This is a genomic window from Sporosarcina sp. P2 (genome assembly GCF_002743255.1).
Lineage (GTDB): Bacteria > Bacillota > Bacilli > Bacillales_A > Planococcaceae > Sporosarcina.
The window spans coordinates 1-57,671 of the sequence record NZ_PDYY01000013.1; the positions used below are offsets into that span (position 1 = coordinate 1).

Here is a 57,671-nt window from a genome sequence, read left to right on the forward strand (position 1 = left end):
TTCACTTTAGAATTCATGTGAGTCCTCCTTGGTTATTATTAGGGGTCAAGTAGTCGATGCCTTGACACCCCCGAATCATACCAAGGGGACTTTTCTATTTCAATAGGGCTCCACTAACCAAACAGGAATGCTCCTGGAGGATCAGCGTGAGTCCGAGACCCTGGACTGAACGAAGTGAGGGAAGCGGCTCGGGCCACGCCCTCAGGAAAGCGTCCCCAACTGGAGCTTCCATCCCCTCGTGCTCACTAATTCACTCTCTACGAATGTAATGTTCCGGACCTTGAATTTAATCTCCTCTTACTCCATAAAAAAAGCCCACAGCAAGTGTGAGCTTAGGCCATAACATACTCTTCAGCTGCCTCGTCTTGTACGAGCAACTCTTTCAGGTACTTCTTCGCGCGGAACAAGCGGGACTTCACAGTGCCGATCGACACACTCATCAACCCTGCGATCTCTACTAACGAATATTGATTCACATAGAAATACTCAATCGTTTTTCGGTAAATACCGTCCAACTCGCTGATTTTCTGTTGCACAAGCTCGGAAATATCATTCTGCTCCATCAATTCAGCAGGAGTTTTCGCATTACTAGGAACCAAATCTAAGATCGGAACGTCTAATGTATCAGGTTGATTCATCACGTATTGACTCTGACGTACATTTTTTCTGTAACGGTCGCGAAATGTGTTCATACAAATCGTCGTCAACCAAGCCTTCATACGGTTGACTTCACTCATTTCACCGCTGTAGCGCACTACTTTTACCCATACGTCTTGCATGAGATCTTCTGCTTCTTCTTTATTGCGAGTCAGTTTAAGACATAAATGATATATATAGCGTCCATATTCTTCGTATAATGCGTTTAAGTCGTTTTTCATAATAAGTAGCCTCCGTTTTATAACTGGTACCCTTATTATCATAGACACACACATTACGAGCTATCGCTTTCTCTTTCAGTAACCTTACAATTGTGTAAGGTTACTTGACAAACTCTACGCTTCAACGACCTCTTCTTTTGGTTCCTGCTTGGTAATCTTTAGGCGCAAAATTCGCGTTCTGTCCATTTCTTCAATTTCAAACAACAACGAATTATAACTAAACTTCTCGCCTTCTTCAGGGATATGACCCACTTCCTGAAAAACAAATCCACCGATCGTATCGTGATCGGTAGGTAACTCTATATCGAGTAGTTCAATCACGTCTTCAATCTCTAAACGTCCTTGACAGACTAGAAGATTCTCTTCTTTTTCGAAGACCATCGACTCTTCCTCCACGTCCGTTTCATCCTCTATATCCTGTCCAATCATTTCTTCAATAATATCTTCCTGTGTGACGATCCCAAGTGTCCCACCATATTCATCTAGCACAATCGCCATATGTTTCTTTTGCGTTAACATACGCTTAAACACAAGCTCAACACTTGCGGTCTGCACGACGAACAAAGGCTGGCGATCAATTACCTCCGCAAACGTTCGCTCGGGAAACATTGACCACTCAATCAACATTTTGGAATAAAAAATACCGACCACTTTGTCGATACTCTCTTCATATACTGGATAGCGGGTATAGAAATACTGCAATACGACGTCACGTACTTCTTCATACGTAGAATCCATCGACAATGAAATAATATCCGTACGGTGTGTTTCCATTACGTCGCTAACATCTTTATCCCGAAAATCTAGCATACCCTTTAGACGGATTGATTCATCCTGACCGAATGTACCTTCAGTAGATGCAATGTCCACCATGGAACGCACATCTTCCTTCGTCAAAGTGGCTTCCGTCACCGTTCCTTTTGAAATTAAGCGAACGAAGAAATTGGTAAACAATGATAGGAATAACGTCAATGGAATCATTAACTTCACGAGCACCGAAATGGGTGGTGCTACAAAATACGCGATACGATCCGCAAATGTTGCAGCAATCGTTTTCGGCAATACCTCTCCGAATATAATCAAAATAACCGTTAAGATCCCTGTCAGTAACCCAATACTCAATCCTTTATCGATTGCAATCATCGTCACAATCGTCGGCATCAAAATATTCGCAACATTATTCCCAATTAATATGGCCGTAATCATACGGTCCGGCTTGGAAATCAATTTTCGTAATTTTATCGATTTAATGTCTCCTTGATCCGCACGCAATTGAACTTTCATTCGATTGATAGCGGTCAACGCCGTTTCACTTCCCGATAAAAAGAAGGACAAAAATAAACATAGTCCCAGTGCAATAAACAATTGCGTCTCCTCCAACGTTTCTCCATTTATTTGTCATCATTCATCATATGTTATTGCCATGAATCCAACATTTCTTATTTCATAAGTATATCACATATATAAACTGAATCGTTAATGCAACATACAGGTAGAACGTATACTTTTATCATTCAGTTCCCTTACCCGTAAGTGCCTAAACCTTAATACCTCACGAATTTCTGCTATACTGTGATATAGAAAATATCCAAAGAAAAGAGGGTTTACCATGACTTCATCACAAGCATTGGATCACTATTTCACAACCAACCGTGACCGCCACTTGGAAGAGTTAACGAGCTTCTTGGCAATTCCAAGCATCAGTGCACTTTCCGAACATCAATCAGATATGCAAAAAGCAGCAGAATGGCTGTCGAATGAATTCGAAACAATCGGTTTGGATAACGTGTCAATTGAAAAAACAGCTGGACAACCCGTTGTCTATGCGGACTGGTTACATGCTGAAGGTCAGCCAACCATCCTGATCTACGGCCACTACGATGTGCAACCTGTTGATCCGCTTCACTTATGGGAAACACCTCCATTTGAAGCAACAATCCGTGATAATAAATTATATGCACGCGGAGCAAGCGATGATAAAGGGCAAGTGTTTATGCACAGTAAAGCAATCGAGGCGCTGATGAATGTTGAAGGAAAACTTCCTGTTAACGTCAAGCTAATTATTGAAGGAGAAGAAGAAATCGGTAGCCCGAGCCTCGAGGAATATATCCAAAATAATCAAGACAAGCTAGCGGCAGACTTCATCGTCATTTCAGATACAGGCATGTACGGCCCTGGGCAGCCCGCCATTTGCTACGGACTGCGTGGATTAGCCGGCGTACAAATCGATGTGAAAGGTCCTAAAGGCGACTTGCACTCCGGACTCTATGGTGGCGGTGTTCAAAATCCAATCCACGCACTTGTCGAAATCTTGGCTTCATTCCGTGATGCCGAAGGAACTATCGCAATCGACGGATTCTATGATCAAGTTCGCGATCTAACAGAAGAGGAGCGCGCGGGTTGGGCTGCTCTCGACTTCGATAAAGAAGCAGTGAAAAAAGAAGTCGGTGTCAAAGAACTCACTGGCGAGCCAGGCTACACATACACAGAACGTACATGGGCCCGCCCTACACTCGAAATTAACGGTGTATTCGGCGGATTTTCAGGAGAAGGTATCAAAACCGTCCTTCCTTCCGAAGCCGGAGCGAAAATCACATGCCGTCTAGTTCCCGATCAAGAGCCGGATGAAATCATAGAAAAACTACGCGCGCACATCGCGAAACACGAACCAGTCGGATGTGAAGTGACGGTTACTGAATTTGATAAAGGTAAACCTTATTTAACTCCATACGATCACGAAGTCATCCAAGCGGCTGGCAGAGCGTACGAGCAAGTATACGGCGTACCTACCGTCTACACACGCGGTGGCGGCTCCATACCCATCGTCGCTGCATTCGATGAAATTCTAAATTTACCCGTCGTCTTGATGGGCTTCGGACTGGATACAGAAAACTTCCACGCACCGAATGAACACTTCCATTTGGAGAATTTCGATAAAGGACTGCGTGTTATCAGTAATTATTATGGAGAGATCGAAAAACTAGGGCTATGATTTGTGATTTGTGAGCGGATAGATGGGTTGCTTGCGTGCATTGAGCGCTCGTGGCGTTGCATAGAGCGGACGCGTGAGTCCATTGAGCGCTTCTCCCTTCTCACATACAAGAAACAGGCTACTCCACAAATGGGGTAGCCTGTTTTGTATTTCATTCGTATATTTACATGAAAAATGGCACTTTACCACTCTCAAGATTCCTCTTCTTCGTCCTCACTACTTCCAAAGTACGTAATGATTTCTTCTACCGGCTTACGTGGTGAGGCTTTCGGTGACGTATCGAAATAGCCGAACTGCAACATGCTGATGATGCGTTCGCCCGTCTCTACGCCTAAACGCTCGCGGAATTTCGGGTGATCGATGAACGGTGGCGTCTTCCAACAAGTACCAATTCCTTTATCCCAAGCAAGCAATTGAATATTTTGAATTAGCGTGCTAGCTGCTGCGTAATCCTCCAGCCGTTCTTTTTGGCGTACATCTTCAGGTACGATGACGAATACAGCTGCACTGGCAGTCGAGAACTTCTTCATTTGTTTTTCAAGATCCTCAGCAGAAAGCTGCTTCCAATTTGCTACACCGAACTCCTTCAAGACGTCCAAAAGCTGTTCATACTGTTCACCTGTCGCTACGATCAATCGCCAAGGATTCCGGTTTCCGTGGTTTGGAGCCCAAACGGCATCTTCTATAATTTCTGGAATGATCTCTGGTTCGATCGGTTGTCCGTTAAAATTCTTAATAGAGCGCCGTGTAACAATGGCCTCTCTTACCGATAATGCTTGTTCATTCACACTCAACCTTCTCCTTTGCAATAAGTATCTATTTTTCATTATACCCTAACTTGGTAGTCTGTTGCTAGAGGCTATGAGAAACACTTTGATGCAGAACTGGATAATTATGAGAAATGATCATTAATTTTAAAAAAGATATACTTCGCATTTGGCGAGTAAGCATAGGAGTCCTTATAATCCCATGTGCGATGATATGCGTTATACGTATGGGCATTGACGAGCGGTGTATCTCCGTCCTTGGCAGTTACAATCGTCGTATGGTCGAAACGCCCGTCTCCATGGAAGTCATACGAAATGATATCGCCTAGCTGTAATTCTTGGGGAGTTTTTACTTGAGTTGCAGTCAGTCCTTTTGTAGAAGTCGCTAAGTACCATCGCATTGAGTGAGCGACGGTATAACTGAAGCTCCATGTGCCTTTACGCATCCACCAACCCTTTTCGCGGTTTGGTTGTCCATGCATCGGTGCTCCACCCGCCAACAGACATTGTGAAATAAAATTCGTACAGTCATCTTCAAAACTGGGGAAGGCAGGGTTTCTGCTATTCCACCAAGTGTCTGCATAGTCTACTGCCGCTTGTCGATTGTACAAAAAAATCCCTCCTTGCCATATCATATGACAACGAGGGACGTTCAATTAGTGATGTAATACTTTTGATAAAAAATTCTGGGCGCGTTCGGAATCGGGATTCGTGAAGAACTTGGCAGGTGATGCCTGTTCCACGACTTTGCCATCTGCCATGAAGATGATCTCGTCACAAATTTCTTTGGCGAAGCCCATTTCATGTGTCACGACGACCATCGTCATACCACTTTCAGCCAGTTTACGGATGGCATCGAGAACTTCGGTGACCATCTCGGGATCGAGTGCGGAAGTCGGCTCATCGAATAGCATCACTTGCGGATCCATTGCGAGCGCACGCGCTATCGCGACACGTTGTTGCTGACCGCCAGATAACCGGTTCGGATACGCATCAAATTTATCTCCAAGACCGAGTGAAGTCAGCAACTCCTTCCCTCGCGTTTCCGCAGCGCTTTTGCTTAGCCCTTTTACATTGATAGGCGCGAGCGTGACATTTTGCAATGCCGTGAGAAATGGATAAAGATTAAAGCTTTGGAACACGAATCCGATTTCAGAACGCGCTTTGTTAATATTCACTTTTCTATCGTGTATGGAAACGCCGTCTACTACAATTTCTCCGTCATCGATAGGTTCGAGCGCATTGATCGTACGAATTAATGTAGACTTCCCTGCTCCACTTGGGCCTATGATGGCCACAACGTGTGATTTAGGTACTTCAAGCGAGACATCTGTCAACACTTGGTTCATACCGAATGTTTTATTTACGTGTTTAATAGAAATCATATCTGGCACTCCTTCACGTCAAGCTTTATGAATTTTCTCTCGCTAATAACTTTTGTTCGATCGCACGAATGATCATGGATAACGTGAACGTCATGGCAAAGTAAACGAAACCGATGAATGTCCATACTTCTATGGAACGCATACTAGTGGCCACGAGATTCTTCGCGTTCAACGTCAATTCCGTCGCACCGATGACCGAGATCAAAGAGGAGTCTTTAATTAGCATGATGAATTGTGAAGCAAGTGGCGGTAGAACTCTTCGGAATGCTTGTGGCAAAACGATCAAACGCATCGCCTGCCAGTAGGTCATACCTGACGAACGAGCTGCCTCCATCTGACCTCTTGGCACACCTTGTATTCCTGAACGAACAATTTCTGCAATGAATGCTGCGGTAAAAACAGCCAACCCAATAATTGATGCCCAATAAGAACCGAGCTTTAAAAATTGACCGAGTACAAAGAAAATCCAAATCAATAGTACAAGCAACGGCACGCCGCGCATGACTTCTACATAGGCTGAGGAAAGAATACGGATGAATCTATTGCGGGAAATCCTACCCATTCCGATAATAATCCCCATCGGAATAGCCAGCAATAATGCGATCGCTGAAATTTCAAGAGTTTTCAGCGCCCCTTCAATAAAGATATCCATATTTTGCGATATTACACTGAAGTCATATTCATAGCCGCCCATATTATTCTCCCGAAACCTTATCTAGCCAGTCGCTTTCTTCAAACCAACGACTTCTTGATGCTAGTTCTTCCGGGCTGTCCACATAGCTGTGCAAGAATGAATTCAACCATTGAATCGTTTCAAAATCATTTTTCTTTACTGCAATTCCGAGATTCTCAGCAGACATCAAACCTTCTACTTGATGAACTTCTCCTTCATGTTCCAAACGCCAAACAGCAATGGCAGGTTCATCATACACAACGGCATCAGCCTGTCCTGAACCCATTGTCGTAGCTGCTAACGGGAAATCCTCGAAGTCTACTACTTCCGCATTTTTGAACTGAGACTTCGCAAGCAATGCGCCCGTAGTCCCGATACCTACCGCAATTTTATTCCCCTTGACGTCAAGCTCTTCCCATGATTTGATCCCTTTATTCGCAGCTGGCACCATGATCGCCTGACCTGTTTTATAGTAAGGATTGGACATGCTAATGGATAATGCACGATCCCCACGAATCGTCATACCTGCGATGACCATATCTACTTCACCTATTTGCAAAGCCGGTCCTAAGCCATCAAATACGAATTGTTTAAACTCTACTTCCGTATTTAACGCTTCACCCACTGCGTTTGCTAGATCGATATCATACCCGACATAACCGCCTTCAATGCTTTTCATTTCAAAAGGGAAATAACCTGGTGCAATTCCAACCACCAATTTTTTGTTGTCTTTAATATTCTTCAACGTGGACTTCTCTGTTGAGCCTGCCCCTCCATCGTTACTGCTACATCCCGCAACGACCAATAATAGGATTAGCAATAATGCTGTAAACATCTTCTTCATACATTTCCCCTTCTCTCTCTTTGCTAGTATAAATATTCTAAATTAATACAATTATAAGATACGGCCTACCAACTGTCTACAAGTATATGTATACGTTTGCTTGTATACTCCATATATTGGACAAGATCTTATAACGATTACTTTCTATAGTATTCAATATACATTACAATGAATAATTATACAATAGTAAATAGTTTCATTACGCATGGCGAAGGAGAAGATAGGTTTACTAGTACTGTCTCGATAAAAAAAACGACAGTCCGTTAGAGATTTCTCTAATGAACTGCCTTCTTTATTTTAATGGAGCATAGGGGGCTCGAACCCCTGACCTTTGCACTGCCAGCGCAACGCTCTCCCAGCTGAGCTAATGCCCCTTATATCTGATACAATATAGAGTATATCAATTGTTCGTTTAAAAGACAATAGGCAAGAAAGGTGGTTAATGGTATGCAGCATGAAGAAAGAGAGTTATCTGAAATTGTTTCTCTGTGTGACTCCAAGGGGCTTCTGAATCCTGAATCAATAGGATACGCACGCAGCCCTTTAGTGAGGAGCAATTTAAGAGGACAGTTCATGAAGAAGAAGCGCTGGAACAATTGGTGCATCTATGGGGAGGATATTTTATTAACCGCCTCGATCGTACACCTGGATCATAAAGTGACTTGTCTAATTTACATACTCAACTATGAAACACAGCGATTCTACGAGAAACATGTAACCCTTCCTTTTGGAAGACGTATTAAAATGCCTGAAGAGGCACTCGATAGTATCAAGTTCGCGCATGACGATATGACGGTTCAATTCGTACATATGCAAGGTGAAACGCATTTGTCCATTGTCATTCCTGATTTTGACAATGAAGTGTTGCATGCAGATTTACATATTATTCATCCCGAGAAAGATGAATCATTAAATGTAGTCATTCCGAAAAGTCGAGACTCATTCCATTTCACTTCCAAACATTCGATTATGCCGACCGGCGGATATGTACGTTTTGGTGATCGACGCTTTGATTTCAATCCCTATTACAGTTTTGCCATTTGCGATTATGGGCGCGGCGTATGGAATGCCAGAACGAATTGGGACTGGGCGATGGCTTCCCAGCGGACAAGCGGCAAACGGATCGGCTTAAATTTCGGCGGTAGTTGGACGGATGGTACGGGGTTGACGGAAAATGCCGTCTTCGTAGAAGGTACGATGCATAAATTTCATGAAGATGTAGTATTCGAAAGTGATAAAGAAGACCCGAAAAGCGCATGGAAAATTCACACAAAGTTTTCGAATGATATCCAGTTGACGTTTAAACCATTTTTCCAATGCCCAACGCTTGATGATTATATTGTACGGAAGATGTCGATTAATCAATATGTCGGCTATTATCATGGAAAGGTTCGATTACCAAGCGGACAAGTTTTACCGATCCGACAAATGCTCGGTTCAATTATGGAGCGAAAGTATCATTAATTGGGCATCTTCCCATTCTCCTGTCGACAAATAGAACATTTTTTTGTTTAAGGTAGTCGTTTTAAGGTGATAATACAAATAGTATACACTTTAGAAAGGGTGGCGCTTATGTCGTTCATGCGAATGTTATCTATTGCAGGAGTTTCATCTATTCTACTTCTCGGAGGTTGCGCGTCAAAAGACGAGGCACCAAACAATGACGATGCAGTCAGCATTGAAGACGAGAGTAACGGCAGTACCATTAACACGGGTGACGGTTATGGTTTCACGGATTTCGATTTAACGATCAAGAAAGACAATAAGAAAATCGAGACGGATTATGAAGATGTAAAACCTGACGATGCAGAGTACGTCAACGAGTTCCAGGACGTGAATCTGGAAGGCAATGAGGCCATTGACGATATGCATAAAATGTTTATGGAAATTTTGATTGATAGCGGGACTACTAAAGAAGAAGCAATCGATCGCATTTTACAGTGGTATGGACTCGATACGTATGATGAGTTCAAATTGGATGTACAGTTTGCAGATGATAAGACCCTTCATATTGATGAGAAGAAGTAATAACGCGGAACAGGCTAATTATCCGATTATGTCATCCATTCTGTTCACCGGTGCAAAATGAAGCACGTAAAAGGCCGCTAATTCGTTTATGAATTAGCGGCCTTTTACATGCTTTTTTATTACTGCTTTAACGTAAATAATAAGCAAATTATACAAACTCCATTACTAATTGACAGTTGTGGTTGGAACGCGTTCATTTAAAAACAATTTATTACCTCTTTACACTATCTAACAAGATAAATCCAAATACCACACCAGCTACTATTTGAATTGTTGAATTTCCGGAATAAATTATTTCCGGTACAAATGGAAGAATACTCTCCCCCGCTGGTGTAAATAGTAGTACACACATAGATAATACACCAAGGGATGGCAATCCAACCCCCATGAATTTAGCCCAATCAAAGGTCCATTGTCTATTCTCTTTAATCTCAATTATAAGTTTTGGCAACCTGAGCAGTATTCCAATACCAACAGGAAATATTGATGAAAACAAAATAAATGATAGTACTTCAAAGTTTTTCATATATTCTTGTTTCAACAGGAACTGATATTTTGCACCTGAATAAATAATAATCCCTATAACCATTGTCCATCCGAAGTAATAAAAAAACCTTCTCATAAGAATGCCCCCTTTTACCAAAACCACTCTTCTTCTATTTAACTCATTTCTTGAACAATCACCGTTCTACTATTTATACGTCCATAACGTGTGAAAGAGTTCATCTTTTCGAAGACCTTTAATTCAAGTAACTCTGTATAGACCTTCACATTCCATTCTCTCATTTACTCTACTACAGCTATACATAAAATCCCAAAGTTATTCTTATTACGTTTATATATAAAAAAGCACCGCTACATGCGATGCTCGTTTATGTTGTAATTATTCAATTTCATAGACAAACACGTAAGTACGTTTTGTCATCCACTCTCCACCATTAGAAAAAGACACTAGTTGATCGGGAATGGAGTCCGGTGATCAACAGCCCTTCACTTACCCATCATGATTCAACATTCCATGAAACACGCCTTTACGTTCCAGCAGTTCTTCGTGACTGCCCGATTCGAGTAGCTCGCCGTCCGCCAGTACGAATATTTTGTCTGCTTGCTTGATCGTGTTCAGACGATGCGCGATGACGAAGCTTGTTCGACCTTCCATAAGACGTTCCAACGCATCCTGTATTGCGAGCTCTGTCACTGTATCAATGCTGCTAGTCGCTTCGTCAAGCAATAGCAGGGTCGGATCGGCTACTAGCGCACGGGCGATGGATAGCAGTTGTTTTTGTCCTTGTGAAATCTCTTCTCCGCCTGCCGTCAGCACCGTATCATAGCCCATCGATAACTTGTTGATGAAGCTATGGGCGTTGGCTTTTTTAGCGGCTTCTTCGACTTCCCCGTCCGTTGCGTCAAGTCGTCCGTAGCGAATGTTTTCGCGCACGGTCGCTTCGAACAGGAATGGATCTTGCAAAACGAAAGCCATTTGGCTGCGCACAGTTTGACGCGGTAGTTCGTCAATCGGGATGCCATCGAGCAAAATTTGCCCGCTGTCTACTTCGTAAAAACGTGACAGCAATTGCATGATCGTCGTCTTCCCTGCTCCTGTTGCTCCAACGAAGGCCACTGTTTCGCCTGATTGAACATGGAAACTAAGGTTCTTGATAATTGCTTCTTCTTCATAACCAAATGTTACATTGCGAAACTCGATATCGCCATGTAATGTTTCGATCTGCTTCGTTGCTTCGTCTTTTTCAACAGGTTCGTCCATAATGGCAAACACTCGCTCTGCACCCGCGATGGCGGAGAGTACAGTGTTAAATTGATTAGCCAAGTCATTTAGAGGACGCGTAAATTGCCGTGCGTACTCACTGAAGATGACAATGGTTCCAACCGTTACGCCACCATACCCTGTCACCGCCAGCAGTCCGCCTACCCCTGCAACAATCGCAAACGACAGATTATTCAGCGTGTTCATCACTTTTGGAATGAAACCTGAATACGTCTGCGCCCAGAAACCTGTTGTACGTAGACGTTCGCTTTTTTGTGCGAACTCTCCCATGACATTCTGTTCTTGCGAGAATGCTTTGACGACTCGTTGACCTGAAATCGTTTCTTCAATCATGCCGTTTAATTCACCGATTGCACGTTGTTGTTCTTTAAATAAAATACCCGTACGCCGAGTGATCCAGCGCATTGCAATGAACATTAAAGGAACGATGATCATCGTCAGCAACGTCAATAACGGACTGAGATACAGCATGATGGATACCGTACCAATAAGTGTCAGCACGCTTGAAAACACTTGGATCAATGAGGAATTCAATGTTTGGCTGACATTCTCGATATCATTCGTCACGCGGCTCATTAATTCGCCGTGCTGGCGTTTATCGAAGAAACGGATGGGCAGCTTCTGTAGATGGCCGAATAATTGCGTGCGCAGACGATAGACTGTCTGTTGCGCGATTCCGACCATCCAGTAGTTTTGGAAATACGTAGACAATGAGAAGCCGGCATACACGAGCAGTAAAAAACCAATCTGCATACTGAGCCCATCCACTTTTTTCGGAATGATGAAGTGGTCAATAATGTTTCCGATCATTAAGGGACCGATTAGCGCTAGGGCTGAACTGATTAAAACAAGTGTCAACACGGTGATCAGTAAACCCCGTTGCCGATCAACTAAACGCCAAATACGTGCGAGCACGGACTTCCAGTTACCCGCTTTCCGAACTTTTTTTCGTTGTACTTTTGATAAATCTACTTTCTGGATAATAGGTTCATAGCCAAATGGTTTTCGCATCATGCCACTCCCCCACTCTGTTGCGATTCCGCAATTTCTCGATAGAAGCTAGACGATTGAAGTAGCTCTTCATGCGTACCATAGCCTACGATCTTGCCTTCTGATAATAATAAAATTGCATCGGCAATTTTAGCAGTTTGAATTTTTTGCGTGACAATCAGCATCGTCATATCTTCTTCCCGCAATTCGTCCCATAATGACGACTCCGTTTTAACGTCGAGCGCACTGGTGCTATCATCCAAAATCAGTAAGGATGGTTTACGAATCAATGCGCGCGCAATCGACAAGCGCTGTTTCTGACCACCAGATAAATTCACACCGCGCTGCCCGACACGTGTTTCATAGCCATCTTTAAAATCTATGACAGACGAATGAATTTGTGCTTTTTTAGCGGCCTCTTCGATTTCGTCGGCAGTGGCATTCGGTTTACCCCATGACAGATTATCAACGATCGAACCTGTGAAGAGCATCGATTGTTGCGGCACATAACCGATTAAATTCCGTAACGTATCGAGTGGCCAGTCTGCGATGTTTTTTCCATCTATCCACACCGTACCTTTCGTCGCTGTGAACATACGCGGGAGTAGTTGCATCATCGTGGATTTACCGGAACCAGTCGCGCCCATGACGACGAGTTTCTCACCCGCAGCAACTTCAAACGATACATCTTTGAGTACGTCTTCAGTCGTTCCTGGATAACGGAAAGAAACGTGTTCAAAACGAACAGAAACTGCTCCTTGGTGGCGATTGTCAGCTATCTCTAGCTTTTCGACATCAGCATCCGCAACTAGCAGTTCTTCCATTCGATCGGAAGACGCTTTTGCGCGAGAGAAGATGACAATTAAAAAAGAAAACATCGAGAAGGCACTTGTCATGCGCATCGTGTAATTGACGATCGCCACGATATCCCCGACAGGCATATCTGAATTGCGGACTTCATCTGCACCGAACCAAAGTACCGCCATGAAGCTGACGTTCATTATAAACAATAACACTGGCAGTATTAATTCCATTAAGCGCATCGCATGTACACTATCTTTTTTTAGTGCACTTGCCGCTTTGGAAAAACGGTCCGTTTCAAAAACACCTCGTAAATAGGCTTTAATGAGACGAACCGCTTGCAAGTTTTCTTGTACGAGATGATTGACACCGTCTAAACGGCGCTGGACTAATCCAAATAAACGGACTCCTTTGCGCGCCATGACAACGAGAAATACCGCTAGGAACGGTGCACCAATCAGTAGAAACACCGCTAGGAACGGACTGACGACGAATGCCATGATTAGACTACCGATCACCATCAATGGCGCACGTGCCATAATTCGTAGTCCCATGAAAAGGGCGTTTTGGACGAGTGTCACGTCACTTGTCAAACGTGTAATGAGACTCGACGTCGGAAAGCATAAAAATGCTGCAAGTGAAAACGTTTGGACACGCTGAAATAATGCTTGCCTAAGATCATAGCCAAAACTTTGTGCAGCATGTGCAGCGAAATAGGAATTGACGACGCCCGAAAAGAACGCCACGAAGGCAAGTCCCATCATGACACTCCCCCAGATCAAAACCGTGTTCAAATCCTCTTTCATAATTCCTTCATCTATAATTCTACCGATCAGCAATGGCTGGATTAATTCGACTGATAGTTCAAGTAACATGAGTAAAATGGCGATGAACATTGGCCATTTATAAGGTAGTGCATAGCGGAAAACCGTTTTCATCTGATTCACCCTTTACGTGCCGTCATTGCCTTCATTATGTCATATAGGAATATGGCGTGTACAGGCAAAAAGCTATACTTCGCTATGATCGTACTCTTGAATGGACTCTGGGAACGGAGCGTTTTTCTCCTTGCGATTCCCCCCGATCGATAACCAGATAACTCCCGCAAGCATGATGGCCGCACCACTTAGTTGCCAGACCCCCATCGTCTGACCGAGCCAAAACACAGAGATCATCATCGCGGTAAGCGGTTCAAAACTGGAAAGGACGCTCGTTTCAACGGGTGAAATATACGTCATGCTTTGCAAAAACATGATGAATGCCAGTGTTCCCATTATGATGACAAGTAACAACATGCCCATTGACGGACCGTCGAACAAAATACCAAGGTTCATGAAGAACATCGGCAAGTTAAGGATGAATAAAGTAATGCCGCCAATGAACATTCCCCAGCCGACAACAAGTAACACACCCCACTCCGCCATAAGAACTGCGGGATATAATGTGTAAAAAGTAAAGGCAAATCCCACAATTACTCCCCACACAATCGCGGTCTTATCTAATGAAATACTTGAGAATGAACCATTGGTCAAAAGCAAGAACAAGCCGAATAACGCCACGACCATACCGACTACTTGACTACCTGGTGGAAAGGACTTCTGTAGGATGGATAGTAGAATGATAATATAGACCGGCGCAACGAACTGGAATAATGTCGCAACTACCGCGTCACTATATGCAATGGTTTGGACGAATCCGAACTGGACCCCAAGCATTCCGATAATGCCAAACATCCCCATTTTGCGCAACCACAACTTCTGTCTCATAGGACGACCAACTTGTATGCCTTTTGCCTTTAATAATGCTAGTACTACAGCACCTGCAATGGTCAAACGTAGGATTAACATCATAGAAACCGACATCTCACTATAGTCCAAAATCCACTCCATCATAGGTCCAGTAGCGCCCCATAACATGGAACCTACAATGATCATCACAATTCCTTTTAATCGCAACATGGTCCATCACCCCTTTCTAAATTGTTGTTTTTTACTTATATAGTATAAAATTCACATGTCAGATGTAGACAACACTGAAACTTCATTTATAATAGTCATATAGTAGAAGTGGAAAGGAGTACCCCTATGCATGCAATTCCGTTACCAGAGATTAGCGAACACCAAGAATTGGTCGATAGTCTAAATAAATACCAATTAGTGACACATACTGATGGCGAAGGTCTAATCACCTATGCCAATCAAAATTACCTAACGGTTAGTGGTTGGACCCCGAAACGCATCTTAGGTAAATCGTTTTGGCAAATGTTTTCGGATCAACCCCACAGTCAGGAAATAGCGAACTCCATTTGGGATTGTTTGCTGTCCGGGAAAACATGGGCGGGTAAAATAGAAAAAATGACCCGCATAGGTGAACCGTTCTTTGTGAATACACTTGCCGTACCTACCCTATCCAACACCGGAGAACTACAGTCTGCGTTCTTTTTAGAACTTGATATTACGGAAGACGTTCGCTTGCAGGAACGCTTAGGAGAAATTGCATTCATTGATGTAGAAACCGGACTGATGAGTCGTCACAAGCTAGAACAAGTAGTGAATGAATCTATCGCAAAAGCCATGCATTTTTCATTTGTTTATTTGACGATCGATCATTACTACACTATGAAAGAGCTGCAATCTCAAGAATCTGAGACGCAGCTGATTCAAGAATTCACCAACCGATTAAAGCGCTACTTCCAGGATAGCCCTATCGCGCGTATCGATACGAATAGCTTCGTCGTGTTGACAGCTTTCGGTGATTGGTATATTCAAGGTTTCTATGAATTCTTAAAACAACAGCCGATCTACCTCAGCCACAATGCGCAAACACTTTCGATTAGTGGCGGGATTGTACGTTTCCCTGAGGATCAACAAACATACACACAACTATACAAAGTCGCGATGACTGCGGCAGCCGATGTCGTTAGTCAAGGTGGCGGACGGATTGCTTCATTATCTGCTCAGTCTCATAAAATTCTAAACCGCCGTTTGGAAATTGACCGCAAGATGCTGACGGCACTGGATCGCAATTCATTGCATGTAGCCTATCTGCCGCAATTTGATGTGGCGAGCGAGAAAATAACTTGCTACGAAGCGCTCGTTCGTTGGGAAGATGAAGATCTGGGTGTCATCAGTCCTGACGAATTGATTCCTATTGCAGAAGAAAACGGTTTGATTGAAGAAATCGGTGCATACGTCGCAGAAGAAGCAATGACGTTCGTAACGAAATGGCATCGGGCAGGTAATGATATGAGGATTTCCATCAACTCTTCCATTCGTGAATCTTTGAACCCACAATGGAAAGACCGATTGATCTCCATCTTAAATGAAACAGGTTGCCCAGCAAATAAGGTTCATCTCGAGTTCACGGAAAAATTCGCGCTCAAAGCGGAGGAAGAACAATCCGTACTGACGCAAATGTCCGAACTGCAAAACCTTGGTTTGCAGTTCACTCTCGATGATTTCGGTTCCGGATATGCATCGTTGCGATACTTGCAACATTTGCCAATCACCAGCGTCAAAATTGACCGCGTCTTTACCGAAACATTGTTGAGCAATCCGAAGACACAGAAATTGATCGAAGGATTGATCCAACTTTCAAAAAAACTAAACTTGTATACAATCGCAGAAGGCGTCAGCAATGAACAGCAATTTGAGTTGCTGAAAGAAATGGGTATTGATGCAATGCAAGGTCATTTCATCGGAATGCCGACGCCCGCTGAGCAAATCGAAATCAAATAAATTATCGCAATCAAATTAGATGGAGCTCCTTTCATAAAGAAAGGGCTCCATTTTTTCTATCTCATTCAGTTGTGGTACGTCTCAGTGCGTTTGATTACAGCTTACTGTACGGGAGTTGAAAAGACAACCTTTTTTGATTGGATGGTGGGGGTGTATGGCTGGATTGCGCGGGCGTGATTGAGCGATAGGCTGGGCTGATTGAGCGGGATTCGAACGTGATAGAGCGCTCGGACAGGTTCGTTGAGCGAAATTCGAACGCGATAGAGCGCTTGAATGGGTTGATTGAGCGGATCTCGAACGTGATAGAGCACTTGAACGGGTTCATTGAGCGGAACTTGAAAACATAAAGCGCCCACGTAGTTGTAGTGGGCGCTCAAGCCTTATTTTCCTATCGATTCTAGAGGTTGCACACTATTCGTTGTATGGCCAGCTCTTTCCAACGTATCCAGAGGGGCGAAGTGGTCTAATGTGTAGCTATTTACTTCATTTACGGACATCGTGTAGAGGGCATTGTCGCTATACAACAGCCGTTGAATTTCTTTTTCCCAGTCCATGTATTCATGCGTCATGTGTTTGGTCAAATCGGCTGTTTGGACGATGCCGCGTTCCGCTGTGATTTCGTAAATCATTGCGCCAGAGCTTTGAAGATCTAGGATATTTTCACGCTTGGATTGCTCATACACTGAAATTGGAAAGCCGAATAAGTGGCGTGTTGGATGGATGAACAAGGCGTGATGATCATGCTGGACAGAGGAATAGGTGCCTTGCCCGCCAATCACTTCAGAAGCGGTTTCTTTTGGATTGGCAAAATCGGTTACGTCGAACACTGAAATTTTCATGCCGCCTGTTTGAATAATAGGTGCGCCGCCTTGCGGATTTTTCTTTGCAATTGTTTCATAACCGAAGCCGATCAAATGGCCTTCGTCAAGCGGATGCAAGTAGTTGCTAAAGCCAGGAATCTTCAGCTCGCCAAGCACTTTCGGGTTATTCGGGTCCGCAACGTCCATGACGAATAGCGGGTCCGTTTCGCGGAACGTTACCATATACGCTTTGTCTCCGAGGAATCGTGCAGAATAAATTCGTTCATTGACCGCCAGATTCTCGACTGAACCGACTTGTTTCATATTTTCATCGAGAATGAATAAATGGTTCTTCGCTTTATTACGTTCATCCCAAAGATTCCCTTCTGTTGTGACCGTACGGAAGTAGCCATTGTGCTCATCCATTGAAAACTGATTTAAAATCGTTCCTTTCAGTTGGGCAGTTTGTAAGAAATGCACTTGTGTTTTGTCCAGACTGAATTTGAATACTTCGCTAGTACTTTGCTGATTGTTTTGGTAGTTTGTGGACGTCAGATACAGATGATTTGGAGACATATAGAGCTGTTCACCACTGCCCAGATAAGCTTTCTTATTCACTCCTCCCTCTTCTCCCGACTCGATATCGAGTGTCGTAATGACCGAGTAGGAAGGTTCCATGGCGCCTGGCAAAATCGAGATTTTATCGAGTGCTAGCGGCTGTACCTTTTGAGCCGCTGCGGAATCATAAACTTTTGGTATTAGCTGATCTTCTACAGAGATCTGATGATCATACCAAAGGAATGGCTGATTATTCGTGATCATGTAAACGAATTGGCCGATTTTACGTGTTCCGATGACGTATCCTTCTGCACCCGTTTCACGAATAAGTTTCGGATTCGTACGGTCTGTGACGTCATACACACGAATGACGGACATTTGTTGTGTCGGCATCATGCGGTCTCCCGTCCTATTCGAATCCATATTGGTTGTCGGCGCGTCTAGATTTCGGCCACCAATTAATACGACTTTATCTTGATCTATATACAGTTGGTTTGCATAAAACTCATCCGAAAAGGCTACCTTGCTGGCACGGACCATCTCGTTTGAATTACGGACATCTGTGATCATAAGCCCTTCGCCATTTAGGACATCATAGAGGAAATCACCATCCGTTTTGACAGTATCTGCTTCATCTACTCCCGCTACTTGCTGATTGGTCTGTGAATGATCAGCGACGCCACTAGTAGAAGCTTTATCTTCCGAAGAAGACTCTTCCATGATTTCACTGCGTCCCTGAGGTTCCACCCGTTCAAAAAAGTTCTCTATTTCCTTAATGGAAGTGACGGGCTGTACGGATTCGAGAACGGTGAATGAAAGAACTTGTTCTTCAGCACGTTTCCATATTCCAAAACTTTTAGATGGGATATGCAATGTATAGTCCCCTGGCTGTAGCCCACCTACTTGCAATGACGTGTTTTTATTTCCGTACGAAAGCTTGGCAGGTGTTTTCTTATTACCTTTCTTAATATGGAACTTCGAAGCATCCAAGTTTTCCCTAACCGGATTCGTAAAGTAGACATTCAGCGACTGACCCGCGAGTACGGACTTCGTGGATGTGATACCAACTTTCGGCCAGAACAAGAAACTGATCAGTACAACGATTCCGATCGTTCCAGCTACACCCAATACAATGAGCCATCTCCCTGTATTCATCGTTTTCATCTCCTCTTGTTTAGTATGTATAAGAGTAGACTGCAAACTCTTGGTTTCGTTACATCCTATTAAAAAAAGCTAAAAACGCTCTTTTTATAGAGTGATTTTAGCTTGGTCACAGCTTTTTCCATTTTCCATCGCCTTCTACGTTACTGATCGATTGTCCCATATGAAATAGATTTTCAAGCTTCAGTTCGTCCAAATATCCCTTGAGTTCAAGCATGATATGATCGGTATCGATCTTCTCCTTGTTGAAGAGACTGATATCAACCGGTAGCGGTACTTTCATTTTTTGCCCCGGTTCGATTTTCAATCCAAGATCAGTCGAGTACTTGAAGGGGTTCTCTGTCCAACCTTTCTCCAGTTTCACCTCGAAGCTGAAGGTTAATGTCGGCTGGTGAATGACCCTATTGGTGTCATTATTTATCTCAATTAGGTATTCAATTTTTCCATCTTCCAACGCTTTTTCTTGTAACACTTTAAGCTGTACATTTTCTAGATCTTCGTAAAGACCTACAGCTGGCACAACCTTTTCAGTTTCAGTGTTCGACTTTTGTAATAACGGTAGCACGAGTAGCAGAAACATCACGGTGGCTGTTGCGACAACACCCCAGATCACCAGGCTTTGCTTTTTTCTACGGGGTTGAATCCCGATTTCCTTCTTGCGGCCCTGGTCTTTTTCTTGTTCGTCCATCGTATCCCTCCTCTCTACATTTCATTTCTATGGATAGTGTACAGTAATAGTCTAATGTATGCAGTAGGCATCTATTATCGAATTAAATTCGACCCATTTCTTTCATAAAAAAAAGAAGAGCAGAAATTCTCTCTTCCTCGTTGTTATTTACACACTCACAATCGATAATTCTTTAAGCTGTTCAATCGCTTGTTCAATCAATTCCACTTTTTGCACGAGTGCAAGGCGGACGTACCCTTTCCCTGCGGTGCCGAAGATGCTGCCAGGTACCATGACGACACCCGCTTGTTTGATCACTTCGAAGACGAATTCTATGTCGTCTAGGTCGTACGGATATTTTGCCCAAACGAACATACCACCTTCAGATGGCGTCGTTTCCCAGCCCAGTGATGCAAGTCCGTCCATTAACGCGTGATGGCGTTTAGAGAACTCTGCGCGTAGGCGATCCGTGATCTCTTCACCATTATCAAGCGCCACAATAGCGGCTTCTTGGATCGGTCCGAATGTTCCATAGTCGAGATTGGATTTTAGTTCGCGGAGCACTTTGATCATTTCTGCATTCCCAACGAAGTAAGCGATCCGCGCACCTGCCAAGCTAAAGCTTTTCGACAGCGAATTGATTTCCATACCAACTTCCATTGCGCCCGGTGTCGTGAGGAAACTTGCCGGACGGTCGCCTGAGAAATAGTATTCCGAGTAGGCTGCGTCATGTAGTACGATAATGTCGTATTTCTTCGCAAACGCTACGACTTCTTTGAAGAAGGCTTCATTCGGCATTGCGGGTACTGGGTTTCCTGGCAAGTTCAGGATAAGTAGTTTCGTTTTTTTCAAAACATCTTCCGGGACTTCGTTTAGATTAGGCAAGAAGTCGTTCTCCGCAAGCAATGGCATGTAATAAGGCACAGCGCCTGCTAGTTTAATTCCCGCGTCATAGGCGACGTAGGCAGGATTCGTTGTCAGAACGTAATCTCCTTCGTCACAGAACGCAAAAGGTAAATGAACGAGGCCTTCCTGCGAACCCATCGTTTGCAAGATTTCTGTCTGGGGATCGATGATGACACCTGTCCGCCGCTTGTAGTAATCCGCGACGGCTTCATGGAATCGTTTCGTCCCTCCGAGTGTGTAACCGTAAGAAGATGCTAATGCACTTTGCTCAGACAACGCTTGGCGTACACGCTCGTCAGGCGGAAGATCCGGGCTGCCGAGGCTTAAATCGACGACTTGGGCACCTGTTGCTTTTTTTAACTCAGCAGCTGCTTTTAAGTCACCAAAGATCGCTGGTGAGAAGATGGACATTTTTTTGGAAGGTTGAAAGTTCATGAAGACACGCTCCTTAGCTGTTATATAGTACGTAATGACTTCATTATAACACGCGAAAAGGCCACTTGGATTAATTTTCTATCGAACATCTGGATGTTTGTTCTCCGGCAATCAGGGAATACTTTTCATAACTACATGCTGAGGAGGATGTCACATGAGTCAAGATTCATACGAAAAAATCGACGAGAATATTACGGGACAGACACAATCTACACAGCCCGGTGTCGAGGCAGAGATGCATCCCGCCCCAATTTATGATGATCCAACGTTTAAGGGTGCAGATAAACTTAAAGGCAAAACCGCACTGATCACAGGCGGCGATAGCGGAATTGGTCGTGCCGTTGCGGTTGCCTATGCGAAAGAAGGAGCGAACGTGGCCATCGCCTATTTGGCTGATCAGGAAGATGAAGATGCGGATAAAACGATCGAATTAATCGAGAAATATGGTGGCAAAGCGAAGAAATATCAAACGGATATTAGTAGCGACAAAAACTGTAAACAGCTAATTGGACAAGTTATTAAAGATTTTGGTGAGATAAATATACTAGTCAACAATGCCGGAAAACAATTTCCTCAACAGTCCATCGAAGACATTACCGAAGAGCAGTTGAAGGAAACGTTCGAAACGAACTTTTTTGGCTTGTTCTTTATGTCAAAGGCAGCCATAACACATATGAAAAAAGGCGACTGCATAATCAACACTTCTTCGATTACAGCCTATAACGGATCGCCTGGATTGCTTGATTACTCCGCGACAAAAGGAGCCATCACAAGCTTTACACGATCATTAGCCTTAAATGTATCGGATAAAGGGATTCGTGTAAATGCAGTAGCACCAGGACCGATCTGGACGCCATTGATCCCTGCTACATTCGACGCGAAAACTGTGGCTGAACATGGAGCCGATACACCGATGAAGCGCCGCGGACAGCCAGCTGAGAACGCACCCGCTTATGTTTTCTTAGCTTCTAAAGACTCGAGTTATATGACAGGACAGACGATACACGTGGATGGAGGGGACTTTGTCGGTTCTTAACTTGGAATAAATGGCGGTTGAAATGTAACCGCGCTATGGCCTTACAACTAGAAATTCCACGCAAAAAAACGATGCGGTAAGCCACACTAATTGGCTTACCGCATCGCTGTTATTCTTCAAACGGCCACTTAGGCAACATGCGATTCAACTTCTTATCGCTACGCTCTCCAAGCACATACTCCGCCTGCATGATCGTATGGATTTCTCGCGTGCCTTCATAAATGACGGGCGCTTTCGAGTTGCGTAAATACCGCGCAACCGGATACTCATCCGAATAGCCGTACGCTCCATGGATCTGCACTGCGTCATCTGCCGCTTGGTTGGCAAAATCACAAGCTTGCCACTTCGCGAGTGATGTTTCACGCGTGTTTCGAACGCCGCTATTTTTCAATTCACCCGCACGATAAACGAGAAGACGGCTCATCTGATAACCTGCTTCCATCTTTGCAAGCATTTGCTGAACTAGTTGGTGTTCACCTATTTTCTTACCGAACGTTTCACGCGTTGTGGCGTACTCTACGCTTGATTCAAGACAGGCATACAATAAGCCTACTGCGCCTGCTGCCACCGTGAAACGTCCATTATCTAGCGCCGCCATCGCAATTTTAAAACCTTCGCCTTCTTCGCCCAGTAGATTCGCAGCGGGTACGCGAACGTCTTCAAAAAATAGCTCACCCGTGTTACCTGCCCGAATACCGTACTTCCCTTTAATTGCCTTCGATGAAAATCCAGGCATTGTACGCTCTACAATGAATGCGCTGATGCCGTGGTGTTTCTTCGATTTATCCGTGTAGGCGAAAACGAGAAAATTGTCTGCCGCATCACAAAGTGAAATCCAAGTTTTCTGACCGTTCAATACATAGTCATTTCCGTCACGAACCGCTGTTGTTTGAATGGCAGAAACATCCGAGCCAGCGCCAGGTTCCGTCAATCCGAACGCACCGATTTTCTCACCTTTGGCTTGTGGCACCAAGTACCGTTGTTTCTGGTCATTCGTTCCCCACTGCATCAGTGTCATGCAATTTAAACCGATGTGTACGGAAACTGCAGTGCGAAATGCCGTGTCTCCACGTTCGAGTTCCTCGCATAGAATCGCTAAAGCATTATAATCCATACCGCTGCCACCGTATTTTTCCGGTACACAAACTCCCATGAATCCTAGATCCGCGAGCCGTTTCCAAATTCCCCCGTCAAAATTTCCTTGGGCATCCCATTTCGCAATATGCGGCATGATTTCGGCATCTACAAACTGTCTGGCTGTCTGTCGCAACATGTTCTGTTCATCTGTAAATGTAAAGTCCATCTTCGTGTCCTCCTTTACAATGAAACTAGGCTTTTTCGATACGTGCGTTCACCGCAATCTGCCCGACTGGTATACGGTATACGCGGTTATACAACTGTCGATAAAACTTCCTAAACTGACGTTCATTCAACGCGGGCAGTTGCGAAGTCGTCATCAGTAATAACGGGTGCTTAAAATTCGTCAGCTTCAACGTTTTATCAAGTGTCAGTCCATTCCGTTCGTAAAATGCAATACGTCGTGTTCGGATTGATAATTCTTCTTCGTTTTTGGAAAAGTCCGGGTCTTCCACTTCGAGTAGTATTCCCGATGGCGATAACGCATCCAGACGGCGAAGTAGCACGCTGCCTAATCCATACGAACGGAATTCCGGCGCTATTGCCAAATAGAGTACGTGAATACCTCCATATTTCGGGATTTCTTGATAGATAGCATAGCCGTAAACATTGATACCGTCCGTCAAGTAGACTGCACGCAAGATGTTTTTCTTGAGTGCTTTGCGCATAATCGGAAACGGAATATGGTCGAGAAATCCGAAGTCTACTGACATGAATTTGAATAACCTATTTACTGTCCGTCGATTGGTTGCGAGATGCTGTAATCCCATCTGTGATGAATTCAAAGTTTGTTGTTGCATTCCACTTCACTCCTTAGAAATACGAGGAGATGGTCTATTGAGATCTAAATCCACGCTTTCCTACCAGTATATACTGTATCAGGCCTGTTGTACGTCAATAACAACTCCGCGCTTCTTCATTTCTTCGATATACAATTCACCAGGCACGATCTTTTCCGGTGGGTACGCGCCTCTTTTCGTAATGATGCCATTGCCAATCATTTGCGCTACAACTGAAATGGTGTTGGCCGTCGCAAGTGCCATAGCCGTTTCGTTGGTGTTCTGATCTTTTTCGGTAATCATATTACACAAAATCGTATGCGGCTGTCCGTCTTTCGTACCGCTCACTATAACGCGAAGCAAGACGGCATCCGATTTATCCCCTAGGCGTAGTTGCGGCGTCAAATGAGCGAGCATAACGTCGCGTACACGTAACGGTCTACCGTCTACTCGAATCATGGATTCCCTAGACAGTAAACCGAGATCCACTAACACTTGAACTTTTTCAGCATGACCCGGATAACGGATCGTCTTGTATTCTAGCGTCTCGACAGCAGGGAATGACTCAAGCAGCGTCGACGTACCGCCTGATGTATGGAAGGCTTCCATTTCGCCGTAGCCATCAAATTCCAATGTTTCAATTTCCGATAATGAAGGCAATTCCTTCACTTCGCCTTTTCGCCTAACGCGTGATGTATCGGTGTAATGATCGAATAATCCTTCCAATGAAAAGACGACATGATAATTCAGTGGTGGCTCAGGCTTGACCGGAACTCCACCTACGTAAAGTTTGATCGACTGGGTTTCGTCTAGCAACGATGCGCCGTAACCAGCCAGAATATTAATCATGCCCGGTGCCACCCCCAGGTCCGGAATCAGCGTTACGCCTTTTGCGATAGCTTGTTCATTCAGCGCGAGCACTTTTTCCGTCGCGCCACCGATATGTCCGCCTAGATCCACAACGTGTACGCCCCGTTCTACTGCACAGCGAGCGACGGCTTCATTGAATGTATAAAACAATGCGTTGACGACAATATCACCCAATCCAATGACGTCGCTAAGTTGCTCTTCATTCGTAGCATCGAGCAATAAAATATCGAGTTTTTCATTCATTAGTTCTTCGGCAAAATCTTCTGCTTGCCGAATCGCACGGTCCGCGAGATACACTCTCTTCACTTCGTCCTGCTTCACTAAATCACGAACGACTTCTTTTCCCATTAAGCCTGCACCTAATACCACTACTTTCATCTGCTCATCCCTTCTTCCCGTAAGTTCATTCCGTATCGATTTGCGCGCGCTGCAACTTGCCGCTGTAATCGATGTAAATGCTCTTCCATTCCGTAAAGACATCCAGTGCGGCAACACCGGAGTCACGATGGCCGTTCCCTGTCCCTTTCGTTCCACCAAACGGCAAATGAATTTCCGCCCCTGTTGTGCCTGCGTTGATATAGACGATACCTGTATCTAGGTCGCGTTGTGCGCGGAATACTTTATTGACGTCTTGCGAGAAAATCGAACTGGACAAGCCATATGCGACGCTGTTATTCACTTCAATCGCTTCTTCAAGACTGCTGACCGTAATCAATGAAACGACTGGGCCGAAAATTTCTTCTTGCGCGAGACGGCTATCCCATGCGACATCCGCAAACAATGTCGGCTCAACATAATGTCCATTTGCGAATTTGCCTTCATTCAGCACATTTCCACCCGCCACCAGGTTTGCGCCTTCACTTTTGCCGATCTCGATATAGCCTTGGATTTTCTCCAGTGCCTTTTCATTGATCACAGGGCCGACTTTCACCGATTCATCCAGACCGTCACCCATCGTTAGTTCTTTCATGCTCTCGATCAGACGTTTCTGCAACTCTTCTTTCACATCTTGATGAACGATGACTCGGCTACAAGCTGTACAGCGCTGTCCTGCCGTTCCAAATGCGCTCCACAAAATACCTTCTACCGCTAGTTCAATATCTGCATCTTCTAGCACGATGACCGCATTTTTGCCGCCCATTTCTAAAGATACTTTCTTCAAATGACGACCACCTAATTCCGCAACATGGCGCCCTGTTTCCGTCGAGCCGGTAAATGAAATAACACGTACATCGGGATGTTCAATCAGCGCAGTACCAACATCTGCACCCGAACCGAAGACGATATTCGCCACACCATGCGGCAAGCCGGCTTGTTCAAAAATCCATGCCATTTCATACGCCATCAACGGTGTTTCTGTTGCCGGTTTCCAAATAAATGTATTGCCCGCCACAATTGCCGGAAACGACTTCCACGTAGCAATGGCAATCGGGAAATTCCACGGTGTGATTAGACCGACAACGCCAATCGGCGCTCGAACACTCATCGCAAACTTATCCTGCAACTCAGACGGAACCGTTTCACCGAACAACCGCCGACCTTCTCCAGCCATGTAGAACGCCATGTCGATTCCCTCTTGCACTTCACCGCGTGCCTCTTCTATGACTTTTCCCATTTCCTTCGTCAATACTTGCGCTAGATGTTCCTTTTTGTCTTTCATAATACGGCCAATTTCATAGAGATAATCTGCACGTTTCGGTGCCGGCACCAAAGCCCATTTCTTCTGCGCCATTTTCGCCGCGGCAACCGCTTGCCGAACCTCTTCATCCGTTGACAAAGGTACTTGCGCCAGTTCTTCCCCGTTCGCTGGATTGAGTACGGCAGTATAACTAGCGGCTTCCTCTTGCCACATGCCATCAATGTAGTTAGTTAGCTTCATTAAAATTACCCCTTTCTGCTCCATATAGTTTTCGTTCGTCGCCTCTATTAGAATTGTTCGACAATATATCATCCTATTCCTTTAAAGCTTGACATATTCCGAATAAATTAACTTGATAGGCAGGCATTGATAACAGGCATAGAGCGCTTACCTTATGTAATAGAGCGGTTAAATGGATTGATAGAGCACACTAGGAGGTTTATAGAGCGCGTATAAAGATGTATGAGCAGATGCCATGGATATATGAGCGCTTAAGATGAAAGTATGAGCGGGAAGCTCGTAGCACGGATCTACAGCCCCCTCCCCAACACTATGGACAGCCTCATTACGCAAAAAAACCGCCACAGCAAGTCGGAAATTCCAACTTGCCATGACGGCTTGCATTTATTACAACAAATAATAGATATAGTGTGCTTCCTCATGACTACCTGGTGTAAGCGCAACGCTTTTCGGATAATGCATCTTTTCCACAGCCATCTCCATTAACTTGCTAACATGCGGATTCAACTGTTCCGCCTTAGCAAACAACTCCAATGCACGCTCCGAAGACTTACCCTGCGCGCGTTCCATCTCTACCAACCAAGATAAATACCAATACGCAGCGTCTTCTTTAGAAACATCCACACATGCTTCTAACACCTGTGTTGCTTGATCTATTTCTCCTGAATGAATCAATGAAGAAATCGCCAAGTACCTTGCACTTTGATGGTCAAAGAGGTCGAGCGACAGTAGACGCAAGAAGATCTCGCTCGCTTCAACAAAACGATCTTGCTCATAGAGCCACACACCGTACTGCATCAAGCTACGCAAATACGGACGATTCGGTGCGAACTTCCACACATCTTCCGCGCGGCTGTCAAACTGCTTTTCACCAGAGAATATCGCCTGTTTAAAGAACTTCTCCTGCTCGTCCTTCGAATCTGTCAACTCCGTCTGAAGTAACAATGCATCGACATTCGTCGGATCAGCGCCATATGCACCTACTGCGAAGTCGTGTCGCTGTTCGATCGTTTCAGCATTGTACGCCATATAACACAGCATCTGTGCTTCTTGTTGTTGATTTTCCGGCTCGAATGGTTGCTGAATCGCTTCTTGAATATACGCTTGCGCTTCTTCAAACGAATCAAAGTTATGCTTTTGCGTCAACATATGCACTTGCCAGTTCATTTGCTCAGACGGTAGTGGATGGGTACCGATATGATACGCGGAATCCTGCTTCCCTTCCGCCATCATCTTTTCAAGTTCCTCAATCTTCTCTAGCAGAATATCCGTATGCTTTCGGAATGAAGAGACGGAAACCCCAAACAGTTTACCCACTTCCGCTTGCGTGTACGTATTCGGCATCATATTCGTATCGACTGCCAATTGGAACGCTGCCGCAGCGAGTACTTCGGGCTTGCGGAACTTCGGATCTTGATCGGTAAAGTAGTATGCCATCAAGGACAATAACATTTCATACGCACCCGGATAAAGCTCTTCCTTTTCGAGTTGAGCATCCAATATTTCTACTACTTGACGTTGCAGCGGTGTAAAGTTCTGCTCGACTACATCAGATAACGTCTGAACGTCCAGTTTACAAACCACTTCGTAAATGTCGACGAGATGCTTCTTGAAAAAATCGAAGCTGTTTTTCTCTTCGCTCGTTTCCGCTAGTTTCTGCACACGCGTCAATAGTTCATCACTCATATGACCATTCACTGCAATAGCAGAAATCGGCATGACCCAGCGCTCTTCATTGCGCATCTCTTCCAGGACGATAGCGATGACAGCGCGAACATCTTCAGGCTCACCTGCTTCTCTTGCCAATAAATACTCGCCTTCTCCTAGAATTTCTTTCATATGATAGACATCTTTATCAGCCTTCATCACTTCTGCGAATGTAATGAAAGCATTCTGCCAACTTCTCAAAATAGCACGTACTGCCCTATTTTGCGTGCGGTTGAGCGCTTTCACAAGGTGGCGTCTCCATAGATCTTTACGAACGATGAAGAAATAGTAATCGCTGACATTCGTCACGAGTTCCTCTTCTTCCATCCACTCACCAAGGCGTCCAGCCCAATCTTTCAATAACCCTTCTAATGATTGAATCTCAGCAGGAGACAAGGATGTTTCATAATAACTGTTTAATACTTTCCTTAATTCTTCTTGGACCGTATTTGTGCCCGGCATCTCTGTTTTGCCGCAGCAGTTCTCTACGATATCCCCACTTCCGCATGGGCATTTTTCTTTATTCCCTATCACATCGAACACAACCTTTTCTTTTTACTATACCATACTAAAAAGAAGCTCCGCATGCATAGCAGCATACGAAACTCCTTGTTTTAGTTTTCAGATTGTTCTTTCACTTCACCACTAGTAGGCGAAGTCGGTGGTATGACCCGTTTTATGAATAACGATAAGATCAATGCGATGAGTGTAATCACGGTCGAGATGAAGAACGCGTGATTGACGCCGTCGAGCATCGCCATCCGTCCAATCTCTTCTTTCATAGCGGAGACATCGACTCCAGATGCGATCAAATCTTGCACTTGGGTAGCTGCAGACACATCCAATCGCTTGGTCATGAGCGTCAATAACAAGGCCGAACCAATCGCGCCAGACACTTGCTGCAATGTGTTATTCATTGCCGTACCATGCGGATTCGAGATCATCGGCAACGAGTTCATTCCATTTGTCATAACCGGCATCATGACCATCGATAACCCGAACATCCGAAGCGTATAGACACCCATCAAATAATAATAACCTGTATCCATATGCAATTGGCTCAATAAATACGTTGTGAATACCGAAATACTAAGTCCCGTGTAAACGAGGACACGCGGACCGTATTTATCGAATAAACGACCTGTGATGGGCGACATGATTCCCATTAATACTGCACCGGGTAACATCAGCAGTCCGGCATCTAGCGGTGAAATTCCGCGCACGTTTTGTACATACAACGGTGTCAAAATCATTCCGGAAAACATCGCCACAGACAACACCATCGATACGACAGATGAGAGGGCAAACATCGAGTGCTTGTAAATACGAAAATCGAGCATGGGCTCAGTCATGCGTAATTGTTTTAGGATGAATAGTACGAGCGATACCGTACCAAGCGCGATCGTGCCATAGACGATCGGAGAACTCCACCCCAGTTCACCTGCAGAACTGAAACCATACAGCAAACCACCAAAGCCGATAGTCGATAATACTAATGAAGAGAAATTGATGCGTACATCACGATTCGGTGTAATATTTTTGAGTTTGAAAATTGCGAGAGCTAGTGTGAGCAATGAAATCGGTAGCACAAGCTCAAACAGTGTCCGCCACGAATAATGCTCGACTATCCAACCAGACAATGTCGGCCCAATTGCCGGTGCCGTGAACATCACAAGACCGAACATCCCCAATGCCGCTCCCCGTTTTTCAATTGGGAAAGCCGTCAACATTACATTCATCAATAACGGCATCATCAGTGCGGAACCGGATGCTTGGATCATACGTGCAACCACTAGTAAAGAGAATGTCGGTGCGATGATGGCGATCAACGTCCCTAACGAGAAAAGCACCATCGCGGTAATGAAGATTCTTCTATTTGTAAATTTCTGAATGAAAAACGCACTGGCAGGAATCATAATCCCGTTGACGAGCATATAACCTGTCGTCAGCCACTGAACGGCCGAAGGGGAAATTGAAAACTCTTTCATAATGACCGGCAATGCGATATTCAGTAACGTATTGTTCAAAATCGCAACGAACGCACCTATGAATAATATCGCAATGATGCCATAGGGCGGTTTCTCCTGCATTTTTTTAATTTCTGTTGATTCTACCATTTTACCCTCCTATAATATGTGGAAAATATGTCAGAAGTATATTTTATACCGGCAGTACATTTATTACAACTGAAAGATTTCAAAAACCTTAAAAGCTTGATGTAATAATGTTTTAGGAATAGTATAGATAGTATACACAGAGTATAAAAATTCAAATGCACAGGTGATTATCTATGAATGACCGCAAAAAGCACGTATTGCTTATCGCAAAACAACTATTCATCGACAAAGGCTTTCATGCAACATCCATCCAAGACATTTTGGATGCAGCACAAATTTCAAAGGGAACGTTTTATAATTACTTCCCTTCTAAAAATGAATGTCTAATGGCGATATTGCAAGACGCTTATTGTATAAGTTACTTACGGAGAAATGAGCTGGCGATCGGCAAAGACCTTGCAGATCCTGGTCTGCTCGCTGCACAAATTGAAATTCGTTTGACGATGAATCGACAACAAAACTTGCTACCGTTGTTTGAAACTATCGTTCATTCACCTGACGATGAGCTGCGTCAATTTGTGAAGCAGATGCATTTTCGGGAACTCGCATGGCTTGCGAAACGACTGGTCAACGTCTACGGTGAGGAAGTAAAACCATACTCCTATGATTGCGCATCGTTACTCTTTGGTTTCATCCAACATGCGCTTAATATCTGGAAAAGTTCAACTACCGAGCCAATCGATACGATGAAACTAGTGGATTTTGTTATGCAACGAATGGAAGTGATCGTACCCGATATCGTAAAACGAGACGCTCATTTCCTATCACAGAGCTTGCTGGAAGATATGTTAACGGCCGAAGAGATGTATCCGATGACATGCGAAGTGTTGATTGAGCATTTGCAAAAATTCGTTGGCAACTTACCAAAGGACGGAAGTCAAAGGACGTTATATAGCCAGTTTTTACTAGATGAGCTGTCCGCTGAACAACCGAGGATCTACTTACTGGAATCCGTTGTGCGCTCGTTCCGTCAAGCGTTCGAAGGTTCGGAACTACAACTACAAGCAATCGAATTATCCGCAGCGATTTGGGGGTTCATCAACCAATCTCAATGAAAAAAGAGACTAGCCAAGTCAGCGAGTATGACTTGGCTAGTCTCTTTTTATTTATTGTTGAGTATTAATATGAGTAATTTGGGGGAGTAAAATGTGTTAGGTTGGCAGTCGTTTGGCTACGCCTGCCGCTGCAGTCACCTTCTTTAGGAAGTGGAGACGAATTATTACACGTCACTATAGATAGTAGAATAAACTAGTTGATCTGCGTTCCAGGCGGCGACTCCAGCGGGAACAGCGCGAGCTGAAAGCCCCGCAGGGAGCGAAGCGGACGAGGAGATTGAAGCCGTGCCCGCGGAACGCGTCCGCCTGGAACGCAGATCAACGTCGCCCCCACGTCACCAATGTCTCGCCTGAGTCAACCACGAACTTGATGATTCGGTTCTTCCCCTTGTGCAAATGCAAGTAACGCTTCTACGTTCAACTTCATCATCGCCTTGCGCGTCTTCACCGTCGCGCTACCAATATGCGGAAGCACCGTCACATTCGGCAACGTCAGCAACGGATGGTCTAGCGGAACGGGCTCCGTCTCGAACACGTCTAGCCCTGCTGAATGAATCTTCTTCGTACGTAGCGCATCAAACAGCGCGTCTTCATCCACAATACCCCCACGCGCAACATTGATCAGAATGCCTGTCTCTTTCATCTCGGACAACTGCTTCTCCCCGATCATACCTTTCGTTTCCTCACTATACGGCACTAAAATCAACACGTAATCGGACGACGCTAGTAATTCGGAAAGCTCGGCATAACGACAGCCATACATATCTTCCATTTCTGACTTGCGGTTACGGTTGTGATACAGCACGTCCATATCGAACCCTTTCGCACGTCTCAACACCGCTTCACCAATTCGGCCCATGCCGATGATACCAAGCGTAGCCCCGTACACATCAGTTCCAGTGAAACCAAGGGGCTCCCAAGACGTCCAGCGCCCTTCGCGCAACGCGTTCTCTGCGCCGATCAAATCACGGCCCGTAGCCATCAATAAAGCGAACGCCAAGTCTGCTGTTGTTTCTGTTAGCACATCCGGTGTATTCGTTACAATAATATTCCGTGCTGCCGCCGCTTTGACATCGATGTGATTATAGCCCACTGCCATATTGACGATTAATTGTAATGAAGGGGCTGCGTTAAGCACTTCTTCGTCGATCTGATCGGAGATGACAGTCCATAGTGCATTCGCGTCAGCTACTTCTCTTAACAATACGTCACGAGGAACGGCTTCACTCGTCGACTCCCACATGCGTACTTCATAGTGTTCGCGTACTGGGGCAATCAGTTCTTCTGGCATCTCTCGACAAATATATACTGTTGGTTTCATGGACAACACTCCTTTAGCCACCGATATAGTTCATATTGATTTTCTTCCGGTTCTTTATCGTCTGCTCCGTCCGTTCATCGGAATAGCGGTCTTTTCTGCCTCTCCACACGGTAGCAATCGCTTCATATAGTTCTACATCAGTTTGATCCGAACGAATTAATTTTCGTAGGTCAAAGCCTTCTGATGCGAAAAGACACGTATATAATTTCCCTTCAGACGATAGACGAGAGCGCGTACACGTTGAACAAAATGACTCCGAAACGGATGTGATGAAGCCGACTTGTGCATCCGTTCCTATATAGCGATAACGTTTTGCTACTTCACCGTAATAGTCTTCTTCCGCAGGCTCCATGTCGAACTCAGCAGCTAGCATGTCGTAGATCTCTTTTTTTGTTACGACTTTTTCGAAGCTCCAGCCATTGTCATTGCCGACATCCATGAACTCGATATAGCGCAATGTGATGCCACGTTCTTTGAAATACGTAGCCATCGGGAGGATTTCGCTCTCATTGACTCCTTTTTGTACGACCATATTCACTTTGATGGTGAAACCGATGTCTTGTGCTTTTTGGATATTTTCGAGAACGAGTTCAGGTGAAATGCCACGGCCGTTGATCTGTCCGAATAGTTCTGGATCCAGTGCATCTAAACTGATGTTCAGACGGCGCAATCCAGCGTCGTACAGAGGTTGTGCGTATTGACCGAGCAACACTGCATTGGTTGTCAGTCCGATGTCTTCGATCCCTTCGATGTCGTGAAGCTTCTGTATCAACTCGGGTAAATTCCGGCGCATCAGCGGTTCACCGCCCGTCAAGCGTAGCTTCTTCACACCTAACTGAGCAAAAATCCGTGCCAAGCGCTCCAATTCTTCAAACGACAGCAATTCATTTTTAGCTAGAAATAAAAAGTCATCACCAAAAACTTCTTTCGGCATGCAATATGTACAGCGGAAATTGCAGCGATCCGTAACGGAAATTCGCAAATCCCGAATCGGACGACCGAGTTGATCTACAATGGCATTCATCTTCTTCATCCCCTTCCCAGTTCACATGGCGTGTTGACATTTTTAAAAGAAATTTCGGGTGTATCGGTTAATAAATCGCCTTCAATCCACCGACCTTCATGTTGTGCTTGCACATGCATCACGCGACGATTGCCATCGCGTAACGCTTGTTTTATTGTCGGTTTGACGTTAGCACTCCAGACCGAAACGAGTGGGTGTCGCTTGCCTTCTACCGTTACAGACGAAATATCTCCATGATGCAACGCTAGCAATCTTTTCATGATCCCCGCTTCCATAAACGGCATATCACACGGCAACACGACATAGCGGTCAGCTTGCACTAATTCCATAGCGGATAAAATCCCGGCAAGAGGACCCATTCCAGAAACTGCCTCCAGGTCCGTCGTCACATGCACGCAATCCGGAAACTGTTCCCTATATTCTGGACGCGCCACGACAACGATCTCCTCGCAAATCGGTCGCAATGCCTCTAACGAATAATGATAGAACGAGTGACCTTTATGCAGTGCAAACGCTTTTGGCGAGCCAAAACGCCGCGATTGTCCGCCCGCTAGCAACACACCGACTGTCTTCATCCGCCACTCACTGGTGGAATAAACGCGCAGACATCTCCCGCCTGAATGACATCATCCTTTAAGGCATACTCTTCATTCACCGCCACATGGATAGTCTCTTTACCGAAACCTGGATATGTCTCTTCTGCCCAGTTCAGCAATTCTTCGACCGTCATAGGCGCGCGATCCAAAGACTCTTCACCTTTACCCGTCAACTCGCGTAGTCTTGCAAAGTAATGAACTGTAATCATCATGATTCGCTCCCTTTCTCTGGATATTTCTTCTGTGCACCGATCCATTCTTCGCCGTCTTCCCAGATTTCCTTCTTCCAAATCGGTACGACTTCTTTAATGCGCTCAATTGCATATTCATTCGCCTCATATGCTGCTTTTCTATGAGGAGACGATACCGCTATGACTACGGCAATGTCTGATATTTTCAACTCGCCAATCCGATGCGCCATAGCGACTTGAACTCCAGGCCACTTTGCTTCCATCTCCGCACCGATTTCAGCGAGCTTTTTTTCCGCCATCGGTACATAGGCGTCATACGCAAGATACAATGTGCGAACACCATGCGTCCATTCGCGTACATGTCCCGTGAATACCGTCACCGCACCCGCAGCTGGATGCAAAACAAGATCGCTGTATTTCTGCACATCAATCGGCTGATCTATAATTTCATATCGTTTCATTGTCCCGCCTCCACCCATTCTTTCAACCAATCGTCGAGTCGTGTAATGTCTTCAAAAAGTTCGGCTGTTTTCACCGTTCGAATGATTCCAGACAACGACTCCAGCTCTTCCCGTTCTTCTTCGTTTCGGATGAGCACCACTTTCTTACCGGCTTCTTTTTTATAGCCTTCTATTAATAAAACGTCTGGTTCACTTAACGCTGCCAATGTCTTTAGCTGTACAAATGAATATTCTTTATTTTGTATCAATTGTATCATATCCCCCCCGGCGACAAGGGTTGAGACTGCTCCAAACTCTAAGAATTGCACCGTATCCGTATATGCTGGCGGCAGTTCAGGCGCTCCCCCATGCCCATGATGTTTGAGCACCGCGACTTCGTAACCAAAATGCTTCAGCACGGTAATCCAGTGCGAAACAAGCGTCGTTTTTCCACTGTTCTTGAAGCCCACGACGTGTAGCGTCTTCATAGTTCCCAATGCTCCACACCTTGTTCCGTTCCTAACAATAATGCGTCCACTACCATGCCTTTTTCATAGCCGCGAGTTCCGCTCGGCAAGACGATGATGCAGTTACCCCGTGCAATAGAAGACACTGCACTGGATTTATTGAAACCTGCAGGCGTCGCTATGATTCCTTCGTTTGTCATCGACCAGCTGGCGCGAACGAAACGTGTGAACGGATTCGCTTTCTTGAAATCATCACCAAGAACCGCTTGAATACGCGGCATATAAGGTGCTGTGCAACCCATCATCGAGTAAATGGCAGGCCGCGCGAACAATTCAAATCCTGTGAAGCAAGCAGACGGATTACCCGATAGACCGAATAATAATTTATCTCCTAACACCGCTACTGTCGTCACACTGCCAGGACGCATCGCCACTTTATTGAACAATACTTCCGCACCCAGACGCTCATAGATCATAGGTAAATAATCGTAATCTCCGACCGACACACCGCCCGTCGTAATAAGCAAGTCTGTTTCCTGAAGTGCTTTCTCCACGATTTCGGTACATGCATCCAAATTGTCTTCCATCATGCCATACGATATATACTCAATTCCCATTCGCGTCAACTGTGCACGAATCATCGGACCATTAGAATTGCGGATCTTCCCTGGTTCCAGTTCATCAGTGACATTGAGCAATTCCGTTCCAGTCGACAATACCCCAGCAATCGGCCGTTTTGCAACACGCACTTGTGCATAGCCAAATGTCGCAAGTAACGCAATAGTCCCTGGATGAATAATCGTTCCTGCTTCGATCAATGTCTCACCTTGCTTTGCATCTTCACCTTGACGCGAAATATTTTCGCCCGCTTCAAACGGCTTACGTAACGTAAACCCGCTATCATTCTCCACCGTTTGCTCCAGCATAACGACTGCATCCGCATGTTCCGGAATTAATGCACCTGTCATGATGCGAAACGATTCACCTGGTCCAATCGGACGATCCGCTACATGCCCTGCGCCAATTTCACCAATCACACGAAAGGCTTTTCTATCATTACCTGAAGCACCCGTCGAATCTTCCGCCCGAATCGCAAAACCATCATACGGCGAACGATCAAAAGGCGGCACGTCATGCTTCGCTACGATAGGCTCTGCTAGTACACGACCATATGTATCTTCTAACGGAAGAACTTCCGTCCCCAACTTATATACATTTTTCATCACACGCTCTACTGCTTCCGCCACTTGAATCGGTTTTCGAATTTCCACCACGTACATCTCCTACTTTCTTTTGTTATACTAACTAGTACAATGAAATGAAACGAAAGGATGATCATCATGTCCGAACTTACACACTTCAATGAACAAGGCCGCGCCAAAATGGTCGACGTGTCCGACAAAGAAACGACACTACGTACTGCGATCGCTACATCATCAATTACGGTAAACAAATCCATTCACGAGCAAATCACTCATGGCACAAATAAAAAAGGAGACGTCTTTGCAGTTGCGCAAGTCGCCGCCATCATGGCCGCGAAAAATACGTCCAACATTATTCCAATGTGCCATCCACTTCCTTTAACGGGCGTAGATATCCGATTTGATTGGGATATCGATGAAGAATCTTCCCATTATCATGTGTTAATCGAAGCCGAAGTCAAAACGAAAGGCGTAACCGGAGTCGAAATGGAAGCCCTGACTGCCGCTTCTGCCGCTGCATTGACGATTTACGATATGTGTAAAGCTGCCGGCAAGGACATGGTCATCGGACCGACGATGCTTCAGCATAAATCTGGCGGGAAAAATGGAGATTATCAACGCGCGGACTAAATGTCGCGCGTTTTTTTTGATTGGATTTGGGGTGTGCGCTCATACTTCCATGTTATCCGCTCTATCACCCCGCGAAGCCGATCATACTTCCATGTTATCCGCTCTATCAACCCGCGAAACCGATCATACTCTCACGCCATCCGCTCTATCACCCCGCGAAACCGATCATACTCTCACGCCATCCGCTCTATCAACCCGCGAAGCCGATCATACTTCCACGCTGTCCGCTCTATCACCCCGCGAAGCCGATCATACTCTCACGCCATCCGCTCTATCACCCCGCGAAACCGATCATACTTCCACGCTGTCCGCTCTATCACCCCACGCAACCGCTCATAACCCCAAGCTAACCGCCCTATCCCCCACACTCCTCATCCACTATCCCAAATGCTTTCCAAGCTCATGCACAATATGCGGCAACTCGGGCACGATCAACTTATCCATCGCAAGCTTCACGGCCTTCGAAGAGCCTGGCAATAAAAATACCGCCTGCAATCCGATTCCACCTGCCGTTGCGCGACTGAGCAACGCTTTTGATCCCACATCTTCGGTATAGCTCAAAAAGCGAAACAGTTCGCCAAATCCGTCTAACGGTTTTGTGAAATAGGGTGACACGGTTTCCACTGTAATATCCCGCGCGCCTATCCCCGTTCCGCCCGTGAAAATCATTGCCTGAATCGACGAATCGGACAACCAAATAGACAATTGCGCTTCGATACGTGACGCTTCATCGGGACAAATCTCGTATGCCTTCACAATATGTCCCGCTTCGAGTAGCTTATCGCATATCACCTTGCCGCTTTTGTCATCCGCTTTCGTCCGCGTATCACTGATTGTCAGTACAGCAACTGCAACCGATTGATCACGCGCTTTCTGTGGTAAATGAGTCTCTTCCATTTACTACCCCTCCTAGCCGAATAATGAATGATAGATTTTCCGTCCTTCTCGCATATCTTTTAATCCATGAATCAACAACCTGCCATTACCGAACAAAATACAGCGATAGTTTTCCGCCTGAAATTCCACGAAAAACGGTGTCTCCCGGTATTTCGATTCTAGTTGTTGGGCGACTTTCACACCGTCCGCCACTGTCAACTTGCGTCCTGCGTCGGGTATGATTTGCACTGTATCACGTCCGCAAAGCACAGCGTATTGCGTGCCCGCCACTTGATGCAACGCAGGATACGTTGGATGTTCACCACAAGTTTCGCATTGCGGATTCTTCATCCGGCTGATTCCCGCTTCAACGGATGTATTATTCCACACATCAAAATGCAGAAGTTTCGTGCGCATGGCCTCTTCATTTCCTGTCAGCCATTTCATCGCTTCCGCGCTTTGATGTGCAGCCGAAATCTGTACTGCAGGCGCAATTACCCCTACTGTATCACATGTTTCATTGACCGCTGGCATGACCGGTAGTAGACAGCGGAAACACGGTGTCTTACCGGGATTGAAAGGAAAGACGCTACCTGAACTGCTAACGACTGCGCCGTAGACCCATGGGATATGTAGTTTCCACGCGACGTCATTGATCAGCAAACGTGTTTCGAAATTATCGGTTGCATCAAGTAGAATATCCGCGCCGACCGCAATTTCTTCGAGCAACGGTCCATCGATATGATCGAGCACCGTGATCATTTCAACATCTTCACGAATGGCATGCAAACGACGTGCTGCCGCTACGACTTTCGGCACACTATTTTTCGCATCCGCTTCGACGAATAATTGTTGCCTCTGCAAATTAGATGCCTCCACATAATCGCGGTCTGCAAGCGTTATTTTACCGATTCCCGCGCGCACGAGCGTCTCGGAAATCGACGAACCGAGCGCACCACAGCCTATAATCACTGCATGTGCATCAGATAGCCGCCGCTGTCCCAACAACCCAATAGGTTGAAATAATGTTTGCCGTGAATATCGATTCTCCACTTCATCTACTTCCTTTCATGAAACAACAAGCGAGGCAACCGGTTAAGACCGATTGCCTGCATGTGTCTCTGGACTAATATCACTGAATGAACCTACGTAGCGAACGACGTCGCCTGTTCCATCTTTCACCGAACTGATGGATAGGAACTCCAAGTACTCTTCGCCACTCTTTTTCTTATTCCAAATTTCGCCTTGCCAGACACCCTGTTCATTAAGAGTGTGCCACATATCATTGTAGTATTCACGATCATGTCTGCCTGAACTTAAGATGTTCGGACTTAGACCGAGTACTTCCTCTTCACTATAACCTGTTAGTTTCGTAAATGCCGGATTGACCGAAACAATGAGACCTTTTGAATTGGTCACGAGAATACCTTGGCCAGTCGAATCAAATACTTCTTTAGATAAGCTCGTACGATCCATGTAGTAAAGCCAAATAGCCAATACAAGGCTGGCTAATGATACTTGTGAAAACGCCATGAAACCAATGGAGTAGGAACCTGTCATAGAGAAAATCGTTGCGAGTAATAATGGAGGGAAAAATCCACCAAGACCACCCATCATCGATACAATCCCGTTCACCGTACCTGCTTGCTTACTGAAATACATCGGTACTAATTTAAAGATTACACCATTTCCAAGACCCGCAGCTGCCGCAATCATAATACTACCGACTGTGTACAGTGCGATATCCGGTGAAAATGCCAGTACAATAGACGCTATCGTCAAACCTGCGAAACAACCCATTAAAATGAATAGCGGCTGGAACTTATCGCCTAACCAACCACCGACCGGACGTAATAATGTCGCGACGACGATGAAGCCTGCTGTACGAAGTCCCGCGTCGACCTTATCGAGTCCAAAGTAATTGACGAGGAAACTTGGTAAAAACACAGTAAATGCAACGAACGAACCGAATGTGATGAAATAGAACAACGAGAAGAACCAAAGTTTTTCATTCTTATAGACACCTTTAATTTGCTCGATAATCGGGGCTTTCACTTTTACTTCCTTACGGTCACCGAAGAAAAAGTTCAATGCGATGAATGCAAGCAATAAAATCAAATACATTTTGACGGTCATGGACCAGCCAAACTTCATCGCAAGGACCGGCGCTGAAAACGTCGTGATCGCTGTCCCGATGTTCCCCATTCCGTAAATACCATTGACCAGTCCGTGCTTTTCCTTAGGATAATACTTCGGTAGTGACGTAACACCAACAGAGAAAATCGCGCCTCCAATCCCGAGCAACGTTCCGCCAATTAATAGCCCTGTCACGGTTGATGTTTCACTTATGTAGTAGACAGGAAATAGCAATACAATGAAACTGATGAAAAACATCATACGTGCGCCATAGACATTGGCGTAGTACCCGAGTGGAATTCGCAAAATCGAACCGAGTACTACAGGGATTGCTGTGATGATGGCTACACGCTCTGGTGGAATGCTGATATCTTCGCTAATAAATGGTAATAAGGAAGAGATCAGGACCCATACCATGAAGCCGACAACTAGATTTGCCGTCTGCAGAGGTAATTGAATCTTTTGTGTCATAGGAATCCATCCCATCTGAAGTTAGTTGAAAATCTACCCAACACTCTTTCTTTTAAACTACTATAGTTTGTTACTCAGGTAAAATGGACGTATACAATTGTTCGAATAATTCATCTTGTTCTTTTGCACGTAAGACCGACAGAACCATCGGAAAGATGACGTTTTCTTCTTTTACAAAGTGAATCATAATGACTTCAAACGCTTCACCTGCGTCTTTTACGACGTCTTGCATCATCGCGAGTGTAAATTCCGATAGATCCCCTCTTGTATGATGGAGGAAATGTCCGATATACGCATCAATTTCATCGTGTTCTTCTTGCACTGCTTGAACCGGTCCTTGATCATTTCCTACATATTTCGCAAGCATCGGAAACAGGAATGCTTCTTCTTTTTCTGTATGGTTTTTTAGCGGATCGATGAACTCGATGACTAGCTCGCGCATTTTTTTGAGCGCTTCGAGACCTTCGTCACGCGTGAACCGTTCATTCTCAAAACCTAGCACAATCGCATGCCACTGCTCCATCAAAGACATTAAGTAACGATGTTCATTTTCGAGCACGCGTAGGGCAGGTAGCGTATGCGTCAGTCCTGTATTGCTCATCATCCTTCACCTCTTCATTAAAAACTTAGAAACTTCTTGCGTAGAGCGTATTCGACGAGTTCCGGACGGCTCTTCAATTGCAGCTTGTCCATCATTTTCGCCTTATGCGCTTCTACAGTCTTGACGGAAATATACAGCATTTCTGCTATTTCCTTATTGCCATAACCTTTTGCAACAAGCGGCAGAATTTCAATTTCCCTTTTAGATAATATCTTGAACGGATCATCTTCATCTGTCTCATTCGTTCCTTTTTTCACAAACTCCCTCACGAGCGAAGTAGCCATAGACGGATGAACATACGTCCCGCCGTCATACACTTCACGAATGGCGTGGAGCAACTCTTCGTCAGGAGCATTTTTCAAAATATAGCCCGCTGCACCGTTTTTCAGTACGTGGAACATATACTCCTCGTCATCGTACATCGTTAAAATAATGATCTTCGTTTCTGGAAAGTCTTCATGGATTTTGCCTGTCGCAATCAAGCCACTTTGGCCAGGAGGCATGCTAAGATCCAGTAAAATAATATCCGGTCTGTGCTTCGCAACTAGTTCATATGCTTCCAATCCATCTGCCGCTGTTGCTACGACTTCCATATCGTCTTGAAAATTCAAGATATGCATAAATCCTGTGCGGACGACTGCATGATCATCAGCTATTATGATTTTCACTCGTTGCTCTCTCCTTCTTCAGCGGAATATTTGCTTGGACTGTCGTGCCTTCTAGCTGACTAGAGACGATCGTTAAACTGCCACCTACTAATTCCACCCGTTCTCTCATCCCATATAGACCGAGGCCCGTGCCTTGCGGTGTAAAGTCATTGACATTGAAGCCGACACCTTCATCGCATACTTTTATTTGTAGCTGTCCGTCCACTTCATTTAAAGTTAAAAAAACATCTTCTACTTGGGCATATTTCATGGAGTTGAGAATCGCTTCCTGGCCGATGCGATACGCAACTGTTTCAATCGCACCATCATACCGTCTTTCTTTCACATCCGATTCGAAATGAACATACAGTCCGTAATTCTTCTCCAAATTCTTGATGTGCGTCCGGAAAGCCGCTTCCAATCCGAAATCATCGAGTACTGCTGGTCGCAATTCAACAGATAGATGGCGGATCTCATCAAGTAAACGCATAAGTGAACCTTCCGTTTGTCTCAACTTCTCAAGCGCTTTGTCGTTCATGCCCATATATTTCAAGACGCGCAAATCGACGAGCGAACTGAGCATTTCCTGCGCCACGCTATCATGTAGCTCGCGTGAAATTCGTTTGCGTTCATTTTCCTGCGCTAAAATGACTTGTTGCATCCGTAACCTTTGATGGAGAACTTCGGATGTCTGGGTTTGTCTCGTTAAATTACGCAACATCAACATGGATACGTGTTGCTCTTCATCTAACACCTGATAGGTTGCGCTGTATGGTTGCACGCCAAGATCTTTTGTCTCCAAAAAGAGTTGGAATGAAGAGACGGTTTGTTGTGGTTTCTCCATGAAACACGAGACACATGTCATCTGTTCGTCTTCACTTGTATAGCCACGGCATGTAAGACAAATTGCATCCGCCTCGCCTTGCAGCATCTTGTCATAGAGAGCAGGTTCCATTATTTGTTTCGCCGCTTCATTCATGGATAGAATTTTGCCATTCTCGCCGAAAAAAAACATCGCTTCTGTCGTACGATCGTATAGTTTGTGCAGCATAGTTGTTAACTGGTCATTGTTCAATAAAGTCATCTTTCAATCGCTCCTTCATGTGAAACGGTCCGAATTGAGGTCCTACCGCATGCTTGAATTGCTCAAACTTGTCAGCCGTTAACCGGTCCACTTCACGATAGCCAATCAAAAGTACGCCTTGCACATGATCATCACGGAATAGAGGAATCGCGCCAAAACTTTTCAGCTTTTCAAATACGACAATCGGATAGTTATAGAGATCTCCATCCACTATACTTGCTTCAACATTCTCGATCTTCATCGGCTTCCCTGTCTTGAACACAATTCCTGCCACACCTTTTCCTGATTGAAGGACAATTCTACGGTAGCGTAAACTGATATTCCCCGTTACATATCGCCACTTAAGGCCGTGATGATATTTCTTCAAATCCACTAACGCCAAGCCGATGAAATCCGCATGAAGCGTTTCTTTCAGTTCGTCAATCGCCAGTTGGAAATTACTATTTACTTGTCCTGTCATAGACTTAATCTCCTATTATTCATCATTCGCTTACCGGGGTGATTGTTTGGTCGGCTGATGTTTTCTATATAGAATATAACTTCTACCTACATAATTCAATGGCACACTCCAGACGTGAACGAGTCGTGTGAATGGCCACATCGCGAAAATAAGGAAGCCAGTTAAAATATGAAGCTTGAACGCTATGGGAACAGCTGCCATATATGCAGCTTCCGGCTGGAATATGAGCAAGGATCTGAACCAGACCGAAATCGTATCACGGTAATCGAATCCTGGCGTCATCGTGTTTGTAATCAATGAGCTATATACCCCAATGAAAACGATAAATAGCAAAAAGGTATTGACGAGTAAATCCGACCTAGAAGATAACTTGCGAACATTTCTCTTTGTGAAACGACGGGACGTCAAAATAATCATTCCCACTAATGTCACTACACCAAAGAATCCGCCACCCCAAACTGCACCGATGTGGTACATATGGTCGCTGATACCCATTGCCCGTGTCCACTCTTTCGGAATCCCAAGTCCTGCCACATGACCTAAAATGACGGGGAAGATACCGATGTGGAACAGCAAACTGCCGATCATTAATTGCTTCTTTTCAATAAACTCACTCGACTTCGCGGTCCAGCCGAATTGATCATTCTTATAGCGGAAAATATGTCCTACAATAAATACGGCAATACAGATGTAAGGAAAAATGACCCAAAGAAATTGACTAGTCATTAGCGGAAACCTCCCGTTGAATACATGATTTACATGTTTCACGCAGTGCACGGATCAAATGAAGCCATGGACTTTGATACTTTTCAAGTGCTTTCATTAAAAAGTAGGAACCATCCTCGATGACCGCGAGCAACATGGAAAAGCTTTGTTGCGCTCGCGGATCTCCCTTCCATTCAGCTGCATAAATAAATTCACACATTAACGGAAGCAAGTCGGATAGTTCTTCATCCGGCATTTCGAGCCCGAACATTTCGTATAACACTTTTAATTGTGCCAGCGTCTGACCGCGCTCTTTCGAGTCTGCAAATTTCACATAGGTCATGAACAGCGTGGCGTCTTTCTGGAAATCGAATGTGTACGTGTACAGTTCCTGTATTTCATCCAAACTATATGTTTGCATCGCTTCCCAGTAGAGCTGCAGGTCAGCGTAACCCGCAGCATCTTCCGTTACGTACTCATTCCACATATCTGGATGGAATGTTAGCTTTTCCGGATAGTTCAGTTGATGGGAGAAAAAGCCGAAGATATGCTTCTTGTCATATAAGAGGTCCAGATTAATCACGCCAGATCCCCCCGTAGAAGTTTTCTTCATAGATTTCCTTGCCCGTTTTCACTGGAGCAGCTCCCGGTGTTACAGGTCCGCACCCGTCACAACCTCCGTCCGAGCCCATTACAGAAAATGAAGAATACGGATTCTGAGCCGGTGCTTGTTCACCGTAAGTTCCCATACCGTCGTAACCTGCTGAACCTTGTGAGCGGTAGACGTTCATTTGACTTTCCTTATGAGATGTTGGAATTACGAAACGATCTTCGTATTTGGCAATGGCAAGCAAGCGATACATCTGCTTTGTCTGTTTCGCAGTCAAACCAACACGCTCCAATTTCGTTTCGTCGAAGTCCTTGCCTGAAGAAACCGCACGCATGTACGAACGCATCATCGCCATACGCTGCAAGCCTCCTTTGACAATATCCACGTCTCCAGCCGTTAGCATATTTGCCAAATACTGAAGCGGAATTCGCATTTCTTCAATAGCCGGGAAAATCATGTCCGGATTTTTGATGGAATCTTTGCCTTCAAAGTAGTTCATGATCGGGCTAAGCGGCGGGACGTACCATACCATTGGCAATGTCCGGTATTCCGGGTGCAATGGGAAGGCCAACTTGTATTCGATCGCTAACTTATAAACCGGTGAGTTTTGTGCTGCGTCGATCCAGTCCTCGGAAATGCCATCTTTCATTGCTTGCTCGATGATTTCCGGATCATGCGGATCTAGGAACAAATCACATTGTGCTTGATACAAGTCTTTCGGATCCGGTGTAGATGCGGCTTCTTGCACGCGGTCTGCATCGTAAAGCAAGACACCTAGATAGCGAATTCGACCTGTACATGTCTCGGAACAAACTGTTGGCAAACCGGATTCCACGCGTGGGAAACAGAATGTACATTTCTCCGCTTTATTCGTTTTCCAGTTGAAGTATACTTTTTTGTACGGACAACCAGTCATACAGTACCGCCATCCGCGACACGCTTCTTGGTCGACCAGAACGATTCCATCTTCGTCACGCTTGTACATAGCGCCTGACGGACAAGAGGCTACACAGCTCGGGTTCAAGCAGTGTTCGCATAGTCGCGGCAAGTACATCATGAACGCTTGTTCAAAGTTGAATTTGATTTCTTCTTCAATTTTCTCGATATTCGGGTCAGTAGGTCCTGTAATATGCGCGCCAGCTAACTGATCCTCCCAGTTCGGGCCCCACTCTGGATCCATGTATTCGCCCGTAATGACAGACTTCGCACGTGCAACCGGTGTATGCTCTCGATCCGGTGCGGACGTTAGTTTTTCATAGTCATATGTCCATGGCTCATAGTAATCTTTCATTTCTGGCATATCGGGATTATAGAAGATTTTGCCGAGTGCGATTTTCGACAGCTTGGAACCCGATTTCAGTTCTAGTTTGCCCTTTCGCAACTGCCAGCCACCCTTATAAAGTTCCTGATCTTCCCAACGTTTCGGGTAGCCGATCCCGGGTTTCGTTTCCACGTTATTGAACCACATATACTCGGCACCTTCACGGTTCGTCCATGTCGTTTTACACGTCACACTACATGTATGACACCCAATACACTTGTCTAAGTTCATGACCATTGCAACTTGCGCTTTAATTTTCAAGCCAGTTGACCTCCTTCATCTTACGGACTGCGACGTAGACATCACGTTGATTACCGATCGGTCCGTAGTAGTTGAATCCATAACTGAGCTGTGCATAGCCACCTACCATTTGAGTCGGCTTCATGTGAATTCGCGTCGGTGCATTATGGCTTCCTCCGCGCTGCTCGGTGATTTCTGAACCCGGCATTTGAATATGCTTATCCTGTGCGTGGTACATAAACATCGTACCTTTAGGCATTCTGTGACTGACAACTGCACGTGCGTTGACGACACCGTTTCGGTTATATACTTCGAGCCAAGCATTGTCGTCGATTCCGTGCTCTTCTGCATCGAGATTCGATAACCACACGGTCGGACCACCGCGGAACAACGTGAGCATGTGCTGGTTGTCTTGGTATGTCGAGTGGATATTCCACTTACCGTGCGGTGTTAAATAACGCAAGACGAGCGCATCTTGTCCGCCTTTAATGTCTGCATCACGATCCGCAAAGACGAATGGTGGAAGCGTCGGTTTATAGACTGGCAATGATTCACCAAATCCTAGGAATAATTCGTGGTCGACGTAGAAATGCTGTCTACCCGTTAATGTACGGAATGGCACGAGACGTTCGATATTCGTCGTAAATGGCGAGTAGCGTCGGCCCAATTTATTCGAACCACTGAAGACCGGTGTTGGAATCACTTCACGTGGTTGGGCGGTAATACTTGCGAATGTGAATCGCTCTGCTGCGCGGTCTGCGGAGATGTCTTTTAGTTCCATGCCCGTATCATGCTCCGCGGCTTCAAATGCTTTTTGCGATACACGGCCGTTCGTTGCGGAAGATAGCGTCAACATCGCTTCTGCTGCGTGTTTCGCTGTGTACAATTTAGGCAAGCCGTCTTTCACGGTGTCGTCTTCATAAATACCGTTGATACCTTTCATCAGTTCATATTCATCCGCTACTGAGAAACTAACACCGTGTGCGCCGGTTTTCCCTGTCGACAATAGCGGCCCGAGCGTAATATATTTATCGTAAACCTTCGTAAAGTCTCGCTCTACAATCGTCATACCCGGCATCGTTTTGCCCGGAATTGCTTCAATTTCACCTTTACTCCAGTCATGCACTTCGCCCATCGGCTGAGCAATTTCCTGAACCGAGTCATGCGCTAATGGAGAGGTAACCAAGTCTTTGTAGACACCCGGCAAATGCGTTTCCGCAAGTGTCGAGAACGTTTTTGCGATTTCACGATAAATGTCCCAGTCCGATTTGGATTCCCATAATGGGTTGACTGCCGGATTAAATGGATGGACAAATGGGTGCATATCAGTTGATGACAGATCCACTTTCTCATACCAAGTAGCAGCTGGTAGAACGAGATCTGCATATAGCGGTGTCGCAGTCATGCGGAAGTCGAGTGCCACTAATAGATCGAGCTTTCCTTCCACGTCATCACGCCAAACCATTTCTTTCGGTTTCATATCCTCATTCGGCGTAGCAAGCAAACCGTCCGAAGCACCGAGTAAGTGCCGCATAAAGTATTCCTGCCCTTTCGCAGAACTTGAAATCAAGTTCGAACGCCAGACAAATAATGAACGCGGGAAGTTTTCCGGTGCATCTGGATCTTCTGCTGCGAATTGTAGTTCGCCAGATTTCAGCTGATCTACGACATGCGAAACGACTTCTTTCGTATCCGTCTTGCCTAGTTTCGCTGCTTCTTCCGCGAGCAGTAAACTATTTTTATTGAATTGAGGATAAGATGGCAACCAGCCGAGACGCGCTGCGAGAACATTATAGTCTGCTGGATGCTGGTATCTCGCTTCCCCACCAAGTGGTGACATGAGCGTATCCGTACCCGCTTCTTCGTACTTCCATTGATCGGTTGCAAAGTAGAAAAATGATGTGGCGTTTTGCAGACGTGGCGGACCTTGCCAGTCTTTCGCAAAGGCAATCGTGCTCCAGCCCTCGATTGGACGACATTTCTCTTGTCCTACGTAATGCGCCCAACCTCCACCATTCACTCCTTGTGAAGCCGTCAACGTGACAAGGTTGAGAATCGCGCGGTAGATCGTATCACTGTTGAACCAGTGATTGATTCCCGCTCCCATAATAATCATCGAACGTCCACCTGTGTCGATAGCGTTTTGTGCAAACTCCATTGCGATTTGCGTAACGAGTTCCGGTTTAACGTTGGTGATCGCTTCTTGCCAAGCTGGTGTATAGATAGAAGTAACATCGTCATAACCTGTCGCCTCTAGCTCACTGTCGATTCGATTCACACCGTACTGACTCAACATGACGTCGTACGTTGTCGCAACTAAACGCTCCGTGCCGTCCGCGAATTGTACTTTCATCGCAGGAATCGGACGCTTGAATGTGCCATTTCCTCGGTTATCGAAGTATGGGAAATGAATTTCTAGCCATTGCTCGGCTTGCTTTTCGATGGATAATGCGGGCTCTATGCGTGTGCCATCTGCATTTTCCAGTTGCAAATTCCACTTGACGTCTTCTTCCCAGCGCTGCCCCATCGTGCCGTTTGGAACAATGATTTCCTCTTTTGCTTCATCAAATAACACAGGTTTCCACTCCGCGTGCGCCGTCTGTTGTCCAAGATCGCTTGCACGCAAGAAACGCCCAGCTTTATACGAATCTTCATGCGGATCAAGTAAAATCAAGAACGGCATATCGGTGTATTGTTTGGCATAGTTTATAAATGTTGGTTCTTTACGTTTTTGATAGAATTCATCCAAAATGACGTGGGTCATCGCTTGAGCAACTGCTGCGTCCGTTCCCGGATTTGCTGCGATCCAGTCATCCGCATGCGTTACACTTTCCGCATAGTCGGGTGCGACGGAAACGACTTTGGTTCCTTTATAGCGGACTTCCGTCATGAAGTGCGCATCCGGCGTCCGGGTAAGCGGTACGTTTGATCCCCACATGATGATGTAGCCTGCGTTAAACCAGTCACTCGATTCCGGAACGTCTGTCTGTTCACCCCAGATTTGTGGAGAAGATGGCGGAAGATCCGCGTACCAGTCGTAGAAACTGAGCATTTCGCCACCAAGTAATGAAATGAAGCGCGCCCCCGATGCATAACTGACCATGGACATCGCAGGAATTGGTGTGAATCCTGCCACGCGATCCGGGCCGTATTTTTGTACCGTATAGATGAGTTGTGCCGCAATGAGCATCGTCGCATCCCGCCAATGAATCCGGACATGACCACCTTTCCCGCGGGCTTTTTTGTATTCATTGGTTTTCTCAGGGTCTTCAACGATTGCTGTCCATGCTTTTACAGGATCTTTCGTTTCCTCCAACGCTTCGTTCCACATGCGCCACAGCTTGCCGCGTATATAAGGATACTTCACGCGCAATGGACTGTATTCATACCAAGAAAACGACGCGCCACGTGGACAACCACGCGGTTCGAATTCAGGCATATCAGGGCCACAGGAAGGATAATCGATTTGCTGATTTTCCCATGTGATAATGCCATTCTTGACGAAGACTTTCCAGCTACAGGAGCCTGTACAGTTTACGCCATGCGTCGTACGGACCACTTTGTCATGCGACCAGCGTTGACGGTACATGTTTTCCCAATCACGATTTTTCTCTTCTAACACTGACCAACTTCCAGAATAACTCTCGACAGGTTTAAAATAATTCAATCCGAATCTCTTTTTCATCGAACATTTCCACTCCTTTTTAGAACGTAGCAGTAAATGAATCAAGTCTACTAATCTTCTTACCCCGAAATAATCTGAGTAATCTGAAATCAAACTGAGGGAATTCCCTATTAATTACAATGTATTGTAGGTCTTTTCTATCAAGTCTTATAAAATATCTTTATATTATATAACTATACGTCTTTCTCTACTCGTTTCTATCAGGGAATTCCCTATTCTCCTTTCACGAATCCCTTATTTTACTTTCTAAGTAAGGGAAAACACTTTATACCGCCTTCTGAATACGCTTTAAAATTTTCATAATTTTAAGTGTTTTTATTTATCAAATGGGAAATTTAGTATAGTTCTCATAATATTATGTTGATTTTATTTATATAAATGATAGAATTATATACAAAATGAAAGGTAAGGTGGATGATACCGTGGCAAACGAATTAAATAAGGTACTTCGTTGTGAAGCACTGAAAGATAAAATTGTTACAGCAGAAGAAGCAGCTTCTTGGATCGAGGATGGAATGTCTCTAGGTCTGAGTGGATTTACTTTGTCCGGAGACGCGAAAGCGGTTCCATTGGCATTGGCAGAACGAGGAAAAACTGAGGACTTCAAAGTAAACGTTTTCACTGGCGCTTCAATGGGTCCGAACGTTGATGAATTGATGGCCAATGCAGACGTAATCAACTTACGTGTTCCTTACCAAGGTAACCCAGCAATGCGTGGCAAAATCAACTCAGGTGACTCATTCTATATCGATCAGCACCTTTCCCATACAGCTGAATGGATTCGCCAAGGCGTAATCGGACCAATTGACTATGCAATCATTGAAGCAGCTGCTATTACAGAAGAAGGATATATCATCCCAACTGGTTCTGTAGGTAACTCTCCTATTTTCGTTCAAGAAGCGAAGCATGTCATCATCGAATTGAATGTTAACGCTCCTATGGAGTTTGAAGGCTTACATGACATCTACATCCCAGATGCTCAAAACCAACGTAAAGAAATTCCTGTATACAGTGCAACAGATAAAATCGGTACACCAGGAATCAAAGTAGATCCTGAAAAGGTAGTTGGAATCGTTCTAACGGAGAAAGGTGATATTCCTTCCCCTATCGTTCCTCCAGACGAAGAGACACAAGAGATTGCAAACAACTTGTTGAACTTCTTCCGTGACGAGATCAAATTGGGCCGTATGGATGAAACACTAATGCCTCTTCAATCAGGTGTCGGTTCAGTTGCGAACGCAGTACTTGACGGTATGAGAAATTCGGAGTTTAAAGATATCGAAGTCTATTCTGAAGTACTTCAAGACGCAATCTTCGACTTGATCGATGACGGCGTAGTGAAATTCGCTTCTGCTACTTCATTGACTCTATCTAAAAAGCGTTTGGACAGCTTCAAAGACGATATCGCTAAATACCGTGATAAACTTGTATTCCGTCCTCAAGAAATCTCAAACCACCCGGAAGTTATCCGTCGTTTGGGTATCATTTCATTCAACACAGCGCTTGAGCTAGACATCTACGGAAACGTTAACTCTACACATGTTAGCGGAACACGTATGATGAACGGTATCGGCGGATCTGGTGACTTCGCTCGTAACGCACGCATCGCGATTTTTGTTACGAAGTCTTACGCAAAAGGCGGAGACGTATCATCCATCGTACCTTTCTCTTCTCACGTGGACCACACGGAGCACGATGTAGACGTAATCGTCACAGAACAAGGGTACGCGGATCTTCGCGGCTTGGCTCCAAGACAGAAAGCAGAATTGTTGATCGAGAACTGTGCTCACCCTGACTTCAAGGAAGAGCTACGTGATTATTACAATAGAGCAGTTGAACAAGTTGGCGGACAAACTCCACACATCTTGGAAGAAGCGCTATCTTGGCACGTGAATCTTGCGAAAAACAAAACTATGCACAAGACTGTAGAAGCTCAGAAGTAATTTTATAGTAATGAAACGACCAAGCGGACTTCAATCCGCTTGGTTTTTTTGTTTTTGTGAGGTTAGAGCGGTCAACTAGATGGATAGAGCGGCTGCGGGTCTTCATTGAGCGGTTAACTGGGGGGGATAGAGCGGTTTCGAGGGATCATAGAGCGGGCGGAGAAATTTATGAGCGGATAGCGTGGAAGTATGAGCGCTCAGCCATACGTATAAACGACTTCAATTAACGAAAACGGTGCTCTCCCCATCCTCCACGCATAAAAAAGAGGAACCCGTCACGGATTCCCCTCCCTTTATTTATTACAAATCATCAAAGCCGTTCAAATCACTAGTCTTCACATATTGACGGCTCGTTTGTTCGAAGAAGTCCGTTTTCGTATCGTCAAAGTTATCGACGTACGCACGGATCCACTTCATTGGATTATCTGTAAACTCTGGATAAATTTCGCTTAAGCCAAGCATGCGTAACATTTTATTGGCGCGATACTTCACGTAGCCTTCCATCTCATCCAACTCAAGGCCATCGATCCCTGCTAATACATAGCGACTCCAGATGACTTCTTGCTCGACGGAGTGACGGAATTGGTCATAGATCCATTCCGTGAACTCGTCTGTGTTGTACTCTGGATTTTCAGCTAAAGCTGCACGGAAGATATCGCTGATGGCTTTACCATGCTGTAGTTCGTCACGGTTGATGTACGAAATCATTGTGGAGGTGCCGACCATTTTTTGATGGCGTGCCAAGTTATAGAAGAATGCGAAGCCACTGTAGAAGAATAGGCCTTCTAGTAATGTCGTATACACCATCGCTTTTAGAACCGTTTCAATTGTCGGGTTCTCCGCAAATTCATTGTAGACATCTACAATTCGTTCATTTCGCTTCATTAATACTTCGTCTGTACGCCCCATTTCGAAAGCTGCCATTTGCTTGTCCAAGTTCGTGACTGATGAAAGTACGTACGCATAGCTGTGATTATGTTCGCTTTCCTGGTCTGCGATTGTCGCGAGAATCGACTTGACGGAAGGATCCGTTGTGAAGTCGGCGATTTTCATTGCGATGACAGTTTGTGGACCATCAAGTGTAGCCAGTAGGCCGATAATTTTTAGGAATGCGGATTGTTCTTCTTGCGTCAGGCTCGAGAACTGCTTGACGTCTTGCGTCATGTCAACTTCATTCGCTGTCCAGAACAGGGAACGGATTCGCTGACGTAATGTATAGAAATGGGGATGCGCGAGGTCGTTCCAGTTTAGAATGCCGCTTGCTTCCCCACCGAAAATAGCTGTTGCCTTGTTCGGGTTTGCAGGATTTAATACTTTTACTCTTGTAAGTGTCGCCAATGTTCGAGCACTCCTTTCGTCCAATTCGTAACGGTTTTTTCTTGTATGCCGCGTGGGCTTTGCTCAATCTTTAATGGTTCAAAAGGTGAATGATAGAATTTCGCCAGCTTGTCTGCGGCTTTGCAAAATAATTCATCACCTCCAAACTGGGTATCCCCTGTTCCAAAGACATAGACGAGCTCGGGTTTATAGCCGATGTCCGCCACGAAATCTTTGACTTCATCCGGTGTTGCACCTTTCTCCCATGTGAATGAACCAATACAAAACGCGTCGTATTTTTTAATATCAGGGAGGACACCGATGCCGATACGATGAGTATCGACTTCGACGCCTTCACTTTGGAGAATTTCTGTAATCAATTCCGCTACTTCCTGCGTGTTGCCGCTCCAGGAAGCATAGGCGATTAAGAATGACACCACTCACACTCCTCAATTTCCGCTGCAGTTGAACGCATATAGTACGTGGTTTTCATGCCCGATTTCCATGCCTGCAAGTGCAAATCCAAAATCACAGATGCGCGGATCGAGTTCGGTACATAAATATTGAATGAAATCGACTGATCGATATGCTGCTGACGAGCGGCGTTTTGCTTGATCGACCAACGCTGGTCGACGATGTAAGCTGAACGACGGTAGATGTCATACGTGTTGTGGTTCAAATCCGGTGCAATGACCGGTAATTTATAGTCTTTCTTCTCTTCATGGTAAAACGGCTTGAATACTGGGTCGATTGACGCTGTTGAGCCTGCGATAACCGATGTCGAACTGTTCGGTGCGACTGCCATTAAATAGCCGTTACGCATACCGTTCATTGCCACATCCATGCGCAGTTCACGCCATTTATTTGAATCGTATTCGCGTTGCTCAAAGTATTCACCCGTTTGCCAGTCCGATCCATCAAATAATGGATACGCGCCTTTTTCTTTTGATAATTCCATTGAGGCTTTAATTGTCAAATACGCAATATTTTCATATAGCTCGTCTGCGAAATCCACCGCTTCGTCCGATTCCCACTGAATGTTTTTCAACGCGAGTAAATGGTGCCAGCCGAATGTGCCGAGTCCAATTCCACGATAGCGTGCATTGGTGCGTTGCGCTTGTACAACTGGGATTTGGTTCTGATCGATGACGTTGTCGAGCATACGCACTTGAATTTTGATCAAACGGTCTAGCACGTCTGCCGTTACTGCTCTTCCAAGGTTAATCGATGACAGGTTACATACGACGAAATCACCTGGCTTTGTGCGTGTGACGACCATATCGTCTTCTAGTGTTACGGACTCATGTGTACTTGCTGACATATTTTGTAATATTTCTGAACACAAATTACTAGAATAGATAATTCCTTCATGCTTATTCGGATTCATGCGGTTTACTTCATCACGATAGAACATAAATGGTGTTCCCGTCTCGAGCTGGCTACGCAGAATACGTTTCATGATTTCAATCGCTGAAACCGTCTCTCGTGATAAATCTTCATTACGGACGCATTCTTCATACTTCTCGCGGAATGTTCCTTGTCCTTTCGTTTCATCATAGAAGTCTTCCAATGAATAGCCCATTTTCGTGCGGACTTCATGTGGATCGAATAAATGCCAGTCTTCACGGGACTCGACTTTCTCCATGAACAAGTCTGGCAAGCAAACGCCTGTGAAAATGTCATGTGCACGTAAACGGTCATCGCCGTTATTGAGCTTGAGATCAAGGAATGTGAAGATATCTTGATGCCATACGTCGAGATAAACGGCTACGGCACCTTGACGTTGACCGAGTTGATCGACACTGACTGCCGTATTGTTCAGCTGTTTGATCCATGGAAGAACACCGCTTGACGCGCCTTCGAAACCGCGAATCGATGCACCACGAGAACGAACTTTCCCCATATAGACGCCGATGCCGCCACCAAATTTCGACAAGTTTGCGATATCGGTGTTGCTGTTGTAAATTCCTTGTAAGGAATCATCCACTGTATCGATAAAGCAACTGGATAGCTGACCGTGCATCTTGCCTGCATTCGATAATGTAGGTGTCGCAACCGTCATGTACAAATTGCTCATCGCCCAATACGCTTCGCCAACTTTATGAATGCGATCTACTGTTTCGTCTTGCATTAGTGTCATCGCGATGATCAACCAGCGCTCTTGCGGCAGCTCCACTGGCTGTTTCTTAAAGTTTACGGTTACGTATCGGTCTACCAATGTTTTCAAACCGATATATGTGAATAATAGATCACGGGAAGGATCGAGTAGCTTACCGATTTCCTGAAGCTCATCTCGGCTGTACTTCTCTGTCAGAACAGGTGTATATAAACCTTGTTCCACCAAGCGTTCTACATTTTTCGCAAAGTCGGTATAAGCATCCGCCCCACGCAATGCTTGTTGCTTTGCATAGACGTCGAATAAATAAATTCGTGCCGCTACAAACGTCCAATACGTATTTGCTTCATCAATACGGCTTAAAGACTCCAGCACCATCGCGTTCGTCCATTCAGTTGCCGTGCTAGCCGGGTGGCGCTCCTGGAATTTCTCACTCGCTTCGATTAACGGCTCCATTTGTTTCTTGCCGAATTCTTCTTGTAAGTTTTCCAACACTTGATTAAGTCCCTTAGTTTCTTGAATAATAGCCATGATATCCGCTCCCTTTAGTTAATTAATTCGGTTATGTACTAAATAAAAAAAACTCCCAATAAAATCGGGAGTCGTCAATTGACGCTTAGTAGATCGCGGAAAGTTTTAGGCAGACTGAAATAAGACTGCTTTGTGCTTTCACTCTCCAACCCCGAAGAATGTTTTGCTGAGATGACTGGCAGGTCTACTGGCTGGCACATCGTTCTTCCATCTTTCCTTCCCGCCGAAGCAGTGGTTTTATAAGATAGTCGTCCGTGCCCTCAGTTGCGGGGGCAGCTCCGTTAGTGGCGGATTCCCTTTTAAACGTGGTGGGTACCAATTCATCTATTTGCTGTTACACACTATATATAGTGTGTTGATTCATATATAACCCTAACATGTTGTGTTCAAACATGCAAAACAAAAATCGAACCGAAGTTCAGAATCCTTCTTCTGAACTACGATTCGATTTTTGTTATTCAGTATTTTATAGTATATCAAACTTTTTACTTCTTGACTAAATGGTTTGTGTGGATAAGGGATTTCCGCTACAATCCTAATTTATACATGGTAATAAGTTAAAGATTAAAAATCATATCCCTCACATCCACAAACCACCCCATTACAAACGATCTTCTGCTTTTTCCGCTGTTTCTTCCCAACATTCCGCGCCTTTTAATTCAGGGATGCTGGCTGACTTGAAGACAGGATTTCTGCCGGCTTTACGTTGTTTAGTGAAGTCGTCCAGTACTTTAAAGGCAATTTTACCAAGTAGTAGAATGACGACTAAGTTAATGATGGCCATTAGTCCCATGAATAGGTCGGCCATATCCCATACAACTTGTACTTTTGCGATTGCACCGAAGTATACCATGACCAGTACGAGAACTTGATAGATTCGTTTCCATACGATGTTGGCATGAATGAATTCAATATTTGTTTCGCCATAATAATAGTTACCGATGATAGAACTGAAGGCGAAGAACATGATAGCACCGGCAATGAAGTACGGTGCCCATGCGCCTACTTGAACAGCCATGGAGTTTTGTGTCAAGATGATACCGTTTGTTTCACCTGTTTGATACAATCC

50 protein-coding genes, 1 tRNA gene and 1 riboswitch (1 of these 52 running past the window's edge) are annotated in these 57,671 nt (G+C 45.0%); of the genes, 8 read left to right on the forward strand and 43 right to left on the reverse strand.

All coding sequences use genetic code 11. The annotated features are described in order from the left end of the window. Positions 1-332: 332 nt before the first annotated feature. Positions 333-878: an RNA polymerase sigma factor gene (locus CSV67_RS13230; protein ID WP_099632070.1), complete on the reverse strand. Its 546-nt coding sequence runs from the start codon at positions 876-878 to the stop codon at positions 333-335. A 114-nt stretch (positions 879-992) separates the two neighbouring features. After that, positions 993-2,243, reverse strand: coding sequence for a hemolysin family protein (locus CSV67_RS13235; protein ID WP_099632071.1), 1,251 nt, complete (start codon positions 2,241-2,243; stop codon positions 993-995). Between the two features lie 244 nt (positions 2,244-2,487). Here CSV67_RS13235 and CSV67_RS13240 point away from each other — a divergent pair, with 244 nt between their 5' ends. Then, on the forward strand, positions 2,488-3,870 hold the full coding sequence (locus tag CSV67_RS13240) for a dipeptidase (RefSeq protein WP_099632072.1): 1,383 nt from the start codon (positions 2,488-2,490) through the stop codon (positions 3,868-3,870). Between the two features lie 191 nt (positions 3,871-4,061). On the opposite strand, the gene CSV67_RS13245 is transcribed toward CSV67_RS13240, so the two are convergent. The 6 genes from CSV67_RS13245 to CSV67_RS13270 form a co-directional block, all read right to left on the reverse strand. Beyond that, complete coding sequence (locus CSV67_RS13245) at positions 4,062-4,658, reverse strand: nitroreductase family protein (protein WP_099632073.1); 597 nt, start codon at positions 4,656-4,658, stop codon at positions 4,062-4,064. Between the two features lie 104 nt (positions 4,659-4,762). Then, on the reverse strand, positions 4,763-5,248 hold the full coding sequence (locus tag CSV67_RS13250) for an amidase domain-containing protein (protein WP_233192009.1): 486 nt from the start codon (positions 5,246-5,248) through the stop codon (positions 4,763-4,765). A gap of 45 nt (positions 5,249-5,293) precedes the next feature. After that, a complete protein-coding gene (locus tag CSV67_RS13255; protein WP_099632074.1) occupies positions 5,294-6,022 on the reverse strand; it encodes an amino acid ABC transporter ATP-binding protein in 729 nt (242 codons plus the stop codon). A gap of 25 nt (positions 6,023-6,047) precedes the next feature. Next, positions 6,048-6,716 (reverse strand): amino acid ABC transporter permease, encoded by a 669-nt coding sequence (locus tag CSV67_RS13260; protein ID WP_083034879.1) that lies wholly within the window; start codon positions 6,714-6,716, stop codon positions 6,048-6,050. A gap of 1 nt (position 6,717) precedes the next feature. Beyond that, positions 6,718-7,539, reverse strand: coding sequence for a transporter substrate-binding domain-containing protein (locus tag CSV67_RS13265; RefSeq protein WP_099632075.1), 822 nt, complete (start codon positions 7,537-7,539; stop codon positions 6,718-6,720). A gap of 301 nt (positions 7,540-7,840) precedes the next feature. Further along, positions 7,841-7,913: transfer RNA gene (locus tag CSV67_RS13270), tRNA-Ala, on the reverse strand. 73 nt (positions 7,914-7,986) lie between these two features. On the opposite strand from CSV67_RS13270, the gene CSV67_RS13275 reads away from it, so the two are divergent. Further along, positions 7,987-9,003: a DUF2804 domain-containing protein gene (locus tag CSV67_RS13275; protein WP_099632076.1), complete on the forward strand. Its 1,017-nt coding sequence runs from the start codon at positions 7,987-7,989 to the stop codon at positions 9,001-9,003. 117 nt (positions 9,004-9,120) lie between these two features. Continuing rightward, the gene (locus tag CSV67_RS13280) at positions 9,121-9,567 is read left to right on the forward strand and encodes a YusW family protein (RefSeq protein WP_158232943.1); all 447 of its coding nucleotides are present in this window, start codon (positions 9,121-9,123) and stop codon (positions 9,565-9,567) included. A gap of 211 nt (positions 9,568-9,778) precedes the next feature. On the opposite strand, the gene CSV67_RS13285 is transcribed toward CSV67_RS13280, so the two are convergent. The 4 genes from CSV67_RS13285 to CSV67_RS13300 all read right to left on the reverse strand — a co-directional run bounded on the left by CSV67_RS13285 (position 9,779) and on the right by CSV67_RS13300 (position 15,102). After that, entirely contained in the window at positions 9,779-10,189 is a 411-nt protein-coding gene (locus CSV67_RS13285) for a hypothetical protein (protein WP_099632078.1), read from the reverse strand. Between the two features lie 372 nt (positions 10,190-10,561). Continuing rightward, positions 10,562-12,367 carry an ABC transporter ATP-binding protein gene (locus CSV67_RS13290; RefSeq protein ID WP_369803183.1) on the reverse strand — a complete coding sequence of 602 codons (1,806 nt, stop codon included), beginning with the start codon at positions 12,365-12,367 and terminating at the stop codon, positions 10,562-10,564. Continuing rightward, positions 12,364-14,082: an ABC transporter ATP-binding protein gene (locus CSV67_RS13295; protein WP_099632079.1), complete on the reverse strand. Its 1,719-nt coding sequence runs from the start codon at positions 14,080-14,082 to the stop codon at positions 12,364-12,366. Before CSV67_RS13295 ends, CSV67_RS13290 begins: the two co-directional genes overlap by 4 nt. A gap of 72 nt (positions 14,083-14,154) precedes the next feature. Next, complete coding sequence (locus CSV67_RS13300) at positions 14,155-15,102, reverse strand: DMT family transporter (protein WP_099632080.1); 948 nt, start codon at positions 15,100-15,102, stop codon at positions 14,155-14,157. Between the two features lie 126 nt (positions 15,103-15,228). Between CSV67_RS13300 and CSV67_RS13305 the strand changes: the two genes are divergently transcribed. Further along, a complete protein-coding gene (locus CSV67_RS13305) occupies positions 15,229-16,881 on the forward strand; it encodes a sensor domain-containing protein (RefSeq protein ID WP_099632081.1) in 1,653 nt (550 codons plus the stop codon). A 380-nt stretch (positions 16,882-17,261) separates the two neighbouring features. Here the strand turns inward: CSV67_RS13305 and CSV67_RS13310 are convergent, their stop codons facing one another. From CSV67_RS13310 to CSV67_RS13320, 3 genes are all read right to left on the reverse strand, one after another. After that, positions 17,262-19,394, reverse strand: coding sequence for a beta-propeller domain-containing protein (locus CSV67_RS13310; RefSeq protein ID WP_158232944.1), 2,133 nt, complete (start codon positions 19,392-19,394; stop codon positions 17,262-17,264). Positions 19,395-19,509: 115 nt separating this feature from the next. Then, positions 19,510-20,088: a hypothetical protein gene (locus CSV67_RS13315; RefSeq protein ID WP_099632083.1), complete on the reverse strand. Its 579-nt coding sequence runs from the start codon at positions 20,086-20,088 to the stop codon at positions 19,510-19,512. Between the two features lie 147 nt (positions 20,089-20,235). Then, complete coding sequence (locus CSV67_RS13320; RefSeq protein WP_099632084.1) at positions 20,236-21,408, reverse strand: aminotransferase class I/II-fold pyridoxal phosphate-dependent enzyme; 1,173 nt, start codon at positions 21,406-21,408, stop codon at positions 20,236-20,238. Positions 21,409-21,562: 154 nt separating this feature from the next. On the opposite strand from CSV67_RS13320, the gene CSV67_RS13325 reads away from it, so the two are divergent. Further along, positions 21,563-22,444: an SDR family oxidoreductase gene (locus tag CSV67_RS13325; protein WP_099632085.1), complete on the forward strand. Its 882-nt coding sequence runs from the start codon at positions 21,563-21,565 to the stop codon at positions 22,442-22,444. A 109-nt stretch (positions 22,445-22,553) separates the two neighbouring features. Here the strand turns inward: CSV67_RS13325 and CSV67_RS13330 are convergent, their stop codons facing one another. The 6 genes from CSV67_RS13330 to CSV67_RS13355 form a co-directional block, all read right to left on the reverse strand. Then, a complete protein-coding gene (locus CSV67_RS13330) occupies positions 22,554-23,747 on the reverse strand; it encodes an acyl-CoA dehydrogenase family protein (RefSeq protein WP_099632086.1) in 1,194 nt (397 codons plus the stop codon). 25 nt (positions 23,748-23,772) lie between these two features. Further along, the gene (locus CSV67_RS13335; RefSeq protein WP_099632087.1) at positions 23,773-24,381 is read right to left on the reverse strand and encodes a GNAT family N-acetyltransferase; all 609 of its coding nucleotides are present in this window, start codon (positions 24,379-24,381) and stop codon (positions 23,773-23,775) included. 78 nt (positions 24,382-24,459) lie between these two features. Further along, positions 24,460-25,608: a saccharopine dehydrogenase family protein gene (locus CSV67_RS13340; protein WP_099632088.1), complete on the reverse strand. Its 1,149-nt coding sequence runs from the start codon at positions 25,606-25,608 to the stop codon at positions 24,460-24,462. 25 nt (positions 25,609-25,633) lie between these two features. Then, positions 25,634-27,109: an aldehyde dehydrogenase family protein gene (locus CSV67_RS13345; protein ID WP_099632089.1), complete on the reverse strand. Its 1,476-nt coding sequence runs from the start codon at positions 27,107-27,109 to the stop codon at positions 25,634-25,636. Between the two features lie 387 nt (positions 27,110-27,496). After that, positions 27,497-29,359 (reverse strand): tetratricopeptide repeat protein, encoded by a 1,863-nt coding sequence (locus tag CSV67_RS13350; protein WP_233192620.1) that lies wholly within the window; start codon positions 29,357-29,359, stop codon positions 27,497-27,499. A gap of 71 nt (positions 29,360-29,430) precedes the next feature. Further along, positions 29,431-30,933, reverse strand: coding sequence for an MDR family MFS transporter (locus tag CSV67_RS13355; protein WP_099632091.1), 1,503 nt, complete (start codon positions 30,931-30,933; stop codon positions 29,431-29,433). Between the two features lie 173 nt (positions 30,934-31,106). Here CSV67_RS13355 and CSV67_RS13360 point away from each other — a divergent pair, with 173 nt between their 5' ends. Beyond that, positions 31,107-31,988: a TetR/AcrR family transcriptional regulator gene (locus CSV67_RS13360; RefSeq protein WP_099632092.1), complete on the forward strand. Its 882-nt coding sequence runs from the start codon at positions 31,107-31,109 to the stop codon at positions 31,986-31,988. A 355-nt stretch (positions 31,989-32,343) separates the two neighbouring features. Here the strand turns inward: CSV67_RS13360 and CSV67_RS13365 are convergent, their stop codons facing one another. Genes CSV67_RS13365 through CSV67_RS13395 form a run of 7 tightly spaced genes read right to left on the reverse strand, consistent with a single transcriptional unit; the run spans position 32,344 to position 37,301 of the window. Further along, positions 32,344-33,309 carry a 2-hydroxyacid dehydrogenase gene (locus CSV67_RS13365; protein ID WP_099632093.1) on the reverse strand — a complete coding sequence of 322 codons (966 nt, stop codon included), beginning with the start codon at positions 33,307-33,309 and terminating at the stop codon, positions 32,344-32,346. Between the two features lie 13 nt (positions 33,310-33,322). Next, on the reverse strand, positions 33,323-34,342 hold the full coding sequence (gene moaA, locus CSV67_RS13370) for a GTP 3',8-cyclase MoaA (protein WP_099632094.1): 1,020 nt from the start codon (positions 34,340-34,342) through the stop codon (positions 33,323-33,325). Next, positions 34,339-34,908 (reverse strand): molybdenum cofactor guanylyltransferase, encoded by a 570-nt coding sequence (locus CSV67_RS13375; RefSeq protein WP_099632095.1) that lies wholly within the window; start codon positions 34,906-34,908, stop codon positions 34,339-34,341. Before CSV67_RS13375 ends, moaA begins: the two co-directional genes overlap by 4 nt. Then, entirely contained in the window at positions 34,905-35,138 is a 234-nt protein-coding gene (moaD, locus tag CSV67_RS13380) for a molybdopterin converting factor subunit 1 (protein WP_099632189.1), read from the reverse strand. Before moaD ends, CSV67_RS13375 begins: the two co-directional genes overlap by 4 nt. After that, positions 35,138-35,581 (reverse strand): molybdenum cofactor biosynthesis protein MoaE, encoded by a 444-nt coding sequence (locus CSV67_RS13385; RefSeq protein ID WP_099632096.1) that lies wholly within the window; start codon positions 35,579-35,581, stop codon positions 35,138-35,140. Before CSV67_RS13385 ends, moaD begins: the two co-directional genes overlap by 1 nt. After that, positions 35,578-36,048, reverse strand: a complete 471-nt coding sequence (mobB, locus tag CSV67_RS13390; protein ID WP_099632097.1) for a molybdopterin-guanine dinucleotide biosynthesis protein B — start codon at positions 36,046-36,048, stop codon at positions 35,578-35,580. Before mobB ends, CSV67_RS13385 begins: the two co-directional genes overlap by 4 nt. Then, positions 36,045-37,301 carry a molybdopterin molybdotransferase MoeA gene (locus CSV67_RS13395; RefSeq protein WP_099632098.1) on the reverse strand — a complete coding sequence of 419 codons (1,257 nt, stop codon included), beginning with the start codon at positions 37,299-37,301 and terminating at the stop codon, positions 36,045-36,047. The genes mobB and CSV67_RS13395 overlap by 4 nt, the downstream gene beginning before the upstream one ends. 66 nt (positions 37,302-37,367) lie before the next feature. Here CSV67_RS13395 and moaC point away from each other — a divergent pair, with 66 nt between their 5' ends. Further along, positions 37,368-37,859, forward strand: a complete 492-nt coding sequence (gene moaC, locus CSV67_RS13400) for a cyclic pyranopterin monophosphate synthase MoaC (protein WP_099632099.1) — start codon at positions 37,368-37,370, stop codon at positions 37,857-37,859. Positions 37,860-38,237: 378 nt separating this feature from the next. Here moaC and CSV67_RS13405 read toward each other — a convergent pair whose 3' ends face one another. From CSV67_RS13405 to CSV67_RS13455, 11 genes are all read right to left on the reverse strand, one after another. After that, a complete protein-coding gene (locus CSV67_RS13405; RefSeq protein WP_099632100.1) occupies positions 38,238-38,756 on the reverse strand; it encodes a MogA/MoaB family molybdenum cofactor biosynthesis protein in 519 nt (172 codons plus the stop codon). Positions 38,757-38,768: 12 nt separating this feature from the next. Further along, positions 38,769-39,788 carry a ThiF family adenylyltransferase gene (locus CSV67_RS13410; protein WP_099632101.1) on the reverse strand — a complete coding sequence of 340 codons (1,020 nt, stop codon included), beginning with the start codon at positions 39,786-39,788 and terminating at the stop codon, positions 38,769-38,771. Between the two features lie 42 nt (positions 39,789-39,830). Continuing rightward, positions 39,831-41,342, reverse strand: coding sequence for an MFS transporter (locus CSV67_RS13415; RefSeq protein WP_099632102.1), 1,512 nt, complete (start codon positions 41,340-41,342; stop codon positions 39,831-39,833). Between the two features lie 70 nt (positions 41,343-41,412). Beyond that, complete coding sequence (locus CSV67_RS13420; protein WP_233189633.1) at positions 41,413-41,946, reverse strand: hemerythrin domain-containing protein; 534 nt, start codon at positions 41,944-41,946, stop codon at positions 41,413-41,415. Between the two features lie 14 nt (positions 41,947-41,960). Next, on the reverse strand, positions 41,961-42,611 hold the full coding sequence (locus CSV67_RS13425; protein WP_099632103.1) for a response regulator: 651 nt from the start codon (positions 42,609-42,611) through the stop codon (positions 41,961-41,963). Continuing rightward, the gene (locus CSV67_RS13430; RefSeq protein WP_099632104.1) at positions 42,592-43,674 is read right to left on the reverse strand and encodes a sensor histidine kinase; all 1,083 of its coding nucleotides are present in this window, start codon (positions 43,672-43,674) and stop codon (positions 42,592-42,594) included. Before CSV67_RS13430 ends, CSV67_RS13425 begins: the two co-directional genes overlap by 20 nt. After that, a complete protein-coding gene (locus tag CSV67_RS13435; RefSeq protein WP_099632105.1) occupies positions 43,655-44,134 on the reverse strand; it encodes a GAF domain-containing protein in 480 nt (159 codons plus the stop codon). Before CSV67_RS13435 ends, CSV67_RS13430 begins: the two co-directional genes overlap by 20 nt. A 30-nt stretch (positions 44,135-44,164) precedes the next feature. Further along, the gene (gene narI / locus CSV67_RS13440; protein WP_099632106.1) at positions 44,165-44,860 is read right to left on the reverse strand and encodes a respiratory nitrate reductase subunit gamma; all 696 of its coding nucleotides are present in this window, start codon (positions 44,858-44,860) and stop codon (positions 44,165-44,167) included. Further along, positions 44,853-45,422 carry a nitrate reductase molybdenum cofactor assembly chaperone gene (gene narJ, locus CSV67_RS13445; RefSeq protein ID WP_099632107.1) on the reverse strand — a complete coding sequence of 190 codons (570 nt, stop codon included), beginning with the start codon at positions 45,420-45,422 and terminating at the stop codon, positions 44,853-44,855. Before narJ ends, narI begins: the two co-directional genes overlap by 8 nt. Continuing rightward, positions 45,415-47,031, reverse strand: a complete 1,617-nt coding sequence (gene narH, locus CSV67_RS13450; protein WP_099632108.1) for a nitrate reductase subunit beta — start codon at positions 47,029-47,031, stop codon at positions 45,415-45,417. Before narH ends, narJ begins: the two co-directional genes overlap by 8 nt. Then, positions 47,021-50,695, reverse strand: coding sequence for a nitrate reductase subunit alpha (locus CSV67_RS13455; RefSeq protein WP_099632109.1), 3,675 nt, complete (start codon positions 50,693-50,695; stop codon positions 47,021-47,023). Before CSV67_RS13455 ends, narH begins: the two co-directional genes overlap by 11 nt. Positions 50,696-51,093: 398 nt before the next feature. Between CSV67_RS13455 and CSV67_RS13460 the strand changes: the two genes are divergently transcribed. After that, entirely contained in the window at positions 51,094-52,638 is a 1,545-nt protein-coding gene (locus tag CSV67_RS13460) for a succinyl-CoA:acetate CoA-transferase ScpC (protein WP_369803184.1), read from the forward strand. A gap of 300 nt (positions 52,639-52,938) precedes the next feature. Here the strand turns inward: CSV67_RS13460 and CSV67_RS13465 are convergent, their stop codons facing one another. The 4 genes from CSV67_RS13465 to CSV67_RS13480 form a co-directional block, all read right to left on the reverse strand. Further along, positions 52,939-53,976, reverse strand: a complete 1,038-nt coding sequence (locus CSV67_RS13465; RefSeq protein ID WP_099632111.1) for a ribonucleotide-diphosphate reductase subunit beta — start codon at positions 53,974-53,976, stop codon at positions 52,939-52,941. After that, the gene (locus CSV67_RS13470) at positions 53,955-54,392 is read right to left on the reverse strand and encodes a flavodoxin (protein ID WP_099632112.1); all 438 of its coding nucleotides are present in this window, start codon (positions 54,390-54,392) and stop codon (positions 53,955-53,957) included. The genes CSV67_RS13465 and CSV67_RS13470 overlap by 22 nt, the downstream gene beginning before the upstream one ends. After that, positions 54,380-56,602: a ribonucleoside-diphosphate reductase subunit alpha gene (locus CSV67_RS13475; RefSeq protein WP_099632113.1), complete on the reverse strand. Its 2,223-nt coding sequence runs from the start codon at positions 56,600-56,602 to the stop codon at positions 54,380-54,382. The genes CSV67_RS13470 and CSV67_RS13475 overlap by 13 nt, the downstream gene beginning before the upstream one ends. Positions 56,603-56,762: 160 nt before the next feature. Further along, positions 56,763-56,937, reverse strand: a riboswitch (cobalamin riboswitch). Positions 56,938-57,203: 266 nt separating this feature from the next. Continuing rightward, a protein-coding gene (locus CSV67_RS13480) for an alanine/glycine:cation symporter family protein (protein WP_099632114.1) crosses the window boundary here: on the reverse strand, positions 57,204-57,671 show its final stretch. 954 nt of this gene lie beyond the right edge of the window; 468 of the gene's 1,422 nt are visible here — the last part of the coding sequence; the start codon falls outside the window, past its right edge; it ends in the stop codon at positions 57,204-57,206.

Bases quoted from the DNA above. Each gene is read 5' to 3' on its own strand.
- CSV67_RS13230 (WP_099632070.1), bottom strand. From the start codon at position 878: ATGAAAAACGACTTAAACGCATTATACGAAGAATATGGACGCTATATA.
- CSV67_RS13240 (WP_099632072.1), top strand. From the start codon at position 2,488: ATGACTTCATCACAAGCATTGGATCACTATTTCACAACCAACCGTGAC.
- CSV67_RS13255 (WP_099632074.1), bottom strand. From the start codon at position 6,022: ATGATTTCTATTAAACACGTAAATAAAACATTCGGTATGAACCAAGTG.
- CSV67_RS13260 (WP_083034879.1), bottom strand. From the start codon at position 6,716: ATGGGCGGCTATGAATATGACTTCAGTGTAATATCGCAAAATATGGAT.
- CSV67_RS13265 (WP_099632075.1), bottom strand. From the start codon at position 7,539: ATGAAGAAGATGTTTACAGCATTATTGCTAATCCTATTATTGGTCGTT.
- CSV67_RS13275 (WP_099632076.1), top strand. From the start codon at position 7,987: ATGCAGCATGAAGAAAGAGAGTTATCTGAAATTGTTTCTCTGTGTGAC.
- CSV67_RS13280 (WP_158232943.1), top strand. From the start codon at position 9,121: ATGCGAATGTTATCTATTGCAGGAGTTTCATCTATTCTACTTCTCGGA.
- CSV67_RS13285 (WP_099632078.1), bottom strand. From the start codon at position 10,189: ATGAGAAGGTTTTTTTATTACTTCGGATGGACAATGGTTATAGGGATT.
- CSV67_RS13290 (WP_369803183.1), bottom strand. From the start codon at position 12,367: ATGATGCGAAAACCATTTGGCTATGAACCTATTATCCAGAAAGTAGAT.
- CSV67_RS13295 (WP_099632079.1), bottom strand. From the start codon at position 14,082: ATGAAAACGGTTTTCCGCTATGCACTACCTTATAAATGGCCAATGTTC.
- CSV67_RS13300 (WP_099632080.1), bottom strand. From the start codon at position 15,102: ATGTTGCGATTAAAAGGAATTGTGATGATCATTGTAGGTTCCATGTTA.
- CSV67_RS13305 (WP_099632081.1), top strand. From the start codon at position 15,229: ATGCATGCAATTCCGTTACCAGAGATTAGCGAACACCAAGAATTGGTC.
- CSV67_RS13310 (WP_158232944.1), bottom strand. From the start codon at position 19,394: ATGAATACAGGGAGATGGCTCATTGTATTGGGTGTAGCTGGAACGATC.
- CSV67_RS13315 (WP_099632083.1), bottom strand. From the start codon at position 20,088: ATGGACGAACAAGAAAAAGACCAGGGCCGCAAGAAGGAAATCGGGATT.
- CSV67_RS13320 (WP_099632084.1), bottom strand. From the start codon at position 21,408: ATGAACTTTCAACCTTCCAAAAAAATGTCCATCTTCTCACCAGCGATC.
- CSV67_RS13325 (WP_099632085.1), top strand. From the start codon at position 21,563: ATGAGTCAAGATTCATACGAAAAAATCGACGAGAATATTACGGGACAG.
- CSV67_RS13330 (WP_099632086.1), bottom strand. From the start codon at position 23,747: ATGGACTTTACATTTACAGATGAACAGAACATGTTGCGACAGACAGCC.
- CSV67_RS13335 (WP_099632087.1), bottom strand. From the start codon at position 24,381: ATGCAACAACAAACTTTGAATTCATCACAGATGGGATTACAGCATCTC.
- CSV67_RS13340 (WP_099632088.1), bottom strand. From the start codon at position 25,608: ATGAAAGTAGTGGTATTAGGTGCAGGCTTAATGGGAAAAGAAGTCGTT.
- CSV67_RS13345 (WP_099632089.1), bottom strand. From the start codon at position 27,109: ATGAAGCTAACTAACTACATTGATGGCATGTGGCAAGAGGAAGCCGCT.
- CSV67_RS13355 (WP_099632091.1), bottom strand. From the start codon at position 30,933: ATGGTAGAATCAACAGAAATTAAAAAAATGCAGGAGAAACCGCCCTAT.
- CSV67_RS13360 (WP_099632092.1), top strand. From the start codon at position 31,107: ATGAATGACCGCAAAAAGCACGTATTGCTTATCGCAAAACAACTATTC.
- CSV67_RS13365 (WP_099632093.1), bottom strand. From the start codon at position 33,309: ATGAAACCAACAGTATATATTTGTCGAGAGATGCCAGAAGAACTGATT.
- moaA (WP_099632094.1), bottom strand. From the start codon at position 34,342: ATGAAGAAGATGAATGCCATTGTAGATCAACTCGGTCGTCCGATTCGG.
- CSV67_RS13375 (WP_099632095.1), bottom strand. From the start codon at position 34,908: ATGAAGACAGTCGGTGTGTTGCTAGCGGGCGGACAATCGCGGCGTTTT.
- moaD (WP_099632189.1), bottom strand. From the start codon at position 35,138: ATGATTACAGTTCATTACTTTGCAAGACTACGCGAGTTGACGGGTAAA.
- CSV67_RS13385 (WP_099632096.1), bottom strand. From the start codon at position 35,581: ATGAAACGATATGAAATTATAGATCAGCCGATTGATGTGCAGAAATAC.
- mobB (WP_099632097.1), bottom strand. From the start codon at position 36,048: ATGAAGACGCTACACGTCGTGGGCTTCAAGAACAGTGGAAAAACGACG.
- moaC (WP_099632099.1), top strand. From the start codon at position 37,368: ATGTCCGAACTTACACACTTCAATGAACAAGGCCGCGCCAAAATGGTC.
- CSV67_RS13405 (WP_099632100.1), bottom strand. From the start codon at position 38,756: ATGGAAGAGACTCATTTACCACAGAAAGCGCGTGATCAATCGGTTGCA.
- CSV67_RS13415 (WP_099632102.1), bottom strand. From the start codon at position 41,342: ATGACACAAAAGATTCAATTACCTCTGCAGACGGCAAATCTAGTTGTC.
- CSV67_RS13420 (WP_233189633.1), bottom strand. From the start codon at position 41,946: ATGATGAGCAATACAGGACTGACGCATACGCTACCTGCCCTACGCGTG.
- CSV67_RS13430 (WP_099632104.1), bottom strand. From the start codon at position 43,674: ATGACTTTATTGAACAATGACCAGTTAACAACTATGCTGCACAAACTA.
- CSV67_RS13435 (WP_099632105.1), bottom strand. From the start codon at position 44,134: ATGACAGGACAAGTAAATAGTAATTTCCAACTGGCGATTGACGAACTG.
- narI (WP_099632106.1), bottom strand. From the start codon at position 44,860: ATGACTAGTCAATTTCTTTGGGTCATTTTTCCTTACATCTGTATTGCC.
- CSV67_RS13455 (WP_099632109.1), bottom strand. From the start codon at position 50,695: ATGAAAAAGAGATTCGGATTGAATTATTTTAAACCTGTCGAGAGTTAT.
- CSV67_RS13460 (WP_369803184.1), top strand. From the start codon at position 51,094: ATGAAAGGTAAGGTGGATGATACCGTGGCAAACGAATTAAATAAGGTA.
- CSV67_RS13475 (WP_099632113.1), bottom strand. From the start codon at position 56,602: ATGGCTATTATTCAAGAAACTAAGGGACTTAATCAAGTGTTGGAAAAC.